Source organism: Stenotrophomonas sp., from assembly GCF_032061965.1.
Taxonomy (GTDB): domain Bacteria; phylum Pseudomonadota; class Gammaproteobacteria; order Xanthomonadales; family Xanthomonadaceae; genus Stenotrophomonas.
On record NZ_DAMBEF010000009.1, the window covers coordinates 85747 to 140378 of the forward strand.

Annotated in this window: 39 protein-coding genes and 1 pseudogene; 23 read left to right on the plus strand and 17 right to left on the minus strand. The window is 64.9% G+C overall.

The features are described 5' to 3' along the window. Positions 1 to 323: 323 nt before the first annotated feature. Complete coding sequence (locus RT460_RS06915; protein ID WP_313317982.1) at positions 324 to 1331, minus strand: class 1 fructose-bisphosphatase; 1008 nt, start codon at positions 1329 to 1331, stop codon at positions 324 to 326. A 286-nt stretch (positions 1332 to 1617) separates the two neighbouring features. On the opposite strand from RT460_RS06915, the gene RT460_RS06920 reads away from it, so the two are divergent. After that, complete coding sequence (locus tag RT460_RS06920; RefSeq protein WP_313317983.1) at positions 1618 to 2853, plus strand: DUF4010 domain-containing protein; 1236 nt, start codon at positions 1618 to 1620, stop codon at positions 2851 to 2853. 226 nt (positions 2854 to 3079) lie between these two features. Here RT460_RS06920 and RT460_RS06925 read toward each other — a convergent pair whose 3' ends face one another. Then, positions 3080 to 4282, minus strand: a complete 1203-nt coding sequence (locus tag RT460_RS06925) for an amino acid aminotransferase (RefSeq protein WP_313317984.1) — start codon at positions 4280 to 4282, stop codon at positions 3080 to 3082. A 213-nt stretch (positions 4283 to 4495) separates the two neighbouring features. Between RT460_RS06925 and RT460_RS06930 the strand changes: the two genes are divergently transcribed. Together RT460_RS06930 and RT460_RS06935 are read left to right on the plus strand one after the other, a co-directional pair. After that, positions 4496 to 6577 (plus strand): TonB-dependent receptor, encoded by a 2082-nt coding sequence (locus RT460_RS06930; protein ID WP_313318038.1) that lies wholly within the window; start codon positions 4496 to 4498, stop codon positions 6575 to 6577. 161 nt (positions 6578 to 6738) lie between these two features. Continuing rightward, on the plus strand, positions 6739 to 7053 hold the full coding sequence (locus RT460_RS06935) for a hypothetical protein (RefSeq protein WP_313318039.1): 315 nt from the start codon (positions 6739 to 6741) through the stop codon (positions 7051 to 7053). A 378-nt stretch (positions 7054 to 7431) separates the two neighbouring features. Here the strand turns inward: RT460_RS06935 and eda are convergent, their stop codons facing one another. Genes eda through RT460_RS06950 form a run of 3 tightly spaced genes read right to left on the minus strand, consistent with a single transcriptional unit; the run spans position 7432 to position 10837 of the window. Then, on the minus strand, positions 7432 to 8070 hold the full coding sequence (eda, locus tag RT460_RS06940) for a bifunctional 4-hydroxy-2-oxoglutarate aldolase/2-dehydro-3-deoxy-phosphogluconate aldolase (protein ID WP_313317985.1): 639 nt from the start codon (positions 8068 to 8070) through the stop codon (positions 7432 to 7434). Next, positions 8057 to 9076 carry a sugar kinase gene (locus RT460_RS06945; protein WP_313317986.1) on the minus strand — a complete coding sequence of 340 codons (1020 nt, stop codon included), beginning with the start codon at positions 9074 to 9076 and terminating at the stop codon, positions 8057 to 8059. The genes eda and RT460_RS06945 overlap by 14 nt, the downstream gene beginning before the upstream one ends. Before the next feature lie 18 nt (positions 9077 to 9094). Then, the gene (locus tag RT460_RS06950; protein WP_313317987.1) at positions 9095 to 10837 is read right to left on the minus strand and encodes a glycosyl hydrolase family 28-related protein; all 1743 of its coding nucleotides are present in this window, start codon (positions 10835 to 10837) and stop codon (positions 9095 to 9097) included. Positions 10838 to 11097: 260 nt separating this feature from the next. Here RT460_RS06950 and RT460_RS06955 point away from each other — a divergent pair, with 260 nt between their 5' ends. The 4 genes from RT460_RS06955 to RT460_RS06970 all read left to right on the plus strand — a co-directional run bounded on the left by RT460_RS06955 (position 11098) and on the right by RT460_RS06970 (position 22106). Further along, positions 11098 to 13875 carry a TonB-dependent receptor gene (locus RT460_RS06955; protein WP_313317988.1) on the plus strand — a complete coding sequence of 926 codons (2778 nt, stop codon included), beginning with the start codon at positions 11098 to 11100 and terminating at the stop codon, positions 13873 to 13875. Between the two features lie 26 nt (positions 13876 to 13901). Next, entirely contained in the window at positions 13902 to 15158 is a 1257-nt protein-coding gene (locus RT460_RS06960; RefSeq protein WP_313317990.1) for an alginate lyase family protein, read from the plus strand. A 269-nt stretch (positions 15159 to 15427) separates the two neighbouring features. After that, positions 15428 to 18166, plus strand: coding sequence for a TonB-dependent receptor (locus RT460_RS06965; protein ID WP_313317991.1), 2739 nt, complete (start codon positions 15428 to 15430; stop codon positions 18164 to 18166). Positions 18167 to 18305: 139 nt separating this feature from the next. Next, positions 18306 to 22106 carry a LamG domain-containing protein gene (locus tag RT460_RS06970; protein WP_313317993.1) on the plus strand — a complete coding sequence of 1267 codons (3801 nt, stop codon included), beginning with the start codon at positions 18306 to 18308 and terminating at the stop codon, positions 22104 to 22106. A gap of 408 nt (positions 22107 to 22514) precedes the next feature. Here the strand turns inward: RT460_RS06970 and RT460_RS06975 are convergent, their stop codons facing one another. From RT460_RS06975 to RT460_RS06985, 3 genes are all read right to left on the minus strand, one after another. Further along, entirely contained in the window at positions 22515 to 23105 is a 591-nt protein-coding gene (locus RT460_RS06975; RefSeq protein ID WP_313317995.1) for a cysteine dioxygenase family protein, read from the minus strand. Positions 23106 to 23161: 56 nt separating this feature from the next. Further along, positions 23162 to 24763, minus strand: coding sequence for a carboxylesterase/lipase family protein (locus RT460_RS06980; RefSeq protein ID WP_313317996.1), 1602 nt, complete (start codon positions 24761 to 24763; stop codon positions 23162 to 23164). A gap of 99 nt (positions 24764 to 24862) precedes the next feature. Next, the gene (locus tag RT460_RS06985; RefSeq protein WP_313317998.1) at positions 24863 to 25852 is read right to left on the minus strand and encodes an alpha/beta hydrolase; all 990 of its coding nucleotides are present in this window, start codon (positions 25850 to 25852) and stop codon (positions 24863 to 24865) included. 140 nt (positions 25853 to 25992) lie between these two features. On the opposite strand from RT460_RS06985, the gene RT460_RS06990 reads away from it, so the two are divergent. The 10 genes from RT460_RS06990 (at position 25993) to RT460_RS07035 (ending at position 37037) form a co-directional block, all read left to right on the plus strand. Continuing rightward, entirely contained in the window at positions 25993 to 26820 is an 828-nt protein-coding gene (locus RT460_RS06990; protein ID WP_313317999.1) for a 2-keto-4-pentenoate hydratase, read from the plus strand. A gap of 36 nt (positions 26821 to 26856) precedes the next feature. Next, complete coding sequence (locus RT460_RS06995) at positions 26857 to 27861, plus strand: TRAP transporter substrate-binding protein (RefSeq protein WP_313318000.1); 1005 nt, start codon at positions 26857 to 26859, stop codon at positions 27859 to 27861. Between the two features lie 12 nt (positions 27862 to 27873). Continuing rightward, positions 27874 to 28410, plus strand: coding sequence for a TRAP transporter small permease (locus RT460_RS07000; protein ID WP_313318001.1), 537 nt, complete (start codon positions 27874 to 27876; stop codon positions 28408 to 28410). Between the two features lie 3 nt (positions 28411 to 28413). Further along, positions 28414 to 29697, plus strand: a complete 1284-nt coding sequence (locus RT460_RS07005; RefSeq protein ID WP_313318003.1) for a TRAP transporter large permease — start codon at positions 28414 to 28416, stop codon at positions 29695 to 29697. 80 nt (positions 29698 to 29777) lie between these two features. Further along, positions 29778 to 31361, plus strand: a complete 1584-nt coding sequence (locus tag RT460_RS07010; protein ID WP_313318040.1) for a family 43 glycosylhydrolase — start codon at positions 29778 to 29780, stop codon at positions 31359 to 31361. Positions 31362 to 31404: 43 nt separating this feature from the next. Next, positions 31405 to 32463: a LacI family DNA-binding transcriptional regulator gene (locus tag RT460_RS07015; RefSeq protein ID WP_313318041.1), complete on the plus strand. Its 1059-nt coding sequence runs from the start codon at positions 31405 to 31407 to the stop codon at positions 32461 to 32463. Between the two features lie 189 nt (positions 32464 to 32652). Beyond that, positions 32653 to 33408, plus strand: coding sequence for a 2-dehydro-3-deoxy-D-gluconate 5-dehydrogenase KduD (kduD, locus tag RT460_RS07020; RefSeq protein WP_313318004.1), 756 nt, complete (start codon positions 32653 to 32655; stop codon positions 33406 to 33408). Positions 33409 to 33829: 421 nt separating this feature from the next. After that, complete coding sequence (locus RT460_RS07025; protein ID WP_313318005.1) at positions 33830 to 34468, plus strand: RpiB/LacA/LacB family sugar-phosphate isomerase; 639 nt, start codon at positions 33830 to 33832, stop codon at positions 34466 to 34468. A 377-nt stretch (positions 34469 to 34845) separates the two neighbouring features. Further along, on the plus strand, positions 34846 to 36039 hold the full coding sequence (locus RT460_RS07030) for a GDSL-type esterase/lipase family protein (RefSeq protein ID WP_313318007.1): 1194 nt from the start codon (positions 34846 to 34848) through the stop codon (positions 36037 to 36039). 254 nt (positions 36040 to 36293) lie between these two features. Next, on the plus strand, positions 36294 to 37037 hold the full coding sequence (locus tag RT460_RS07035) for a hypothetical protein (protein WP_313318009.1): 744 nt from the start codon (positions 36294 to 36296) through the stop codon (positions 37035 to 37037). 57 nt (positions 37038 to 37094) lie between these two features. Here the strand turns inward: RT460_RS07035 and RT460_RS07040 are convergent, their stop codons facing one another. After that, the gene (locus RT460_RS07040) at positions 37095 to 38009 is read right to left on the minus strand and encodes a LysR family transcriptional regulator (protein WP_313318011.1); all 915 of its coding nucleotides are present in this window, start codon (positions 38007 to 38009) and stop codon (positions 37095 to 37097) included. A 138-nt stretch (positions 38010 to 38147) separates the two neighbouring features. Between RT460_RS07040 and RT460_RS07045 the strand changes: the two genes are divergently transcribed. The 4 genes from RT460_RS07045 (at position 38148) to RT460_RS07060 (ending at position 43373) form a co-directional block, all read left to right on the plus strand. After that, positions 38148 to 38855: a pirin family protein gene (locus RT460_RS07045; RefSeq protein WP_313318012.1), complete on the plus strand. Its 708-nt coding sequence runs from the start codon at positions 38148 to 38150 to the stop codon at positions 38853 to 38855. Between the two features lie 117 nt (positions 38856 to 38972). Next, positions 38973 to 39629, plus strand: coding sequence for a hydrolase (locus tag RT460_RS07050; protein ID WP_313318013.1), 657 nt, complete (start codon positions 38973 to 38975; stop codon positions 39627 to 39629). 186 nt (positions 39630 to 39815) lie between these two features. Next, the gene (locus tag RT460_RS07055; RefSeq protein ID WP_313318043.1) at positions 39816 to 41669 is read left to right on the plus strand and encodes an amidohydrolase; all 1854 of its coding nucleotides are present in this window, start codon (positions 39816 to 39818) and stop codon (positions 41667 to 41669) included. Positions 41670 to 41726: 57 nt separating this feature from the next. After that, positions 41727 to 43373 (plus strand): MFS transporter, encoded by a 1647-nt coding sequence (locus tag RT460_RS07060; protein WP_313318015.1) that lies wholly within the window; start codon positions 41727 to 41729, stop codon positions 43371 to 43373. 240 nt (positions 43374 to 43613) lie between these two features. On the opposite strand, the gene RT460_RS07065 is transcribed toward RT460_RS07060, so the two are convergent. From RT460_RS07065 to RT460_RS07085, 5 genes are all read right to left on the minus strand, one after another. Beyond that, positions 43614 to 44804 carry a lipid-transfer protein gene (locus tag RT460_RS07065; RefSeq protein WP_313318017.1) on the minus strand — a complete coding sequence of 397 codons (1191 nt, stop codon included), beginning with the start codon at positions 44802 to 44804 and terminating at the stop codon, positions 43614 to 43616. A gap of 28 nt (positions 44805 to 44832) precedes the next feature. Next, complete coding sequence (locus RT460_RS07070; RefSeq protein WP_313318018.1) at positions 44833 to 45705, minus strand: transporter; 873 nt, start codon at positions 45703 to 45705, stop codon at positions 44833 to 44835. A gap of 64 nt (positions 45706 to 45769) precedes the next feature. Continuing rightward, positions 45770 to 47311, minus strand: coding sequence for an AMP-binding protein (locus tag RT460_RS07075; protein WP_313318021.1), 1542 nt, complete (start codon positions 47309 to 47311; stop codon positions 45770 to 45772). A 15-nt stretch (positions 47312 to 47326) separates the two neighbouring features. Then, positions 47327 to 48457 (minus strand): DUF5938 domain-containing protein, encoded by a 1131-nt coding sequence (locus tag RT460_RS07080; protein WP_313318022.1) that lies wholly within the window; start codon positions 48455 to 48457, stop codon positions 47327 to 47329. Positions 48458 to 48491: 34 nt separating this feature from the next. Further along, positions 48492 to 49295: an SDR family oxidoreductase gene (locus RT460_RS07085; RefSeq protein ID WP_313318023.1), complete on the minus strand. Its 804-nt coding sequence runs from the start codon at positions 49293 to 49295 to the stop codon at positions 48492 to 48494. A 182-nt stretch (positions 49296 to 49477) separates the two neighbouring features. Between RT460_RS07085 and RT460_RS07090 the strand changes: the two genes are divergently transcribed. Further along, positions 49478 to 50131 carry a TetR/AcrR family transcriptional regulator gene (locus RT460_RS07090; RefSeq protein ID WP_313318025.1) on the plus strand — a complete coding sequence of 218 codons (654 nt, stop codon included), beginning with the start codon at positions 49478 to 49480 and terminating at the stop codon, positions 50129 to 50131. A gap of 30 nt (positions 50132 to 50161) precedes the next feature. On the opposite strand, the gene RT460_RS07095 is transcribed toward RT460_RS07090, so the two are convergent. The 3 genes from RT460_RS07095 to hemH all read right to left on the minus strand — a co-directional run bounded on the left by RT460_RS07095 (position 50162) and on the right by hemH (position 54135). Then, positions 50162 to 51976: a methyl-accepting chemotaxis protein gene (locus RT460_RS07095; RefSeq protein WP_313318027.1), complete on the minus strand. Its 1815-nt coding sequence runs from the start codon at positions 51974 to 51976 to the stop codon at positions 50162 to 50164. 333 nt (positions 51977 to 52309) lie between these two features. Then, a complete protein-coding gene (locus RT460_RS07100; protein WP_313318029.1) occupies positions 52310 to 53176 on the minus strand; it encodes an alpha/beta hydrolase in 867 nt (288 codons plus the stop codon). Next, a complete protein-coding gene (hemH, locus tag RT460_RS07105) occupies positions 53173 to 54135 on the minus strand; it encodes a ferrochelatase (RefSeq protein WP_313318030.1) in 963 nt (320 codons plus the stop codon). The genes RT460_RS07100 and hemH overlap by 4 nt, the downstream gene beginning before the upstream one ends. A gap of 155 nt (positions 54136 to 54290) precedes the next feature. Between hemH and RT460_RS07110 the strand changes: the two are divergent. Then, positions 54291 to 54632 (plus strand): annotated as a pseudogene (locus RT460_RS07110) (lipid-binding SYLF domain-containing protein); the annotation flags it as partial.

The following is a 54632-nucleotide window of genomic DNA, read 5'->3' on the forward strand; positions in this document are numbered from 1 at the left end:
GCTCGGCCAGGGGCCTTACCGGGAACGCCTCTGCCGAGCATGGCTCGGCACTACATCAGCTGCCATGCAGGCGTAATGGTCGCGGGTGGCTCAGGGGCCTTCGTTATTCGACTCGAAGAACACGAACCATGCTCGGCGGGGGCCGTACCCGCAAAGCCCGTAGCCCGGGTAAGCGCAGCGCACCCGAGAGCATTGCGCGAATGGCCCCGGGTGCGCTGCGCTTACCCGGGCCACACGGAATGTAGCGCCGAGCCATGCTCGGCCAGGGGCCTTACCGGGAACGCCTCTGCCGAGCATGGCTCGGCACTACAGGGAGCGGTTGCTCAGGCATCGTGATCGCGGTGGTAGCGGGTGGCTTCGGCCACTTCGTTCTTCGAACCGAGGAACACCGGTACGCGCTGGTGCAGCTGGGTCGGGGCGATGTCGAGGATGCGCTCGCGGCCATTGGTGGCGGCACCGCCGGCCTGCTCCACCAGCAGTGCCATCGGGTTGGCTTCGTACATCAGGCGCAGCTTGCCGGCCTTGCTCGGGTCCTTCTTGTCCCACGGGTAGATGAAGATGCCACCGCGGGTCAGGATGCGATGCACGTCGGCCACCATCGAGGCGATCCAGCGCATGTTGAAGTCCTTGCCGCGCACGCCTTCCTTGCCGGCCAGCAGATCGGCCACATAGCCCTGCATCGGCGCTTCCCAGTGGCGCTGGTTGGACATGTTGATGGCGAACTCCTTGGTGTCTGCCGGCACCTGCATGCCACGCTGGGTCAGCACGAACTCGCCAGTTTCGCGATCCAGGGTGAAGGCGTGGGTGCCGTGGCCCACAGTCAGGATCAGCATGGTGCTGGGCCCGTAGATGCAGTAACCGGCGGCGACCTGCTGGGTGCCCGGCTGCAGGAAGTGCTCGTCACCCGGCTTCTCCACACCCTGCGGGGCGCGCAGCACCGAGAAGATGGTGCCCACCGACACGTTCACGTCGATGTTGGAGCTGCCATCCAGCGGATCGAACAGCAGCAGGAAGTCGCCCAGCGGGTATTCGGACGGCACCGGCTGGCAGTGGTCCATTTCCTCCGAGGCGCAGGCGGCCAGGTGGCCACCCCAGGCATTAGCTTCGAGCAGGATCTCGTTGGAGATCACGTCCAGCTTCTTCTGCGCCTCGCCCTGCACGTTGCCGGTGCCGGCATCACCCAGCACGCCGCCCAGGGCGCCCTTGCTGACGGCGATCGAGATGCTGGTGCAGGCGCGGGCAACCACCGCCACCAACTGGCGCAGGTCGGCATTGATGCGCTTGGCATGCTGTTCTTCGATCAGGAAGCGGGTCAGCGACGTACGGGACATGGACGGCAACTACCTTCAGACAAAAGGAGGGCTATTGTCGCGGCTGGGCCCTTTTTTTACGAGCGATGGCCAGACTTTGTCTTTCTGTGGACAAGTGTGGACAGTGCCCGCGTGCGGAGGCCGCGCATGGTCGCCACGGCAGGCAGGACCCTTGTGCGCCAAGCCTGATGCGCTTATCCACACGCATTTGGGGATAACTTCGTTTGGGTATGAGATGTGGATAAGTCCGTGGGTATTGGCTTTATCCACAGGCTTCGTACCATTCACGGCCTTGCTGGAGATCACGATGGATTGGAATCAGGCCGTACACGGGTTGTTGACCGCTTTGGGCGTCGGTCTGCTGATAGGTGCAGTGCGCGAGCGCCAGCACGGCGGCCGTACCAGTCTGCAGGCTGGCGTGCGCACGCATGCGCTGGCCGCCCTGCTGGGCGCTGCCGGGCTGATGCTCGGGCAAGCCGTGTTTGTGGTGGCATTGCTGTCCGTGGCCGCCTTGGCGTGGACCAGCTACCGCGTCACCTCACGTGAAGACCCGGGTCTGACCGGCGAGATCGCCCTGTTGATAACCGTGCTGCTGGGCGGGCTGGGCATGCAGCAGCCGGCGTTGGCGGCGGCCCTTGGCGTGGTGGTGGCGATCCTGCTGTGGGCCAAGGCACCCCTCGCCCGGCTGAGTCGGGAGCTGATCAGTGACCAGGAGGTGCGCGATGCCTTGCTGCTGGCGGCCTGCGCGCTGGTGGTGTTGCCGCTGCTGCCCGATCGCGCTGTCGACCCCTGGGGCGTGCTGGTGCCGTCCAAGCTGTGGCAGATCGTGGTGCTGGTGATGGGCGTAGGCATGCTGGGTCATATCGCCCTGCGGGCAGTGGGCGCGCGCTGGGGCTTGCCGGTGGCCGGGTTCTTTTCGGGGTTTGCCTCATCCACCGCAGCGGTGGCGGGCTTTGGCCGGGGCAGTCGTGGTTCGCCGGCCTTGGTGATGCCTTCGGTGGCAGCGGCCTTGTTGGCGAATCTGGCGTCCTTGCTGCTTTTTGCTGCGGTTATCGGCACCAGTTCGGCGACTTTGCTGAAAGCAGCCGCATGGCCTCTGGCTGCCGCCGCGCTGGTGTTGCTGCTGTGCTCGGCACTGGGATTGCGCCACGTCGCCGATGAGGCGGTGCCGCAGGGGCCGGCAAGCAAGGCCTTCCAGCTCAAGCACGCCCTGCTTATCGCGTTGGTGATCGCGGCGGTGCTGCTGCTGTCCGAAGGGCTGCGGCAACTGTTCGGGCAGGCCGGCGCCTTGGCCGGTGCGACGATTGCCGCCTTGGGCGAATTGCATGCGGCGGCGGCGAGCATTGCCGGGCTGACCGCCTCCGGTGGCCTGGAGCTGGCGCAGGCGCGCTGGGGCGTGGTGGCCTTGTTGGCCTCGGCGTCACTGGCCAAGTCGGTGCTGGCGTTTGCCAGTGGTGGTGGGCGCTATGGGGCCGGTGTGGCGGTCGGATTGGGAGCGATGGTGGTGGCTGCGGTGGTGGTTACCTGGGTGGTGCCTGGCTAGCTGTGGATATCCACAGAGGGGTGTGGATAAGGCTGGGGCGTGGGGTGTAGCCCTCCATCATTTTGCGAACTGCGGCTCTTCTTGCCCCCTCCCTTGCGCAACGCGCAGGGGAGGGCTGGGGAGGGGTGCTTCAAAGCTCTTGCTCCACAGCCTTATCCACAACCCTGAAGCCACAAAAAAGCCCGGGTTTCCCCGGGCTTTTCAACGCATCGGCAGCAACGATCAATCAGCCGCGGCTGACTTCGTAAACCGCCTTGGCCACGTAGTCCAGGTTCTTCTGGCTCAGTGCGGCCACGCAGATGCGACCGGTGCCGACGGCATAGATGCCGTAGTCGTCACGCAGCGTGTCCACCTGTGCCTTGCTCAGGCCCGAGTACGAGAACATGCCAGCCTGCTGCTGGATGAAGCCGAACTCCGGCGCGCCCAGGGCAGCCAGCTTCTGCACCATGCCGGCACGCAGGGCGTGGATGCGCTCGCGCATTTCGGTCAGCTCGGCTTCCCACACGCCACGCAGCTCGCCGCTGCCCAGCACGCCGGCCACCAGCGCGGCACCGTGGGTGGAGGGGCTGGAGTAGATGGTGCGGATGATGCGCTTGACCTGCGACTGCACGGCCTTGGTCGAGGTAGCGTCCGGGCCCACCACCGACAACGCACCCACGCGCTCGCCGTACAGCGAGAACGACTTGGAGTACGAATTGGCGACGATGAAGCTGTCGATGCCGGCCTCGGCGACGATGCGCACGGCCTGGCCGTCCTGCTCGATGCCCTTGTCGAAGCCCTGGTAGGCCATGTCGATGAAGGGGAACAGCTGACGGTCCTTCAGCAGCGCGGCAACCTGCTTCCACTGCTCGGTGCTCAGGTCGGCACCGGTCGGGTTGTGGCAGCAGGCGTGCAGCAGCACCACGGTGCCCGGCTGCAGCTTCTGCAGGTCGGCCAGCATGCCGGCGAAATCCAGGCCGTGCGCGGCGTTGTCGTAATAGGTGTAATCGACCACGTCAAAACCGGCGGCGCCGAACACGGCGCGGTGGTTTTCCCAGCTCGGGTTGCTGATGGCGATGGTGGCGTGCGGCAGCAGACGCTTGAGCAGGTCGGCACCGACGCGCAGCGCACCGCTGCCGCCGATGGTCTGCGAGGTGGCAACGCGGCCAGCAGCCAGCAGATCCGAGCCCTCGCCGAATACCAGCTTCTGGGTGGCCTGGGTGTAGGCCGGCAGGCCGTCGATGGGCAGGTAGCCGCGCGGTTTGGCCTCGGCGGCAAGCTGCTGCTCGATCTGCTTGACGGCGCGCAGCAGCGGAATGCGGCCGTTTTCGTCGTAGTAGATGCCCACGCCAAGATTGACCTTGGTGGTGCGGCTGTCAGCGTTGTAAGCCTCGGTCAGACCCAGAATCGGGTCACCAGGAACCTGTTCCACGTTTGCAAAGAAGGACACGGCGATACTCGTATCAGTTGGCGGGGAGTGGGGGCGTTCGGCGCGGGATGCCGCTGTGGCGCTCTGAACCGCAACATCGTAACAGGGCTGGGGCCTTGTGGCCGCAGGGTTTCAGCTGGAACTTCATGCATGACTGCGATGACGCCATCACCGCTGATCGGGGATGATGGGCCGATGCGTACATGTAATCGGTTTTTTGCTTTTTCCGGCCTGATGCTGGCCTTGCCCGCCCTGGCTGACGAGTTGTCCACCGCTACGCTGGAGCGGGTCCAGGTACAGGCGGCCAAGGTCCACGCGGTGGATGATTTCGACCTGCCGGCGTCCAGTACAACGCTGGGCGCGGATACCGACGGCAACGGCCGCGGCGCGCAGGTGTCCGAGCTGTTGGGGGCGGTGCCTGGCTTGCTGGCACGTGACCGGCAGAACTATGCACAGGACACCCAGCTGTCGCTGCGAGGCTTTGGTGCGCGTTCCACCTTCGGCGTGCGCGGGGTGCGGCTGCTGGTCGATGGGGTGCCGGCGACCATGCCTGATGGCCAGGGCCAGCTGTCGCATTTCAACGTGTTTGGTGCGGACCGGGTGGAGGTGCTGCGCGGCCCGTTCTCGGCGCTGTATGGCAATTCTTCCGGTGGCGTCCTGCAACTATGGAGCGCCGATGGCCAGCCGGGCGATCCGTGGCGGCTGCGCAGCAGCCATGGCAGCAACAACACCTCCAGCACCGGCGTACAGCTCAAGGGCCAGGTTGCGGCCATGCACTACAACGTGGCGGCCAATCACTTCACTACCGATGGCTGGCGCGATCACAGCGCGGCGCGGCGCGAATCGCTCAATGCGCGGCTGGGTTTCGAGCTGGCACCGGGGCATCGCCTGGAGCTGCTGCTCAATGCCTTCGACGCACCGCATGCGCAGGACCCGCTGGGCCTGAGCCGTGAGCAGGTACGCGACAACCCGCGGCAGGCAACCGCGGTCGCCACGCAGTACAACACCCGCAAATCGGTGCGGCAGAACCAGGCGGGCGTGGTCTACAGCGCCGAGCGCGACACGCAGACCTGGCGGCTGATGGGCTATGCCGGCCAGCGTGCAGTGGAACAGTTCCTGGCGATTCCGCCGGGGCCGCAGAACAGTCCGCTGCATTCCGGCGGCGTGATCGATCTGGACAGCGACTACGGTGGCCTGGACGCGCGCTGGGCGTGGCACGGGCAGCTGGCGGGCAGGCCGCTGGAACTGGTGATCGGTGCGAATGCGGACCGCCAGCAACAACACCGCAGCAGCTACGAGAACTTCGTTGGCAGCACGTTGGGCATCAAGGGGCGGCTGCGTCGCGACCAGCAGGACCGGGTGCAGAACGTGGACCAGTTCGCGCAGGCCTGGTGGCAGTTCAGTCCACGCTGGTCGGCGCTGCTGGGGGCGCGCCACAGCCAGGTGCAGTTCCGCTCGCGCGATCACTACATCACCGGCGGCAATCCCGACGACAGTGGCAGCCGCGACTACGCGGCCACTACGCCAGTAGCGGGCGTGGTGTTCCGTGCCAGCGACGATCTGCGCTTTTATGCCTCCGCCGGCCGCGGTTTTGAGACACCAACCTTCAACGAACTGGGTTACCGCGCCGATGGTGCTGCCGGCCTGGCCCTGGATCTGGCAGCGGGTAGCACGCGCAATTACGAGATCGGCAGCAAATGGCGGGCGCAAAGTGGTGCCCGGCTGGAGCTGGCGCTGTTCCGTGCGGACAGCGACGACGAGCTTGCGGTGGCGACCAACAGCGGTGGCCGCAGCAGCTACCGCAACATCGGCGCTACCCGTCGCCAGGGTGCGGAACTGAGTTGGCAGCAGCCGATCGGCGCGGACCAGGAACTACAGCTGGCGTACACCTGGCTGCAGGCCACCGTGCGCCAGCCCTATCTGACCTGTACCGGCTTGCCCTCGCCCTGCAACCAGCCTGCAAACGTGGTGGCGGCCGGAACGCGCTTGCCGGCGGTGCCGCGCCAGCAGCTGTTCGCGCGCTGGCAGTGGCAGCCGGGGCCGTGGCAATGGGCCGCTGAAGTGGTCGCCGCCAGCGATATCGGGGTCAATGATCTGGGCAGTGCCAGCGCCGCGGGGTATGGCCTGCTGAATCTGGAGATGGCGCGGCAGTGGGCCACGGCGCGTGGGCCTCTGCGTGCATTCGCGCGTGTGGACAACGTATTGGACCAGCGCTACATCGGTTCGGTCATCGTCAATGACGGCAACCAGCGCTATTACGAACCGGGACCGGACCGCAGCGTCACCGTAGGCCTGCAATGGCAGTGGCTGCGCTAGTGGGCGGTAGCGTTTCCGCAAACGGCCACATTCCGATCACTCCTCGCTAACGGCGGCGGGCGTATCTGTGGCGGCCCAACAGGGAGGGTTGTGCCATGTACCGCCCCGATCGTCGCGAACACCCAGCGCCGCCAACCTTGTTTGGCGTTGACCCCTCGGTGATGCGCCGTGGCCGTCTGCGCCGCAGCCGGCATGCCGCGGGTGAAGTGGCGCAGGATTTCGTCCAGTACAGCCTGGATGACTACGCCCGGCGCCGCAGGGGGGCCCTGCGCTGGCCCGATCTGCAGCCGGCCTACGCCTTTGCCCTGACCACCCACGCCGCCGACTGGCCCCGTGACTCGGAGGCTGAACTGGCCGAGCACTGGGAACAGGTGCGCGGTGGCTCGCGACTGCGCTGGGAGCAGGTGCGGGATCTGGTCGAGGACGCCTGGATGGCCTTGGATCGCATGCCGGTGGCGGCGGTGCATGTGCGCTGAGTTCAGTCTTCTCTGGCCTTCTTCGGAGGGGTTGGGAAGCGCGTCTTGTCGCAGTTGGCGTGGGTGAAAAGCACAAGGCACACGGCTGCGCCGTGCTTCCCCTCTCCTGCCTGCGGCATCCTCTCCCGCTAGGGGAGAGGAGAACAGCAACAGCTGGGCGACCTTCCGGATCACGGCAATGCTGCTTTCAGCTCCCTCTCTCCTTGCGGGAGAGGGTTGGGGAGAGGGAGAGCTGTTCGCAGTGAATCAGCAAGGAAAGCACACGGCTGCGCCGTGCTCCCCTCTCCTGCCTTCGGCATCCTCTCCCGCAGGGGGAGAGGAGAACAGCAACAGCAACAGCCACAGCCACAGCCACAGCAAAACGGCTTTCCGTCGCGATCAGCCCGGAAGTACTGAGGCCGCGCGAGCCAATTGCTCGATGCCAGCCCAGTCTTTCGCCTGCAGCAACTCTCGCGTGGTCAACCACGAGCCGCCCACGCACAGCACATTCGGCAGGTGCAGGAACTGCGACGCGGTCTGTGCGCTGATGCCGCCCGTCGGGCAGAAGCGCACATCGCCGAACGGCCCGTTCCAGGCCGACAACATTGCCGCGCCACCGGCCTGCACCGCCGGGAAGAATTTGAACGTATCCAGCCCCTGCTCCAGCCCGCGCATCAGCTCGGATGAGGTGGCCACGCCGGGCAGGAACGGCAGGTCGGTATCACGTGCCGCTGCATATAGCGTATCGGTCGCGCCCGGCGATACCGCGAAGCGGCCACCGATGGATTTCACCTTTTCCATCTGCGCGGGCGTCAGCACGGTGCCGGCACCCACCACCGCATCAGGCACCGCTTCGACCATCGCCTTGATCGCATCCATCGCAATCGAGGTGCGCAGGGTGACTTCGATCACCGGCAAGCCGCCGTTGAACAAGGCCTGCGCCACCTGCACCGCATCGTCGACATTGTCGGGGGTGAACACCGGAATCACCGGTGCCAGTTTGAGCACTGCGCGTACGCGCGGATCAGCGCCGGACATCGAACTTTCCTTCGCCCATCAGGGCCATCACGTCGGTCACGCCGACAGGGTTGAAATCACCGGGAATGGAATGCTTCAGGCAGCCTGCGGCCAGCCCGAACCGGATCGTGGTTTCCGCATCCATGCCTTCAATCAGGCCATGCAGCACGCCGGCGGCAAATGCGTCGCCACCGCCGATGCGGTCGACGATATCGGTCAGCTCTTCAGCCGGGGCCAGTGCACGGGTGCCATCGCGGCCAAGCAGCATCGCGCCCAGCGAATGGTGGCCAACGCTGTGCGCGCTGCGCTGCGTGCAGGCCATGTACTGCAGGCGCGGGAAGGCGGCGAACGCCTGCGCGGCGGCGGCATCCACACGCGCCTGTACGTCGGCTTGCGGGAACTCGCCGCCCAGTACCACGCCAATGTCGCGGTAGTCGGCAAATACGATGTGCGCGCACTCAAACAGATCACGCAGGATCGCCTTGGCGTCGCCGCCCCAGCGCTCCCACAGTTTCGGTCGGAAGTTGCCGTCAAAGGAAACCTTGATGCCGCGCGCGTTGGCCGCGCGCGCTGCAGCCAGCGTGGCCTGCGCCGCTTCCATGCCCAGCGCCGGGCTGACCCCGGACAGGTGCAGCCATTGCGCGCCGTTGAGCAGCGCCGGCCAGTCATAGCTGTCAGCACGCGCGCTGGCGAAGGCCGAGTCGGCGCGGTCATAGACCACTTCGCTGGGGCGGTGGCCGGCGCCGGTGGTGAGGAAGTACAGGCCCATGCGGCCATCGCTGCGGCGCACGCGGCTGGTGTCCACGCCATGCCGGCGCAGTTCGCCGGCCACGGCCGCACCCAGCGGGTTGTCGGCCACCACGCTGATCATCGCCACGTCATGGCCGAAGTGCGCCAGCGACACGCCGACATTGGCCTCGGCACCACCGGCATGCACGTCCAGCGCCGGCGATTGCAGCAGCAACTGGTTGCCGGGGGCGCCGAGCCGCAGCAGCAGCTCGCCAAAACATAAAACTTGTGGATGCATCTACTTGCTCCAGGTGTATCAGTCGGTAATGCAGGTGGGGACAGGCAGACCGGCCTTGCGGCGGGCCAACTGCAGTTCGTAAAGCGAGGGCGCGTCCGCAAGCGGCTGGTTGAGCGAACGCAGCAACGGCGCCGGGCGATAGTTGACTGTAAACCGGCGGTTGCCGGAAATGCCGATCACGCGCGCATCCGGGCCTTCGTCGCTGCCGTCCAGGCGCACCGTTTCATCCGGCGCCGCGCCGCCATCCACGGCTACCTGCAGGTTCCAGGTGGTGTTGTAGCGGCCATGGCCGGGCTCCCAATAGCCGGCGCCGCTGCCATTCCAGATGGGATACCAGGCTTGGCCGGCCTTATCACGACGGGCGGTGATGTGCAGGCTGAGATTGTCGAACAGGTTCTGGTGGTTGGCACCGGCGTGCTGGTCGATTACCGGTTCCTGCCAGGCGCGGGCGCGCAGGAAAACATTGCGGGTGGCCTGGGTATTGATGCTGAAGGTGTGGATGACCGGATTGAACACGTCGATATCGCGCACCAGCACGTTGTGCACATTGCCCACGTGCACCGCGTAATGGGCTTTGCGTTTGCCCTCGATGACCATGTCGGACAGGGTCAGGTTGGCGCTGTCATAGGTCAGCACGGCGGCATCGGCGTCACGGCTGCGGATATTGCGGATCCAACCGTCGTACACGCCGGCAAAGTGGATGGCGTTGTAGCCCTCCTCCTGGTGGTGGCCGAAGCTGCTGCCTTCCGGGAACACGAAGCTGATCTCTTCGATGCCGACCTTGCTCAGGTGCGGCCAGCTGGCAACGTCTGCCGGCAGCTGCGCGTTGATGTCGTGCAACAAGGGGCTGGAAAGGGTGGCATGGTTGCCGGTGATGGCTTCGATGCGCACGGTCTGCACTGCCAGCGCCCGGTCGGGGAAATTCCAATGGTTGGCGCCCACCTTCAGCTGCGAACGGTCCGCGCCGTACAGCTCCTTGACCAGCGCGCCGTCGGGACCTTGCTGGTTGAACCAGCGGATCTGCACGACATCGCCAACAGCAAGCTTGCTGCCGGCATCGAAGGTGACTTGGCTCTGCCCCTGCACACCGCCCAGCAGCTGGCCCAACCGGTTGGTGCTGGAAGGCGTGTCATAGCGGCTCAGATAGGCCGCGGGGCGGTTGTTGGCGGGGGCGACCCAGAGGAAGCCGCCGGTCCACGAATACTCGGAGAACAACGCATGGACGTTGTTGTCGCGCTCGACCTGGTACTTGTTGTTCTCCACCAGGTACTCGCGCAGCTCCTTCAGTTCCTGGCTCTTGTCGACGATGCGCAGCGGCCGTGGGAAGAACAGTTCCGTGCCGCCCACGCCGCTGCCTTGGCCGCGCACCACGATATCGCTGCGGTCGATGCGCAGTATGTCGCTGACGATCAAGCGCCCTGCCGGCAGCTGCAGGATCACCGGCCCGGTCACGGCGCGCGCCGCCGCCAACGCCTTCTGCAGGGCCGCCGAATCATCCAGCGCATCGTCAGCGACCACGCCGTAGTCGCGGGCATCGACCAACTTGCCGCTTGCCTCGGGCAGGGGGATCAAACCGTTGCCATAGCCGGCGTGGGAGAAGTCCGGAAGCGGGTTCGGGCACCGCCCTTCGCCAACGCTCAGCAAGGGCGCGGTGGTGTCGCCGGCCAGCACCGGCAGCGGTGCCAGCAGGGCTGCAAGCAACAGCGTGCGCAATGGCCGATGGCGCGGTGACGGGCCGTGATGGGAGGTTGGTCCGGGCATTTGGCTGCAACTCCTTGGATTTATGACACCGATGGCCAATTCATCTTTGCGATGGCCAAATTCACTCGCAACATATTGAAAATCCTAAGATTTGTCTTGCTGCGCCGCAAGGTGCGTCTTCTCGCATTCTGGATAGACTAAACCAATGACCAGCGGTGTCATAAGGGGACCGGCCAATTACGACAAAGGCCGGCCCGGTTTGCTCAAGTCCATTCGAGGGGAGATCGGTAATGACGACAGCAGTGACCAGCAAGTGCTCCATGGCAGTACTCACCGGCGCCATCCTGGCCGCCCTCTATGCCCTACCGGCCCAGGCGCAGGACGCGGCCGGCACCCAGGACCCCAGCACGCTGGACACGGTGACCGTGACCAGTACGCGTGAGACCCAACGTGATTCGATCGAAGTGAAGCGTGATGCTTCGGTCATCGTCGACGCCATCGTCAATGATGAAATCGGCGCACTGCCGGACAACTCCGTTGGCGAAACCCTGGAGCGCGTAGCCGGTGTGACCGCCGACCGTTTCAAGGGCTCGGCCTCGGAAATTTCGGTGCGTGGCATGGGGCCGTATCTGGGCTTCTCCACGGTCAACGGCCGTGAGGTATCCAGCGGTAGCGGTGATCGCGCCGTGTCCTTCCAGCAGTTCCCGTCCGAGCTGACCAACGGCGTGCTGGTCTACAAGACCCAACAAGCCGACTTCGTCGAAGGCGGCATCTCCGGCATCATCGAGCTGCGCACCGCGCGACCGCTGGATGCCAAGAAGCGCCGCATCCAGATCGAGGGGCGCGGCAACTACCAACCGGGCGCAGACCGTGCCGACGATGGCTTGGGTTCGCGTTTCTCCGGCTCTTACCTGGATCAGTTCGATACCGCCTATGGCCGCGTTGGTGTGGCGCTGGGCGTGGCCACCACCGATGGCTCGGCACCGGAGGATTTCTATACCGCGTCGTCGAGCTTCCGGCCGTGCAACAGCATCCACGGCACGGCATCGGCGCCGACGGCAGGGAACTGCAGTTACGAAGCAGGTAGCGACAACCCGACCTACTTCGTGCCCAATCAGTTCAATTTCCGCCAGCTCAAGACCGAGGATACCCGTCGCGCCTTCTCGGGCGCGTTGCAGTGGCAGCCGAATGATCGTTGGGACATCGCGCTGGATACTCAGCTGTCCAAGCGCAAGTCCTACGAGGACCGGCACGATCTGGTATTTGCCGAAGGTCGAAGCGGGATCGTGCCGATTGAAATGAACGCTGACGGTGCGCTGATCAAGTACGCCGGCAACGGCTACCTGGAGTCACAGGGCACCATCCGCAACCGCGACGAAAGTTACACCGGCGTTGGCTTGTCCGCAGCGTTCAAGGCCACTGACGCGGTCACCATCAATGGCGATCTGTCGTACTCCAAGACGCACCGTGAGCAGGTGGATTTTTCTACCCGGCTCCGCAGCAATACGCTGTTCGGAAAGGGTGGCCGGGTTGGCTATGTCGTTGATCAGTCAACCGACATTCCGACCGTGGAGTTCCTGAGCCCGGTCGACCTCAACGACTACGATGCCTTCACCACCAGCGGTTATGCGCGTCGTCAGGCCGAGGATCGCGAGGATGAGATCAAGGCCGCGCGCATGGATGTCACCTGGGATCGCTACGGCACCTGGCACCAGTTCAAGTTCGGCGGACGCATCTCCGACCATGATCGCGTCACCGATCTGGACAACAACAACAACCTGGAAACCATTGCTTCGGCTGCGTTGCTGGCCGGCAATGCCAATTGCCGCATTGATAATGCCGTCAGCGATTGGGGCAAGGGCAGCGGCACCAACATCACCCAATGGGCACAGTTCGATACGCGCTGCCTGTACAACGCTTTCACCGGTTCCAACGATCTGGGGGCGGCGGCCGATCCGCGCAGCGAAAGCGACCTGAACATCAATGAGCGCATCTACGCGGCCTACGCGATGGGCAGTTTCAGCAGTGAATGGGGTGCAACGCCTGTTACCGGCAACCTGGGTGTCCGCGTAGTTCGCACAGAGGTGGAATCCAGTGGCTACCGCGGCGCCTATACGCTCGAGAGCTCGATCGATGCCACCACCGGGCTGCCGTCATACACCCTGGAGCGGGTCCCCGGCAGCTTCGATACCGTGACCCTGGACCACAGCTACACCGACGTGCTGCCAAGCTTCAACATCAGCGCGCAGCTGCGGCCGGATCTGTACTTGAAGGGCGCCGTTTACAAGGCGATTGCACGCTCCAATATCGAGGACCTCGGTGCTGGCCGCACCCTGATCATCGATGGCAATGCGGCCACGCCGGAGGAAGCATTGGAGGGCGCGAGCGGGGGCAATCCGCGTCTGGAACCGCTGCAGTCCTGGAACCTGGACCTGTCGCTGGAGTACTACCAGAATCCCTTCACCAGTTACTCGCTGGCGCTGTACTACAAGCGGCTCAAGGCGGGCACAGTAGCCAGCGATGCCTACTCGGTCAACGAAGACTTCGTGATTGATGGCATCACCTACAACGTACCGGTGCAGCAGCAGGGCAACGACAGCAGCAAGTCTTATCTGCGTGGCTTTGAAGTGACGGCCAACCATGCCTTCACCTATCTGCCGGGTGCCTGGAGTGGCCTGGGGCTGCAGTTCAACTACAACTACGCGGAATCCAACTTCAAGTACGCCGACCCATCGGCAGTCGACCCGGACTACCCGCTTGCCGACTTCACCGATCCGGCGGGGATCATTGGCTTGTCGCGCAATACCGGTTCGCTGACCGCGTACTGGGAAGGCGGCGGCCTGTCGCTGCGTGCTGCCTACAAGTACCGGTCGGGCTACTTCAAGCCATCATCGCTGACCGCCAACCGCTTCGTTGACGACTCCGGCTATCTGGATCTTTCAGCCAGCTATGACATCAATGAAAACTGGCAGTTGAAGGCCCAGGCCATCAACGTCACCAACGAGCACCAGGTGATGTACCGCCCGGTGCAAGGCAGCATTGCCGAGTCCAGTTACTTCGGGCGCAGCTACTTCTTCGGCGTGAGGTTCCGCTATTGAGGCGTCCTGCAACGCTGAAAGGCTGGATGGCGATGGCACTGGCGGGGCTTTGCCCCGTACAGGCCATCGCTGCTGGCCCGGCCAGCGCACCGACCTGCCACGCGGATCAAGGCTACGCGGCGGCATTTGATGGTGGCCGCTTGTTCCTGTGGCGGCCGGATTGGCTGCAGCAAACGCGGGCGCAGTTTGATGCGCCTGCATTGGCGACTGCCCGCGCTGCGCTGCTGCAGGCCGCCGATGCAGCGCTGCAACACCCGCGCTACAGCGTTGTCGACAAGACGCGGTTGCCGGCCAGCGGTGATCGCCACGACTACATGAGCATGGGGCCTTACTGGTGGCCGGATCCCAGCAAGGCTGACGGTCTGCCCTATAAGCGACGCGACGGCCATTTCAACCCGGAGCGTGATTCAGGAGCATTCGATGTCACCCGCCTGGAGGCGATGAGCAGCGACGTGCAGAGCTTGTCGCTGGCCTACTACTTCACCGGCGACGAACGCTACGCCGACAAAGCCGTGCAGGTCCTGCGCACCTGGTTCCTGGATCCGGCCACGCGCATGAATCCAAACCTGGAGCATGGACAGGCCATTCCCGGCAAGGTCGCCGGTCGCGCGGAGGGCGTGATCGATGCGCATCGCTTGCCGCGGGTGATTGAATCCATTGGCGTGCTGCAGCGTGGAAAAAAGTTGGATGCACACGACATCGCCGGCCTGCAGCGTTGGTTCGGGGACCTTGCCGGGTGGATGCAAAGCAGCAGGATCGGCCAGGAAGAGCGCGCGGCACGCAATAACCACGGCCTGTTCTACGACACCTTGCTGACGCACTTCGCGCTGTTTGCCGGTGATGCGCAACTGGCTGCCGCCGTCGCCGAGCGCGCCAAGCCAGCACGGCTGGCGCCGCAGATATCGGCCAAGGGCGAGCTGCATGAAGAGCTCAGCCGCACCCGCTCGCTGCACTACGTCACCTGGACCTTGAACGCGGCGTATGACCTGGCGGACCTGGGCAACTGCGTTGGCGTGGACCTGTGGAGTTACCAAGCCCCGAATGGCAACGGCGACCTGCGCAAGGCGACTGATTTCGTCGCGGCCTACAGCACGGATGTCAGTCGCTGGCCTTACCCTGAACTGGACAAGGCGGACACGTTGGACTTCTACAAGGCGATGTCGCGCGCGGGCTGGCAATGGAACGAACCGGACTACTTCGCCGGTGCCCGGGCACTGCAGCCAGGCAATGACGGATCGGAGTGGAACCTGTTGATTCCCTTGCCCCCGCCACGCGGCGGCTGAGCAAGACGGCAATGAGCGAGGGCGCATCCTGGGGTGCGCCCTTTATTGGCTATCGGTGTCATTGTCGGCCGGGTGTCCATTCAATGCCCCGGGCTGGTGTTGCGCTGTCCTTCGGACAGGGCTTTCCGGCGGCTGCAGCTCCTGTTGCAGTGCAAGATGCTCCGCTTTCACGCAGCTGTTACTTTCGGTTTTGACCAGCGGTGTCATCCGGCGTGAAACACAAGCTGGCACCACCGTATCGCATGCAAACCTTGGAGAGGGGAAGCACAATGAAGCCACGTAACTCGCAGAAAAAGACACCGGTTACCTTGCTGGCCTTGGGTATCGGTCTGGCCCTTCAAGCCGGCGCTGCTTCGGCGCAGGATGCAGGTAGCGCTACCGACCTGGACACCGTGACCGTCACCGGCTACCGCGCCAGCGTCGAGAAGGCGATGGACATCAAGCGCGGCGAAGCCGGTGTGGTCGATGCCATCGTTGCCGAGGACATCGGCAAGTTCCCGGACCTGAACCTTGCTGAGTCGCTGCAGCGCATTCCCGGCGTGGTGATTGCGCGCGATGCCGGTGAAGGCCGCAGCATCTCCGTGCGTGGCCTGGGCCCGGAATTCACCCGCGTGCGTATCAATGGCATGGAAGCACTGGCAACGGTAGGTTCCGGTGACCAGACCGGCGGCTCCAACCGTGGTCGTGGTTTCGACTTCAACGTGTTCGCCTCGGACCTGTTCTCGCAGTTGATCGTGCGCAAGACGGCGTCGGCCGATGTCGAAGAAGGTTCGCTGGGTGCAACGGTTGACCTGAACACCGCGCGTCCGTTCGACTACGACGGCTTCACCTTCGCCGCCAGCGGCCAGGCCAGCTACAACGACATGGCGCAGAAGGCCGATCCGCGTGTGGCCGCGCTGATCTCCAATACGTTTGCCGATGGCACCTTCGGTGCACTGTTGTCGGTGGCCTATTCCGAGCGTCAGGTGCTGGAAGAAGGTTCCAACACGGGCCGCTGGGCCAATGGCACCAGCAACGGTGGCTTCAATGCGGCCTCCCCGTATACCGAGGCATTGTCTGCTGATACGTATCACCCTCGTTTCCCGCGCTACGTGCAGATGGAGCACCAGCAGAAGCGTCTGGGCGTCACCGGCTCCCTGCAGTGGAAGCCCAGCGACGCCACCGACATTTCGCTCGACGCGCTGTACTCCAAGATCGATGCAGTGCGCGATGAGAACTACATCGAGGCAATCTCGTTCAGCCGTTCGGGCACCGGCAAGCCGCAGACCATCGTGCGCGATGGTGAGGTCCGCAACAATGCGCTGGTCTATGGTGTCTTCGACAACGTCGATATCCGTTCGGAAAATCGCCATGACGAATGGAGCACCGACTACAAGCAGCTCAGCTTGAATGCCAAGCACCGGTTCAGCGACGACTTCACCCTGTCCGGCAAGATCGGCACCTCGCGTTCCAGCCATGAGAATCCGGTGCAGACCACGATCATCATGGACAAGTTCGACGTCGACGGCTTCAGCTACGACTACCGTGGCGACATGAATCGACCGGTGCTCAACTATGGCATCGACCCGACCGATCCCAATGGCTGGACCCTGGCGGAAATCCGCTTGCGTCCGCAGTACGTGGACAATGATTTCGATACCGGCCAGATCGACTTCAACTGGAACATCAGCCCCGGCTTCCGCCTGAAGGGCGGCGTGCTGGCCAAGGACTACACCTTCAAGACCGTAGAGCTGCGCCGTGCGGCCGAAGGCACGGTGCCGACCTTCGCCGACGGTACGACCATCGTGCCGGGTGACCTGACCCAGGATGCGAGCCTCAAGGGTTTCAGCGGCTCGCCGTCGAACTGGGTGGTACCCGACCTGGACGCCATCGCCAATCTGTTCAACATCTATGGCAATGACGGGATTTTCGCGGTGGCTCCGCGTCTGAACAACACGCGCAGCGTCAAGGAACAGGACCGCGGCGCCTACCTGATGGGTGAGTTCTCCACCGAGCTGGGTTCCATTCCGCTGTCGGGCAACTTCGGTGTGCGTTACGTGCGCACCAAGCAGGAATCCACCGGCTCGGCAATGATCAACGGCGTGCCGACCGACACCACGGTCAGCCGTACCTATGACGACACCCTGCCCTCGTTCAACCTGGTTGCCGAGATCACCCCGGACTTCCTGATCCGCCTGGGCGCGGCCAAGGTCATGACCCGCCCGGGCCTGGGCAGTCTGACGCCAGGTGTGACCGTAGCGGTGGCGGGCGGTGCGCGTACTGTCAGCGGCGGCAATCCGGATCTGGATCCGATCCGCGCCACCAACGTGGACCTGGGCTTTGAGTGGTACTTCAACGAAGGCGCGATGGTTGGTCTGGGCCTGTTCTACAAGGACATCGAGAGCTTCATCCAGACGGCGAAGGAAATCCGCCCGTACTCCACTAGCGGCCTGCCGGCTTCGCTGCTGGATGGCACCGGCGCGACCGTCAACGATGACTTCACCTTCTCGATCCCGCTGAACACTCCGGGCGGCGAGCTCAACGGCCTGGAAGCGAACTACATCCAGCCCTTCACCTTCCTCCCGGGCAAGTGGTCCAACCTGGGTCTGCAGCTGAACTACACCTGGGTGGATTCCAAGATCCAGTACCTGAACAGCAGCGGTGCGGCGGTGATGAAGAACGACCTCACCGGTCTGTCGCGCTCTTCATGGAATGCAACGCTGTTCTATGAAGGCGACAAGTTCGCCGGTCGTGTATCGGCCACCAACCGCGATGACTACCTGACCCAGGCGCCGGGTTCGGAAGCCGGCTTCAACGTCGACGGCGTGCATGGCGTCAGCGGCACCACCGTCATCGATGCGTCGTTGCGCTACAAGATCAGCGACCAGGTGGAACTGAGCCTGGAAGCGATCAACCTGACCAACGAAGGCTATGACGAGTGGGTGCAGTCGCCGACCACTGGCCAGCTCCCGCTGTACTACACCGAGACCGGCCGCCAGTACCTGCTGGGCTTCCGCTACAAGTTCTGATGCTGTGATACCCATCCCGGCGCGATGCCGGGATGGGGTTTTGATGGTGCGACGCAGAATGTGCAGACGCGTTGGCGTCGCTAACTTGGCCCACCGCATGCGGACTGCACCTGTGCCGCACGCCACCAAGAGACGCACGATGCCTCCACGTTCCAACCGCCCCGTACTCCGCCCCTTGCTTTTGGCTTCTGCGCTGCTGTTCGCTCTCCCGGCGGCAGCGCAGGTTTCTTCGCCACAGTTGCTGTTCCGCGTATCGGCGGACAAGGGCTTCAGCGCGGACAGTGCGCAAGGCGATGCCATCCCCAATTTCCAGGACAAGGTCAGCCTTGTCGACAATGGTGCGCATGGCCGTGCCATCCAGTGGCAGGACGATGGCGTGCTGTCGTGGAATGCCCCCGGCAACATCCAGGCCGAACGCGGCACGTTGTCCTTCTTCTGGCGCTCGCGTTACGCGGTGGGTGAAACCCCGTTCGTGATCTTCCGCGTCGGCTATGCCGACCACAGCAGCTGGGACATGGCCTGGCTGCGCATCGATTGGAATGGCCACGGCTTCGATGCTTTCGTCACCGATGCCAACCTGGCCCGCACCCGCGTCTCGTTCAAGCTCGACGGCAATCCTTCGCCCGTACAGTGGCAGCACATCGCCTTTGCGTGGGACGAGGACAAGGGCGTCAAGCTGTTCGTCGATGGCCGTGAAGTGGTGCAGGCGGCGACCACCGGTGATTACGACGCCGCGTTGGACCAGTTCGGCCTCGCCGGGCGGGTGATGGCGCCCTACCAGGTGCAGAGCCGCTACAACTTCCTGCGCGGCAGCGACTTCGATGAGATCCGCGTCTACGACCGCATGCTCGATGCCAATGGTGTCGCCGCGCTAGCACGCAATGCCGAACCACGCAGTGCCGAGACCGGGACCGCGTCGCAGCGCGCCTGGTGGCACCGCTATGGCTGGGAAGGCGCGCCGCCGCCGGTACTGAGCGCGCCGACAACCTCGATCCGCAAGGTCGAGTTTGCCGACGTCAAGGACAAGCTGCAGTGGATGTGGAAAGGCACCGACGGCATTGCTGAAACCACCTGGCCGGGTGTCTACAACCGCTCGCGCCTGCCCGGTCGCAATGACTATATGCAGCTGCCGGACTGGAACACCTATGTCGAAGGCGGCCAGCAACTTGACCTGACCGTGCCGGCAGGCGAAACCATCAACCGCATCGAGATCCGCGGTGCCGCCTACGGTGAACTCAAAGGCACGGCGGGCAGCTTGTTCAATCGTCCGCAGGGCGTGGTGCGCAGCGTCGACAGCTTTGCCGACCAGGTGGGCGGCACGCTGCACTTCCACAACACCGCGCAGGAAACGCCGATCCAGGAAATCTGGGGCTATCAGGTCAGCGATGCGGCCGAGCCGGAGGGCACGGTCAAGCAGCGCTACCAGATCGACAGCAGCGTGCTGCCGGACTACACCAACATTGCCAGCCTGCGTGATTACATTGACGGCCGCTTCGCCCCGGACGAGCGCAGCACGGTGATGGCCTTGCCCAAGGGCGCGGGCTCGCGCAAGCGCGGTGCCGACAGCCTGCCGGCCAAGCCTCTGCCGATCGTGCACGTGCTGGTTCCGTCCGGCGTGGGCGATGCACCGGCCGCGCAGCCGCTGATCCGCAGCTGGGCGCACAGCTGGGAGAACATGTATGACGGCCTCGATGGCGTGGCCATCGACATCCCCGCCCTGGACCTGCCAGCGACGCATGACGGTTTGATCCCGCTGAACATCCGCATCAAGGACCCGGTCTGGCCGGCACGCGACATGATTGATGTCTCGGTGTCGGTGAAGCCGGGCCAGGCACGCACGCTGTGGCTGGACCTGCGTGATCGCATCCTCACCGCCGACAGCCTGTGGATCACGCTGGCCTCGGCGGCACCGGGCTTCAACGCCGCATCGCTGGATGGCGGCGAAGTGCGGCTTGTGTTCAAGGAGCGCAAGGAGGCGATCAAGCAACACGTCGCCGACCGTTTCAACCAGGTGCGTGACAACTGGGGCTTCCTGGTCGAGGAACACACCACCTCCAAGCGTCAGCGTCTATACGCGCGCGTCTATGCTGACCTCAGTGATCTGCTGCGGGTTGATCCGGACCATGAACTTGGCCGTCTGTATTGGAACTACATCAGCTACAACAGCCAGGGCAAGCCGCCGTTCGAGCAGCCACTGCCGCCCAAGGGCGTGCCGCTGTGGGCGTTCCGCCAGGTGGAAGACCTGAAGTACGTGCGTCGCTTCGTCGATTGGTGGATTGAAAACCGCCAGGTGCCCTACGGCGATTTCGGCGGCGGCATTTCCGATGACTCGGACCTGGTCCAGCAATGGCCGGGGCTGGCGCTGATGGGGGTTGAACCGGAGCGGCTGAACACCTCGCTGACCGCGCTGTCGGACGCGGTTTACAAGAACGGCATGTTCTCCAATGGCCTGAGCACCATCGAGACCGACGAACTGCACGCCTACGAGGAAGGCATCAACGCCAACAGCGCGATGCTCTACCTCAACTGGGGTGACCCGCTCACCGTCGAGCGCCTGATGGAAACGGTGAAGGCCTTCGACGAGCGCATCATCCTGCGCAACCCGCAGGGCAACCTGCTGTTCTCCAGCAACTGGTTTGGCGGCAACAAGGTCTACCGTGAGCCGAACTGGCAGTGGCAGAAGCCGTATTCGTTCCCAGCCCTGCACCCGGCCTTCCTGATCGGCGAGTACAACGCCGATCCCACCGGCCGCAAGCTGGTCACCGGCTTGGCGGATGGCTATCTGGCCCACGCCTATACCGACGACAAGGGCCGCTTCACCCTGCCCAATGAAATCAACTGGGCCACCGGCAAGACCCGTGGTGGCGAGCTGAACCAGGGTTCGGGCAGTGGTGATGTGATGCATACGTTCTGGGCTGCATGGCGCTGGAGTGGCGATGCCAAGTACCTGCAGGCGCTGGACTACCGCGTGCTGCGTGGTGGGCCGGGCGCGCTGTCCAATCTGGGCGAGAACTACGTCGATGTACTCGGTCGGCAGCAGGACTGGGGCCAGCAGTTGCTGGCCGACGCCGACAAGGGCGGCAGTGGCTTCGCCGCGATCAGTGCCTGGCAGCAGACCGGTGACAAGAAGTACCTGGAAGCGCTGCATGCCGATGGCATCCAGGCCAAGGCACAGCGCGAGTACATGAATACCGAAGGCCACTGGTGGAGCGACCGTGTCGAAGCGCCGAGCGAGTTCCTGCAGCGCCTGCGCCTTGGCGGTATCGGCCTGAAGCGCAACCAGAGCTGGCCGGGACATACCGTCAGCTGGCAGTTCGCGCAGCCTGATGCTGCCGAGCAGGTTGCCCTGCTGGTGCATGCGCCCTCACGCGAGCGCTTCAAGGTGATCGCCTACAACCTCGGTAACACGCCGCTGGACGTGACGATGACCGGCTGGAACATCGCTGCCGGTACCTGGCGGGTGCGTAGTGGCGTGGATCGCGATGGGGACGATGTGATCGATGGCAAGGCGGAGGTTCGCGAGGTGCTGCTTGAGAAGAGCGTCGGCACGCAATTGCGGTTTGCGCCGAAGCAAAGCCAGGTATTCGAGTTCGAGCTGGTGACAGCGGGTACGCCGGTGGAGACGCGCGCCGACCTGGGTATTGGCCGCGGTGATCTGAAGCTCGACGGCGAGCGCGTATTGCTGACCGTGCACAGCTTGGGGCATGTGGGTACTGGTCTTGGCTATGCGGTGTTGGAAGATGCGGGTGGTCGCGAAGTAGCGCGGGTCGCGGTGCCTGCCCTGGAAGCACCGTTGGATCTTGTGCCGCGCACGGTGACGGTGGAGCTGGCGTTGCCTGCTGGCTTCAAGCGTGAGGGGGCGAGTGTGCGGGTGGGCCTGGAGGGGGATGGGGCTGAGGTGACGAAGCTTAATAATCGGTTGCCGCTGTCGGCGCGTTGATGCTCTGAAGCTCTGAAGCCCCTCTCCCCCTGCGGGGCGATGGAGAGCAGTTTGCGAACCATTGGTTCGCTGCTCTCTGAGCGCACTCGCGTAAGCGAGGGCCGGGGCGCGGAGCGGAGGTTGGGGAGAGGGGAAGCGATCGAAGATCGCTGCTCACCTGAAAGACGAAAGCCAGCGTGCTTCGCACGCCTCCCCTCTTCCGCCCTTCGGGCACCCCCGCCTTCGCGGGGGCAGGCCCTTTGATCTCCCGCAAGGGGAGAAGGGAGCGAAATCAAAATCAAAAAGCGCAGCTGCCAACTCGCGCGCGCAGCGCTGACTGTAGTGCCGAGCCATGCTCGGCAGAGGCTTTCCCGGTAATGCCACCTGCCGAGCATGGCTCGGCACTACAGACAAAACCCAGCGCGCCGACTACGCGTCCAGGCCCAATTCCCTGCACTCACGCGCATACCAGCGCGGGGCATCATCAATCGGCTGGAAGACGTGGCTGCGTTCCATCACGCTCTGGTAGACGTGCACCGATATCGCGATCCGCTCGGCATCGCTGTTGCGCAGCGTATGGAACTCATCCGGCGGGATCAGGTTGCCGGCACTGCCCTTGCAGCCCTGCAGGCAGTCGCGCGGGGCGAACCGATAGCGCTCGCCATCGCGTTCCAGCATCTGGTAGGGGGTGATCTCCAGCGTTCCCTGCCACACGCCTTCAACGCACCACAGGCCGTCGTGGTCATGCAGCGGCGTGCCCTGCCCGGGGCCCCACGTCATGGCGATGATGCTGTAGCCGTGCTGCGGGCTGCGGTAGATCTCGCGGCGTGCATAGTGGCCGTGCACAGGGGCGTGGACGCAGGCCGGCAGCACGATCTGCGGATCGCGGATGGCCTGCTCCAGTACACGCTGAACCTGGGCAACGGTGCTGTACGTGTCAGCGGCCTGCAAGGCGGCGTCAATGCCATCCAACAGGCGCTGACGCCCGGCAAATTCCGGATGCGGCGAATGCAATGTCATGGCCGCAGTCTAGGCAAGCCAGGTAAAGATTCCGTTGAAACTATTCGCGCGCCTGTTCAGAACGTGCCGCGCTGGATGAACGGGGCCTGCTGATATAGCCGGCGTTCGCCACCTCGCGGGTCATCCATCTGTCTGCTGCGGGTATCGAACAGCATTGTCTGCCGGCGCTCCAGCCCGTAGTGCTGCCACTCCGGTAGGCCGGCATGGTTGGGATCGCCGTGGCGGGCGAAGGCCAACAGGGCATCGCTCATCGTGTCTGACAGCTGCTGCATCGCCGCACTGCTGCCGGTGCGTGAGCCGGGCTGGGTGTTGTTGTGGAACACCAGTGGGATGTCCAGCGTATGGAAGGCACGCAATTTGGCGGCATCGCCGTCGCGGTCGTAGCCATCCAGTTGATAGGCCCAGGTGGGTGCGCCCTGGCGGGCCCGCGCTTCCAGTTCTTCCACGGCGCCACGCCAGGAGCGGCCGGCGGTAGTGGCGGCGAAGAATACTTCCGACGGCGTGTATTGCGGGTACATGCGGCGATACTCGGCGATCACCACCGACGGCAGCAGGTCCACGTATTGCTGCGCCTCGAGCTTGGCCGGCAATTCTTCCCAGCTCAGTTCGAAATTCTTCGGATCATTGCCGAGGAAGGCGCGGGTTTCGTCATGGGTATTGCCGATCACCATCGGGATCGTCGCCGATTGCTGCGCGGCCTGCGGCCAGAACGGGTGCACCGGCAGGTTGCGTGCGTCCAGCACCGGGCCGACATACAGGCTGCTGTTCTCCACCCGCGAGGGATCACGCACCTTCACCGCTTCCAGCAGCTGCTGCATCGGCATGCGCCGCAATGCATCGGCATCGGTCTTGAAGTGCTCCAACACCAGCTGCGCGCGCTGGGTGGCGGTGCGCGGGCCGGCGGCGGTGGCCTGCTGGCCGCTCATCGTCCAGGCACGGTGGAACAGGCCTTTGGCCGCCGGCATCGCCATCAGCGTGGCGATCTTGGCGCCACCGCCGGATTGGCCGAATACGGTGACATTGTCGGCATCACCACCAAACTCGGCCGCGTGCTGGCGCAGCCACTGCAGCGCCTGGACCAGATCAAGCTGACCGACATTGCCGGAGTCGGCAAAGCGCTCGTCGCCGAGCTGGGCCAGATAGAGATAGCCGAACAGGTTGAGCCGGTGATTGACCGTCACCACCACCACGTCGCCACGCCGGCACAGGTTGCCGCCGTCATACAGCGGGTCGCTGCCGGAGCCGTTGTTATAGGCGCCGCCGTGGATATAGAACAGGATCGGCCGCTTGCCGCTGTCGCGCAGTGCGGGCGTCCACACGTTGAGGTAGAGGCAGTCTTCGCTGCCCGGGCCGTCGCTGCCGGTCTGCGGCGCGGCTGCGCCGTAGTCGAGGGCCTCGCGTACGCCGCGCCAGGGGTGTTCGATCAGCGCCGATTGGAAGCGGCGTGGTGCGGTATCGGCGCCGTAGGGGATGCCACGGAAGACGTGTACGCCAGCTTCGCTCTGGCCGGCGACGCGGCCGCTGCGAACGCGGGCGATGGGGCTGGTGGTGCTGGCCCAACTGGCGTTGCTGAGGCTGGCAAGGCCGGTTGCTGCGACCAGCAGGGTGGTTTGCTGGAGGAAGCTGCGGCGGGCCGGGTTGTTTGGGGTCTGGGGCATGGTGGTTGTCTTTGCTCAGGCGGTTTGGTGGTCAAGAGGCCTGATGGTTCTGCCCCCTCTCCCCAACCCCTCTCCCGCAAGGGGAGAGGGGCTTGAACCTTACTTCGGCTTGGTTGGTTGTTGCGACGCCATCCAGCTCAACGCCAGTTGCGGCCAGGCGGCGGTGGTCAGTCCTGCGGTGCCTCGCGTGCCGAAGCCGTGGCCGCCGTGCGGGAAAAGGTGCATTTCGCTGCTGACGCCGGCTTTGCGCAGGCTGTCGTAGAACAGCAGGCTGTTGCCTACCGGCACTACGTCATCATCGGCGGCATGCAGCAGGAAGGTCGGCGGCGTATCCGCGCGTACCTGCTGTTGCATGGAGTACTGCTGCAGTTGTGCGTCGCTGGGCGTGTTGCCCAACAGGCGCTGGCGCGAGCCTGCATGCACGTCGTCACCGCGCATGGTAATGACGGGGTACATCAGCAGCTGGAAATCCGGCCGTGCGCTTTCAGCATCGATCGCATCGGTGTGCGGGTAGACGGTGCGGTCGAAGCCGGTGCCCAGGCGCGCGGCCAGGTGGCCGCCAGCAGAGAAGCCCATCGCGCCGATACGGTGCGGATCCAGTCCCCACGCGTTGGCATGGTGGCGGATCAGCCGCAGCGCACGCTGGGCATCAGCCAATGCCGCTTCGCGATCATCGCGGCCTTCGCCCGGCAGGCGGTAGCGCAGCACGAACAGCGTGACGCCACCCTGCTCTGCCAACGCTGGCACCAGTGCGGTGCCCTCTTTGTCCAGCACCACCCGCTGATAGCCGCCACCGGGAATCACCAATAGCGCGCTTCCATTGGGACGGGCGGGGCGATAGGCGACCAGGTAGGGCGCGTTGACATGATCGATGTAGCGGTCTGGAAGGGCCGGATCCGCGCTGCGTTCGACGATGCGCTGGGGCTGCGACAGTGGCTTGTCCCCCGGTGCCATGCCCCGCGGCCACAGCGCGATGCGATCCGCCGAGCCCGGCTCGGGCTCGCCGTCGGTGGCTGCCCGCAGGGTGCCGGGAAGGAGGCCGACAGTTGCGGCGAAAGTCAGGTAAAACAAGGGTTTGAGAAGATTCATGGGCACGTCTGGCACAGCAGGGTTGGCGGACCGGCGCAAGTTCTGGTGCACTGCACATTGTCAGATGACACCGGTTTACCTTATACAGCCAGTCACGGCACTGTCGATGGGCAGTGCAACAAAGTCACCAGGAGACGCACTTGAGCAACGACCAAGGCAGCCAGCCGCAGGCAGATGCCGCGCTGGACGACATTGCCCGCACTTTCGTGGAAGCACGCCGCGACGGCCGTTCGCTTCCGGATTTCCCGGGGACGATTCCGGAGGACCTGGTCACCGCCTATCAGGTGCAGGATCTGGCCATCGGCCGCTGGGACGACCGCGTGGTTGGCTGGAAGGTCGGCTATATCGCCGCCGAGCGCCGTGACAGCTCCGGCGACGAGCGCCTGCTGGGCCCGATTTTCAAACGCAATCTCTGGAATGCTACCGGTGCCATTGTGGATATTCCGGTGTTTTCCGCCGCCGGTGGCTTCGCCGCCGTAGAGGCCGAGTACGTGTTGGAGCTGCTGGCCGATGCGCCCGCCGACAAGCTCGATTGGACCCCGGAAGAAGCCGAAGCCCTGCCCGCCCGCCTGCACATCGGCGTGGAAGTGGCCAGCAGCCCACTGGCGACCATCAATGTGCTCGGCCCGCGCGTGGTCGTGTCCGATTTTGGCAACAACAACGGCCTGGTGCTGGGCAGCGAAGTGCCCAACTGGACCCAGCGTGACGAACCCGAGCTGCGCGCGCAGACCGAGATCGATGGCGTGGTGGTTGGCACCGGCGGTGCCACCACCCTGCCCGGTGGCCTGCGTGCCGCCTATGCCTTTGCGCTGTCGCGCTCGGCCAAGCGTGGCCGTCCGCTGCAGAAGGGCGAGTTGATCGCCACCGGCAATGCCACCGGCATCCATGACATCAAAGTGGGCCAGGTGGCATTGATTCGCTTTGCCGGTTACGGCGACATTTCCTGCAGGGCCGTGCCGGCGGGGTAATCCCGCAGCCACGGTAGCAACGCGTTGGAGGGCGCAATGGTTACTCGAAGAGGCTTTCTGAAAACCGGCATGGGGGCGTTGGCCGCCCCGGTGCTTGCCGCCTGCTCCGCAGGCAACACCGCCACGCCCGGCGGCAGCCACGTGCTGACCGCCAGCGATGTGCATGTGGCCGACTATCCGACCGTCACTGCGGTCAAGTGGATAGGCGAGCAGCTGCAGCGTGAGACCGGCGGCCGCCTGCGCTTGAACCAGTACCACTCCGGCCAGCTTGGGCGTGAGTCCGAGGCGATCGACATGGCCCGCTTTGGCGCCATCGACATCACCCGCGTCTATTCCGGTGCGCTCAACAATGCGTTTCCGCTGACCCGCGCGCTTTGCCTGCCGTATGTGTTCGACTCGGTCGCACATATGCGCCGTGCGCTGGATGGCGGCATTGCCGATGCGGTGCTGCAGGGCTTCGAGAGCCGCGACCTGGTCGGCCTGGCGGTCTATGACTCCGGTGCACGCAGCTTCTACAACACCAAGCACCCCATCGTTGAGCCCAAGGACCTGCATGGCCTGAAGCTGCGCGTGGCCAGCTCGGACATCTTCCTGCAGCTGATGCGCCTGTTCGGTGCCAACCCCACGCCGATGTCGCTGGGCGACACGTTCTCCGGCATGGAAACGCACATGATCGACGGCGCTGAAAACAACATGCGCAGCTTTCATTCCAGCCGTCACTTCGAGGCTGCGCATTACTGGTCGGAAAGCCAGCATTCCTATGCGCCGGACATCCTGCTGATGTCGCGCCGCAGCCTGGATGGCCTGAGCCCGTCGGACCGTCGCCTGATCATTGATCTGGCCCGCCAATCGGTGCAGGTGATGCGCACCGCATGGGATGCATCCGAAGACAAGGCGCGCGAAGCAGTGCTGGCCTATGGGGTGAAGTCCAACGCGGTGGACATGCCGGCGTTCCGTGCGGCAGCCGAGCCGCTGCTGCGTGACTACCTGCAGCAAGCGGATATCGCCGCGTTGCACCGTCGCATCCGCGATTTCGCCTGAGGGGCCCCAGCGATGTCTGATACCAATGTAGAAACGGGCCCGGTTGGCATCCAGCGTGCGCTGGAACGGCTGGCTGACGTGGTCATCCATATCGCCGTCATCGCCCTGCTAGGGCTGGTGGTGGTCCAGGGTTGGCAGGTGTTCGCCCGCTATGTGATCAATGATTCGCCCAGTTGGACCGAGCCGGTGACCCTGCTGCTGCTGAGCACGGCGATGAGCATGGGCGCTGCGGCCGGTGTGCATACCAACCGTCATTTCGGTTTCTTCCTGCTGGCCGAGCATCTGAACCCGCTGGTCAAGCGGGTGATCGATGCGCTGGTGCCGCTGATCGTCGGCACGATTGGCGCCTTCATCGCATGGTGGGGCTGGCTGCTGTGGATGGATGGCCTGCACATCAAGACCGCGGGCGCTGATCTGCCGCAGAGCGTGAACTACCTGCCGTTGAGCATTGGTGGCGCGCTGATGGCGATATTCGCGCTCAATCGCCTGCTGCTGGCCCTGCGGGCCGGTTCGGGCACGGGCACCGCCGTCGCTGAAGGAGACCGCTGAATCATGGGTATCGCCATTCTCTTTGCCATGTTCGGCGTGCTGCTGTTGATCGGCGTGCCGGTGGCCTATGCGCTGGCCGCCGCATCATTGGCCACGCTGCTCTACCTGGACCTGCCCAGCATCGTGCTGGTGCAGCAGATTTCGGCTGGCACCGGCTCGGCCTCGTTGATCGCCATTCCGCTTTTCATCTTTGCGGGCGAAATCATGATGCGCGGTGGCATTTCCGAGCGTCTGATTTCGCTGGCTTCCTCGCTGGTCGGGCGCCTGCGCGGTGGTCTTGGCCAGGTCTCGATCCTGTCCTCGCTGTTCTTTGGTGGCGTCTCCGGCTCGGCCATCGCTGACGTTTCGGCAGTGGGTGGCACGATGATTCCGCAGATGGTCAAGCGCGGCTACGACCGTGATTTCGCGGTCAACGTCAGCATCACCGCGGCGCTGGTGGCGTTGCTGGTGCCGCCTTCGCACAACCTGATCCTGTTCTCGGCCGCGGCCGGTGGTGGCCTGTCCATCGCCGACCTGTTTGCGGCGGGCATCATGCCGGCGCTGCTGATGACCGTGGTGCTGATGATCACCGGCTATGTGGTCGCGCGTCGCCGTGGTTACGGCGTGGAAGCCTTCCCCGGCATGCGTGCGGTGATGCTGCGGCTGGTCGCCGCCCTGCCCGGCCTGGGCCTGGTTGCGCTGATCTTCTTCGGTATCCGTGCCGGCATCTTCACCGCGGTGGAATCGGCAGCCATTGCCGTGGTCTACGCCTTGCTGGTGACCACGGTGCTGTACCGCCAATTGAACTGGAAGGAGTTCATGGCCACCGTGGTGCATGCCGCACGCAGCACCGGTGTGATCCTGTTCGTGATTGCCACCGCTGCGGTGTTCGGCTGGTTGCTGGCCTACCTGCAGGTGCCGGCGGCGGCGGTGGAGTTCCTGCAGTCGTTCGCGCACAGCAAGTACATGGTGCTGCTGATGATCGTGGTGATGTTGCTGCTGCTGGGTACCTTCATGGACCTGGCGCCGATGATCCTGATCTGCACGCCGATCTTCCTGCCGGTGGCCAAGGCCTATGGTATCGACCCGATCCACTTCGGCCTGGTGCTGGTACTGACCGGCGGTCTTGGCCTGGTGACGCCGCCGGTGGGCTCGGTGCTGTTCATCGGCACCGCCATCGGCAAGATCAGCGTCGCCGACAGCATGAAGACCATCTGGCCGTTCTGGCTGGCGGGCCTGTCCGTGCTGCTGGTGGTGACCTTCTTCCCCGAGTTGTCCCTGTGGCTGCCAGCCCTGCTGCGTAGTTGATGCATGACGGCATGGGCAGGTCCTCTGCCCCTGCTGCGGAAATCGCGACGGCGCCCGCGCCTGTCGCCTTCACTGTGGAGATGTTGATGAACGTGACCCGTACCCTGGCCGCGCTGGCCACGGCATGCCTGCTGGCGGCTGCGCCGGCCTGGGCTGCCGATGCACCGACCGTGGCCAAGCGTGGTATCGAGAACCAGCGCATGGCCGATCTTGGCAATGGCAGCTTCCTCAACCCGGTGCTGGCCGGCGATCACCCGGATCCGTCGGTGCTCAAGGACGGTGATGATTACTACCTCACCCTGTCCTCGTTCGATGCCTACCCTGGCCTGCCGATCTGGCATTCGCGCGACCTGGTCAACTGGCAGCCGCTGGGCCATGCCATCAGCACCAATGTCGGTGCGATCTGGGCACCGGACATCATCAAGCACAACGATCGCTACTACATCTATTTCCCGGCACGTACCGCCAACGCGCGCAGCAACTTCGTGGTCTGGGCCGACGATATCAAGGGACCGTGGAGTGAGCCGATCGACATCGGCCTGTCCGGTTACATCGATCCCGGCCACGCCGTCGGCGAAGACGGTAAGCGCTACCTGTTCCTGTCCGGCGGTGATTACGTGCAGATCAGCGATGACGGCCTGAGCGTGGTCGGCAAGCCCAAGCACGTGTATGACGGCTGGCGTTACCCGGAAAGCTGGGACGTGGAATCCTATGCCCAGGAAGGCCCGAAGATCAGCCAGCGTGATGGCTGGTACTACATGACCACCGCCGTGGGCGGCACCGCCGGCCCGCCAACCGGGCACATGGTCATCACCGCACGTTCGCGTTCCATCCATGGCCCCTGGGAAAACGCGCCCAACAACCCGATCACCCGTACCCGCGACCGCAATGAACCGTGGTGGTCACGCGGCCATGCCACCCTGATCGAGGGTACGGATGGACGCAGCTGGATGATGTACCACGGCTATGAGAATGGGTATTGGACGCTGGGCCGGCAGATGCTGCTGGAACCGATCGAGTGGACCAAGGACGGCTGGTTCGAGGCCAAGGGCGGCGACCTTGGCTCCCCGTTGGCCAAGCCGTCCGGTGAGGCCGTGCCGCATGGCATGGCCCTGTCCGATGACTTCAAGGGCGGCAAGCTTGGCCCGCAGTGGTCGTTCTTCAACCCGACCCGTGAGGAATACCAGCGCCTGTCCTTCGACCAGGGCGGCATGACGTTGCAGGGCAAGGGTACGACCCCGCGTGACAGTTCACCGCTGACCGCCATTGCCGGCGACGTGGCCTATCAGTTCGAAGTGGAGATGGACATCGAGCCCGGTGCCTTCGGCGGCGCCCTGCTGTTCTACAGCGATCGCCTGTACGCCGGCGTCGGCAGCAATGGTGAGCAGTTCATCCTGCACCGCTATGGCGAGGAACGCCCCACCCTGCCCCAGCCCAGCGCCACGGGCGGCAAATTGTGGCTGCGGGTGACCAACAACCGCCACATCCTGACAGTACATACGTCCAAGGACGGGCAGAGCTGGCAGAAATACCCTGTTCAGATGGAAGTCTCCGGCTACCATCACAATGTGGCGGGGAAGTTCCTTGCGCTGAAGCCGGCCATTTACGCCGCTGGCAACGGCAAGGTCCATTTCCGCCAGTTCCGTTACCGCGCTCTGGATTGAGCGCGGGCCCCCTAGAATGCTCGTCATGAACGGTTTCAAGGACATGCCCTTGCGCAAGAAAGCCGACGCCGCCACCACCCCCCAGGATCTGGGGCGGCCCGCCACCATCAACGACATCGCGCGCTTGTCGGGTGTTTCCAAGAAGACCGTGTCGCGGATCATCAACAACTCGCCGTTGGTGCGCAAAGACACGCGCGACAAGGTCGAGGCGCTGATGCGCGAGGTCGGTTATACGCCCGACCCGTTGGCGCGTGGCCTGGCGTTCCGGCGCTCGTTCCTGATCGGCATGGTCTACGACAACCCCACCGCGCAGTACGTGGTGGACATGCAGAACGGTGCGCTGGATGCGCTGCGTGGCTCGACCTTCGAGCTGGTGGTGCATCCGTGCGACACCCGCAGCCCCGGCTACATCGAGGGCGTGAAGCGCTTCGTCCAGCAGCAGAAGCTGCACGGCGTGATCCTGGTGCCGCGTGCCTCGGAAGACCAGGCGCTGGCCGACATGCTGGACGAGATCGGCTGCCGCTTCACCCGCATTGCCGCGCTGCCGCTGGATGAGACCTCGCAGATGGTCATCACCCACGACCGCGACGGTGCGGCGGAAGCTGCCGACTACCTGCTGTCACTGGGTCATCGCGACATCGCCCTGATCACCGGCCCCACTGCCTACCGTTCGGCGCACGAGCGCACCGCGGGTTTCATCGAAGCCTTGGAGCGGCGCGGTATCGAGCTGCCGCCGGCACGCATCATCGAGGCCGGTTACACCTTTGAATCCGGTGTGGCCGCGGCCGAGAAACTGCTGCTGGGCAAGCAGCGCCCGACCGCCATCTTCACCGGTAACGATGAAATGGCCGCCGGCGTCTACAAGGTCGCCATGCGTGCCGGCATCAGCATTCCACGCGAGCTGTCGGTGGTTGGCTACGACGACAGCCCGCTGGCGTCGCGGCTGTGGCCATCGCTGACCTCGGTGCGGCGCAATACCCGCGACACCGGGCGCACCGCAGCCGCCATGCTGATCCAGCCCGAGGGCAAGAACGCCCTGCCGCTGGCCAGCGTGCGCCCGCACCTGATCGTGCGCGACTCCTGCCAGCCGCCTCAGGACTGAACGACTCAAGTTGCTGTTCCATAAAGGAAACGCTTATTCTTGCGGTGCAAAATGACACCGGTTTCCTAATTGACTAGAATCGCCCTGTCGGCCCGCATCCGTTTGCGGGCCTACGGGACAAGATCAGGCCGCCCTGCTCCGGCGGCCCCCGTTTGCACAACCGAACCACCGCTCAGGGAGAGGAACACCATGACGAATCCATTCAGTCTCGAAGGCAAGGTCGCACTGGTAACCGGTGCCAATACCGGCCTGGGCCAGGGCATCGCGCTGGCGCTGGCCGCCGCCGGTGCCGATATCGCCGGTGCAGGCATCGTTCCGGCTGACGAGACCGCCGAGAAGGTGCGCGCACTGGGCCGCCGCTTCCTCAACATCGAAGCCAACCTGATCAGCATCGAGCCGGTCGAGCGTGTGGTGGCGGAAACCCTGGCTGGCCTGGGCCGCCTGGACATCCTGGTCAACAACGCCGGGCTGATCCGTCGCGCTGACGCCGTCGATTTCAGCGAGAAGGATTGGGACGACGTGATGAACGTGAACATCAAGTCTGCCTTCTTCATGAGCCAGGCTGTGGGCAAGCACTTCATCGCCCAGGGCAGCGGCAAGATCATCAACATCGCCTCGATGCTGTCCTTCCAGGGTGGCGTGCGGGTGCCGTCGTACACCGCTTCCAAGAGCGGCATTGCCGGCATCACCCGTCTGCTGGCCAATGAGTGGGCAGGCAAGGGCGTGACCATCAACGCCATTGCTCCCGGTTACATGGCCACCGACAACACCGCGCAGCTGCGTGCCGACGAAGACCGCAACAAGGCGATCCTTGATCGCATTCCGGCAGGCCGCTGGGGCAAGCCGGAAGATCTGGGTGGCACGGCGGTATTCCTGGCATCGACCGCCTCGGATTACGTCAACGGCGCGATCATCCCGGTGGATGGTGGTTGGTTGGCGCGCTAAGGATTGATGGTGGCGGGTGAAGGCTTATAGCGCAGGAAAGAAGCGAAAGCTGAAAAGCGTTGGAGCGCCCTCACCCCTACCCCTCTCCCGCAGGCGGGAGAGGGGAAAGCAAACAGCCAAGGCAAAAGCTGAAGCAACAGCCGAAGCCAGAGCAACAGCAGAAGCCAAAGCAGCGGCAAGAGCCAAAGCAACAGCCAAAGCCAAAGCCAAAGCAGCGGCAAGAGCCAAAGCAACAGTCAAAGCAACAGCGAGCAGCGGCAGCCAATCTTCAGCCGCAAGCAGCACAGATTTCCCTTCTCCCGCTTGCGGGAGAAGAGCCTGTCCCCGCGAAGGCGGGGATGCCCCGAAGGGGCGGATGAGGGGAGCTCTAGCTTCCACCCCATCAACAACACCGTTTCCCCCTATAAATGAGAGTCACGCAATGAAAATCGCATTGATGCAGGAGTTCAGCCAGGCCGCCAAGAATCCGGTGGTGCTGGAGCAGCTCAACACCGTCGCCGCCGCACAGGGCCACGACGTCTACAACGTCGGCATGGACGGTGACAACGATCACCGCCTGACCTACATCCACCTGGGCATCTGCGCCGCGCTGCTGCTCAATGCCAAGGCCGTGGATTTCGTGGTGGCCGGTTGCGGCACCGGGCAGGGCGCGATGATGTCGCTCAACGCATGGCCGGGCGTGTACTGCGGCTACTGCATCGAGCCGACCGACGCCTTCCTGTTCGCCCAGGTCAACAATGGCAATGCATTGGCGCTGCCGTTCGCCAAGGGCTACGGCTGGGGTGCGGAAATCAATATCCGCTTCATCTTCGAGAAGGCGTTTGCCGGTGAGCGCGGCCAGGGTTACCCGGCTGAGCGCAAGGAATCGCAGATGGCCAACGCCGGCATCCTGGCACAGGTCAAGCAGGGCGCTTCGAAGGACTTCGTCGAAGGCCTGAAGTCCATCGACCAGGAACTGGTGAAGCAGGCCGTGGGTGGCGAGCGCTTCCAGAAGGCATTCTTCGACAACGCGCAGGACCAGGACATCGTCGCCTACGTGAAGAGCGTGCTGGGCAAGTAAGCCCGGCGTGCGGTAGCGCCCTCGCGGGCAGACAAGGGCGCCTGCGGGCGCCTTTGTTGTTTGTTGATTTTGGTCTCTATCAGCGCTCCTTGGAAAACGTATCCAGCCCTTCTCCCCTTGCGGGAGAAGAGCCTGTCCCCGCGAAGGCGGGGATGCCCGTAGGGCGGAAGAGGGGAGGCGTGCGAAGCACGCTTGCTTCTCGTCGGTGGAACTCATCAAAGCAGCGATCTTCGATCGCTACCGCTCTCCCCAACCCCCGCTCCGCGCCCCAGCCCTTGCGCTGGCGCAAGGGCGGTCAAGGGTCCACGAACCTTCGGTTCGTCAACCGTCCCCTCTCACCCCGCAAGGGGAGAGGGGCTTTTGAGCAGAAGCAGCCCATGCAATTTCATGCATCTTTTCTGGTCGGCATTTTCGCGTTTGCTTTTTCTTTCCAAGCAAAATGCCAAGCATCCCCCCACCGCATCTTCATCGCCGCAGATTCCACCGCAGCCACCTACGGCCCGGAGCGCGCACCGCAAGCCGGCTGGGGCCAAGCCCTGCAAAGTTGGCTGGATGAGAGTCAGTGGCAGGTGCGCAACCACGCCATTGGTGGCCGCAGCACCCGCAGCTTCATCAACGAAGGCCGCCTGGATGCCATCGAGAAGGAACTGCAGCCGGGCGATGTGCTGCTGATCCAGTTCGGCCACAACGATGCCAAGCAGGAAGACCCGACGCGCTACACCGATCCAGACAGCGACTACCAACAGTTTCTCTCGCGCTACATCGCTACTGCGCGCGGCAAGGGTGCCACGCCCGTCTTGATCACTCCGGTTGCGCGCCTTCTTTACGACTTCGGTGCGCTACTCGATACGCACGGGCGCTATACGCAGGCGATGAAACACGTTGCCGAGCAGCAGCAGGTGCAGTTGATCGATCTCAATGCCAGTTCGATGGCATGGATCCGCGCGCTGGGCGAGCAGGGCGCCAAGCCGTACTTCATGTTCGTGCCGGAGCAGAACAAGGCCGATGGCACGCACTTCAGTGTGGCCGGTGCCACGGCCATTGCCTGCCAGGTAATGCGTGGCTGGGTGCAGCTTGCGCCACAAATGAAAGCGGTGCTCAAGCGTGACATCGATTGCGCCACGATCAGCGCAGGGCAGGGCGTGCCGCTATCGATGGCAAGTGCGGCGGCTCCGGCAACGCCTGTTGCCAAGCCGGCGGCCACCCAAACGCATGGTTCGCAGGTCATCCGCGAACAGGATATTGGCCGCCAGCAACCCGGCCCGCATGGTGGCGCCGGCCCGACCACGGCTTACTCCTTCTTCGCCGAAGTAAGTGATCTTCCCTTCGTGATGCGCAAGCGTGTGCTGCACAAAGGCGCCGGCATCGGCCTGCATCCGCAGCACAAGGACGAGATCTACTACATCGTCAGTGGCCGTGGCCTATATGTGCTGGATGGAACGCAGTACGAAGTCGGGCCAGGGCATGCGCTGCTCACGCGCAGCGGCAGCAGCCACGCCCTGCAGCAGACAGGCGACGAGGACCTGGTGGTGATGCTGGCGTATCCGGCAACCAGCGACGCGGTGCGCTGAGTTTCAATTGCCGGGTTCTCCTAGCTATCGTCCTTGGGGCGAAGCGAGGGCGCTGGAGGGTCAGTTGACAGCGCTCCTTATCCCCCGCAACCTGCCGCCCAAAGGGGGGACTTGCAGCACATGAACCGTCTGGCCACAGCGCCAGGCGGCACGCGGCTGCAGGGAAGTGATGCCAGGCGCGGGTCAAGGCCTCGTCCACTGCACCTTCTTACGAGCGCAGTAAGGACGTTACAGATCACTTCAAGGGAATGCAGATGAACAAGCTCACGGCAATTGCCGTACCGGTGCTGTTGCTCACCGCCGCCGCCGCACAGGCACAGTCGATACCCGGATGGAAGGCCTATCGCGCGCAACAGGGCGGGCAGGCAACGCCGGTGACCACGCCCAGCGCGGATACCAGCACTACCGCCACCAGCGACGCGCAGTCGGCCAGCCCGGTGCAGTCCGCTACGCAGGTGCAGCCCGCCTACCAGACCGCTGCAACGTCTTACGCCCGGCCTGCTGCACGCAAGCCGCAGCCGGAAGGCGGCTTCTTTGTCGGCGTGCAGGGCGGTAGTGGCTGGGTGTACGAAGATGTGGACCAGCGAGCGGTAGCCGTCAGTGCCGGTTACCGCTGGCAGGCGGGCGATTACGTCCAGGTGGGTATCGAAGCGGGCGCCGGACGCCTGGCGGATACGACATGGCAGGACTACGAAATCCCCGAGGTCAAGTTCAATACCATCGGCGGCAACGCGCGCTTCAACTTCGGTAACAGCCCGTGGTTCGGCGTCGCGCGGCTGGGTTACTGGCGTGCGCGAAGCGAGGATGATTGGGGTGACAAGGTCACCATCGATGGTGCCTACAGCAGCCTTGGTGTGGGCGTGGACATCGGCCGGCATTTCAACCTGCAGCTGGTGTACACCGCGTACGCCTATTCGGCGGACGGTTATTACTACGACGACGAGTACGACGTGAGCCGGGCCGACACGGTTACCCTCGGCGGTGAAGTGCGCTTCTGATGCGGGATGCAGGTGCAGGCTGCCAAACCTGCACCTGTCTTGCCCGCAAGCGCTTGGCTAGGGCGCGGCCCACGGTTCCTTTTCCAACCGGGCTGCCAGGTAATCGATCACCGCCTGTACCCGTGCCGGCCGGTGCAAGCCCGGCGGGGTGATGATGTTCAGCGCCAGCGGCTCGACTTTCCAGTCATCCAGTGCCGTCTGCAGGCGGCCATCGCGCAGCTGCTCCCAGACCAGGAATTCCGGTTGCAGGGCCAAGCCAAGGCCGGCCTGCAGGGCTGCGTCGAAGACTTCGGCATTGTTGGCCTGCAGCTGGCGCGGCACGGTCTGGGCGAACTCGCCATGGTGCTGGTGGCGAAAACGCCAGGTGTTGCCGCCACGCGTATAGCTGTACTGGAAACCCCGGTGATGGGCCAGGTCACGGGGATGCGCGGGCCTGCCGTGCCGTTCGAAGTAGGCCGGTGCCCCGACCAGCAGGATGCGCACCTGGCACAGGCGACGTGCGCGCAGGCTGGAATCGGCCAGGGTGGAAATGCGCAGTGCCATGTCGAAGCGTTCGGCCACCAGGTCGACCATGCCGTCGCTGAGTTGCAGGTCCAGCTCGACATCGGGGTGATCCTGCATGAAGCCCGGCAGCAGCGGCGCCAGCCGCGAGACGCCAAACGACATGGGGGCAGCCAGGCGGATCAATCCCCGTAGTGCTGCGGACCGATCGGCGACCTCGGCTTCCACGGCTTCGCCTTCGCCCAGGATGCGGGTCGCGCGTTCCAGCGCCGCTTCGCCCGCAGCGGTCAGCGACATGCGCCGCGAGGTGCGGTGGAACAGGCTGGTACCGATGCGCGTTTCCAGCCGCGTGATGGCCTTGGACACCGTGGCCTGGGAGAGCTGCAACTCCTCGGCCGCGCGGGCAAAGGAGCCGGCTTCGGCGACTTTGGCGAAGATGGCCCAGGCTTCCAGATCAGGCAGGCGATTCACGGCAGGTACGTCCAGGGAGGGGCAGGGTGATCATGCTACAAACGGAATGAATGCTTTTCCATTGTTTCTATTCTCAGCATGGTTTGGCGACCCTAGACTGGCTCCTATCGAATCACCACCCGCTTCCAGGAGAACGCCATGATTGAACGTCGCCCGTTTGCCAGCCTTGGTGGAGCCAATCACGGTTGGCTCGATGCCAAGCACCATTTTTCCTTCGCCGAGTACCAGGACAGCAAGCGCATGAACTGGGGCGCGATGCGGGTCTGGAACGATGACACCATCCAGCCGGGCACCGGCTTCCCGCCGCACCCGCACGCCGAGATGGAAATCATCACCTATGTGCGTGAAGGCGCCATCAGCCACAAGGACGACCAGGGCAACCAGGGCCGCACCGAGGCCGGCGATGTGCAGGTGATGAGTGCCGGCACTGGCGTGCGCCATGCCGAATACAACCTGGAGCCGGGTGTCACCCGCATCTTCCAGATCTGGATCTTCCCGGACCAGCGCGGTGGCAAGCCGTCCTGGGGCACGAAGCCTTTCCCCAAGGGTGAGCGCTCGGGCCGCTTCATCGCCCTGGCCAGTGGCATGCAGGGTGACGACGATGCGCTGCCGATCCGTGCCAACGCCCGTGTCCTCGGCGCCACGCTGAAGGCCGGTGAAAGCACCGAGTACCGCTTCACCGACACCAGCCGCCACGGTTACCTGGTGCCGAACACCGGCAAGGTGGAGGTTGACGGCGTGTTGCTGGAAGCCCGCGATGGCGCCGCCATCACCGGCGTGGACAGCATCCGCATCACCGCGCTGGAAGACAGCGAGCTGGTGCTGGTGGATACCGCGGCCCTCTAAGCGCGGCGTAGCAGTTGGTTTCCCTGACAGCCGCGACCCTCGGGTCGCGGCACCGGCAACGCCTTGCCCGACGTCGGCAGGCGTCCGCTTACATCCTGTTCTGCAACGGAGCACGCCATGACCACCGCAACTGCCGCACCGGCCAACAGCCTGCTGGACCCCGACAACCACGCCCTGATCCTGGTTGACCACCAATCGCAGATGGCATTCGCCACGCAGTCGATCGATCCGGCCGTGCTGCGCAACAACACCGCGCTGGTGGCCAAGAGTGCCGCCGGCTTCAAGGTGCCGACCGTGCTGACCACGGTGGCCGAGAAAAGCTTCTCCGGCCCGATCTTCGATGAGATCAGCGAGGCCTTTGCGGGCCAGCCGGCGATCGACCGCACCACGATGAACACCTGGGAAGACGCCAACGTCATTGCCGCCGTCAACGCCATTGGCCGCGACCGCATTGTCTTTGCTGGCCTGTGGACCAGCGTGTGCATCGTTGGCCCGGTGCTGTCGGCGCTGGAGCAGGGCTTCGAGGTCTACGTCATCACCGATGCCTCCGGCGATATCAGCGTCGAAGCGCATGAGCGCGCGGTACAGCGCATGGTCCAGGCCGGTGCACGGCCACTGACCAGCCTGCAGTACCTGCTGGAGCTGCAACGTGACTGGGCGCGCGCCGATACCTATGCCTTGACCACGGGCATCGCCAAGGTCAATGGCGGCGCCTATGGCATCGGCATCAACTACGCCACCCGCATGTTTGGCGGTAGTGAAGGCGGGCACTGAGTCACCAACACGTCTGCTTGATTCCGGTTGCGCCACCCTGCAGCGGGCATACGCCCCATCGAGAGGCCCACGATGCATCCCGATCTGTCCGACCCTTCCCGTCGTCGCTTCGTCGGCACACTGGCCGCCGGCGCAACCGTCGCCAGCCTGCCGTTGCACGGCCTTGCCAATCCCAAGGAACTGAAGATGGCCGAGTTGATCATCCGCAATGCCCGCATCACCACCCTGGACCCGCGCAAGCCTGATGCCGAAGCCATTGCCGTGGCCAACGGCGTGGTGGTCGCGGTGGGGGACGAGGCCAGCGTCATGGCCAAGGCCGGCAGCCAGACCCGCATCATCGATGCAGGTGGGCGCCGCCTGGTGCCCGGGCTCAATGACAGCCATACGCACCTGATCCGCGGTGGTCTGAACTACAACATGGAATTGCGCTGGGACGGCGTACGTTCGCTGGCCGATGCAATGGCCATGCTGAAGGCGCAGGTCGCGCGTACCCCTGCACCGCAATGGGTGCGGGTGGTGGGTGGCTTCACCGAACATCAGTTCGTTGAAAAGCGCATGCCCACCCTGGATGAGCTCAACGCGGTGGCACCGGACACCCCGGTCTTCATCATGCGCTTGTACGACCGCGCGTTGCTCAATCGCGCCGCGCTGCGCGCGGTTGGTTATGACAAGCACACCAAGGATCCGCCCGGTGGCCAGATCCAGCGCGACGCGGCGGGCAATCCTACCGGCCTGCTATTGGCCAAGCCCAACGCCACCATCCTGTATGCCTCGCTGGCCGCCGGTCCCAAGCTGCCCACCGAGTACCAGATCAACTCCACGCGCCACTTCATGCGCGAGTTGAACCGGCTCGGCATCACCTCGGTGATCGATGCCGGTGGCGGCTTCCAGAATTACCCCGATGACTACCAGATCATCGAGAAGCTGCACGCCGACAACGAACTCACCGTGCGCATCGCCTACAACCTGTTCACCCAGAACAAGGGCGGCGAACTTGCCGACTTCCAGCGCTGGACGCAGATGCTGCAACCACGCAGTGGCGATGACATGCTGCGCCACAATGGCGCCGGTGAAATGCTGGTGTTCTCGGCGGCGGACTTCGAATTGTTCAGCGAGCCGCGCCCCGAGTTGCCGGCCGACATGGAGCCGCAACTGGACGATGTGGTGCGCCTGCTGGTGGACAAGCGCTGGCCGTTCCGCATCCACGCAACCTATGACGAGTCGATCAGCCGGGTGCTGGATGTCTACGAGAAGGTCAATCGCGATACGCCTTTTGATGGCCTGCACTGGATCATCGATCACGCCGAGACCATCAGCGAGCGCAATATCGACCGGGTCAAGGCACTGGGTGGCGGCATTGCCGTGCAGCACCGCATGGCCTACCAGGGCGAGGAGTTCGTCGAGCGCTATGGCGCCGAAGCTGCCGCGCAGACGCCGCCGATCCAGCGCATGTTGCAGGCCGGTGTACCGGTGGGGGCGGGCACCGATGCGACCCGCGTGGCGAGCTACAACCCCTGGGTGGCGCTGTACTGGTTGACTACCGGGCGTACGCTGGGAGGCCTGCAGTTGTATGGGGAAAGCAACCTGCTTGATCGCGAGCAGGCACTGCGGTTGTGGACCGAAGGCAGTGCCTGGTTCTCGACCGAAGATGGGCGCAAGGGCCGTCTGGGCGTAGGCCAGTTCGCGGACTTCAGCCTGCTTTCCAGCGACTACTTCACCGTGGCTGACGAGGCCATCAAGGACATCACCTCGGTACTGACCGTGGTCGCCGGCAAGATCGTGCATGGCGGCGGCGAGTACGAGGCATCGGCGCCGACGCTGCCGGCCCCCATGCCGGACTGGTCGCCGGTACGTCATTTCGGTGGCTACCAGGGCATCAGCCTGGCCCAGGCAACCGCGGTGGTGGCATCGGCCCACGGCCATGCGCATGGCAGCAGCTGTGGCGTGCATGGCCATGGCCATGCCGCCCACCACGACGCACCGACCAGCAACTACCAGGGCTTCTGGGGTGCGCTGGGCTGCTCCTGCTTCGCCTTCTGATCCGCTGCGGCCCCGCCCGGCGGGGCCGCAGTGCCATGTCCCATTCCCGGAGAATCCATGTCCAGCTCGTCATCGCCAGCCTCCCCGCCGGCCGCAGGTCCGTGGTCTCCATTGACCCAACCCACCTTCCGCATGCTGTGGCTGGCCATCCTGGCCGGCAACATCGGCACCTGGGTTCACGATGTCGCTGCCGCCTGGATCATGGCCGAGAACACCGGTTCGCCGTTCATGGTGGCCGCCGTGCAATCGGCCACCACCTTGCCGGTGGTGCTGCTGGCCATAATCGCCGGTACCTTGGCCGACATTGTTGATCGCCGTCGCTACCTGATCCTTGCGCAGCTGTGGATGTTGATGGTGGCCAGTGCGCTGGCCTTGCTCGCGCATCTGGACATGCTGGGGCCGTGGACGCTGATCGGGCTGACGTTCGCACTGGGCATCGGTGCCGCGATGGCGATGCCTGCGCAGCAGGCCACCACCCCCGAGTTGGTGCCCGCGCCGATGTTGGGGCCGGCGGTGGCACTGGGTTCGTTGAGCATCAACATCGCCCGTGCGGTGGGTCCGGCGCTGGGCGGCTTCATCGTGGCGCGCGCTGGCATCGAGTGGGCATTCGCGATCAACGCGCTGAGCTTCCTGGCGGTGCTGGTGGTGCTGGTGATGTGGAAGCGTGAGCCGCGTGTCTCGGCGCTGCCGCCAGAGAGCTTTGGCACTGCGCTGCGTGCAGGCCTGCGTTACGCCACCCAGGCCAGTGTGCTGCAGGCGGTGCTGGTCAAGGCGGCGGCGTTCTTCATGTTTGCCAGCGCGTTGACGGCCTTGCTGCCCATCGTGGTCAAGAAGGAACTCGGTGCCAGTGCCGGCACCTATGGTTTGCTGCTGGGTTGCATCGGCATTGGCGCGGTCAGTGGTGCCTTGCTGTTGCCGCGCCTGCGCAAGCAGGCCAGCCCCGATACCCTGGTATTCATCGCCACGCTGCTCTATGCCGGCTGCATGCTGGCGCTGGCGCTGGTGCGCAATATGCCGGTCTTGTACGTGGCCTCGCTGATCAATGGGTTTGCCTGGATCACCGTGCTGTCGTCGCTGCAGATCGCCGCGCAGACCTCGGTGCCGGCATGGGTGCGGGCGCGTGCGCTGGCCTTGTACATCGTGGTGTTCTCCGCCGGCATGGCCGTGGGCAGCCTGGGGTGGGGCACGCTGGCGCAGCACACCAGCAGCACCTTGACCCTGGTGATCGCCGCGGCAGGCACCGCACTGGCAGCCGTATTCGGTTTGAAGTTCAAGCTGGCTGCCGCAGCTGACCTGGATACGCGGCCGGCCGGTCATTGGCCGGCACCGTCGGCCGTGCAGGACATGGAGGCGGACAGGGGCCCGGTGCTGGTCACCGTGCAGTACCAGGTGCGCCTGGACCAGCGTGTTGCGTTCCTGCAGCTGCTGCATGAACTTGGCCGCGGCCGCCGCCGCAATGGCGCCGTGCAGTGGGGTGTTGCCGAGGACACGGCCGCGCCGGGCAGCTACCTGGAGTACTTCCTGGACAGCTCCTGGCTGGAGCACCTGCGCCAACACGAGCGGGTTACCGAGGACGAGCGCGCATTGCAGGAGCGGATCTGTGCGCTGCTGGTCGACCCATCCCACAAGCCGCAGGTGCGGCACTACATCGGTGGCATGCCCGGTGCCGACCTGCCTGCCGCCGCCCCGGCGACGATGGTATGAGCGCGCGCATGGATGAAGCGCATGGCGGGTAGCCAGGGCTCGGATGCGGTTGCGGGGATCAGATTTGCCGGATCACGACGAGCGTTGCGGGCGTCTCACACTGCTTGTGCAGTGGCCGGCGGGCTGCGGCTTTGGGACCGCAGCGGAGGGCATCATCCGGGGGGATGATGGACGGAGTTTGGGCTCCGTCCGATGAGGATCCCATTGCCGGCGTGTAGAGCATGTCGGCGAAGCGAAAGCTCAGCCCAGCCGGTTCTTTTGATACAGGGTCACTACGCAGGCGCCGCCCAGCCCGATGTTGTGCTGCAGACCAATGCGGGCGCCTTCCACCTGGCGGTCATCGGCCTGGCCACGTAGCTGCCATACCAGCTCGGTGCATTGCGCCAGCCCGGTTGCGCCCAGCGGGTGTCCCTTGGACAGCAGGCCGCCGGACGGGTTCACCACGACCTTGCCGCCGTAGCTGTTGTCGCCATCGAGGATGAAGCGCTCGGCCTGGCCTTCCTCGCACAGGCCCAGCGCTTCGTAGCTGATCAGCTCATTGCTGGTGAAGCAGTCGTGCAGTTCCACCACCTGCACCTCTTCCGGGCCACGTCCTGCCTGCTCGAAAGCCTGGCGCGCCGCGCGCTGGCTCATGCCATAGCCGACCATGCCCATCATCGACCCGGAAAAGCTGTCCTCGCCATCGCTGGTCATGGCCTGCGCGATGATGCTCACCGCATTGCGCGACAGCGCATGGCGGCGCATGAAACCATCCGAGCACAGCAGCGCCGCCGCCGCGCCGCAGGTGGGCGGGCAGCACTGGTAGCGGGTGAGCGGGGCGTACACCATGGGTGAGGCCATCACCTCTTCCAACGACAATGGCTGCGCAAACACCGCGTACGGGTTGCGGCTTGCGTGCTGCCTGGCTTTCACCGCGATGCGGCCAAAGGTTTCAGCGGCGATGCCGTGGCGTTGCTGGTATTCGCGCCCGGCCGCGCCGAACATCTGCGCAGCCAACGGTGCCTCGCTGCTGCCATGCAGGCCGGTGAGCGCGGCCTGGTGGCGCGACAGCGGTGCGTCGCGATCGGTGAACAACATGCCCAGCGCGCCGGGCTGCATCTGTTCAAAGCCCAGCGCCAGCACGCAGTCCGCCGCGCCACTGGCCACGGCCTGGCGCGCCAGCCACAGCGCGGTGGAGCCGGTGGAACAGTTGTTGTTGACGTTGATCACCGGGATGCCGCCCAGCCCAAGCCCATATAGCGCCCGCTGGCCACTGCAGGAGTCGCCGTAGACATAACCGGCGTAAGCCTGCTGCACGCTGGCATAGCCGATACCGGCATCGGCCAGCGCACGCCGCACGGCGTCACTGGCCATGCGGTGGTATTCGGGGCTGGCGCCCGGCTTGGCGAAGCGGGTCATGCCCACCCCAACCACGTTGACCCGTGAATTCATGCGGTGCTCCGCAAAAGGGGGCAGGGCATCAGAACACCTTCATCAGGCGAACCTGGGCGATGAACTTGTCTTCAAAGCCGCCCTTGCCGTTGAACTCGGTTCCCAGCATTCCGTTGACCTGGAAGGTGGGGGTGAACATGTGGCTGACGAATACCTTGGCCACGTCACCGCGGGCTTTCTGCATGACGTAGACGTCATCGTTCTCCACCTTGCCGCCGTACGTGCCCGAGTAGCCGAACGAGAACGAGGTAGCCGCCGAGACCTGCCGGCGCAGATAGGCCTGCGCCTGCCAGGTCGGGTCCACCGATACTTCCACGCCCTGTTCGCGATGGTCCTTCTGCAATGCCACGTCCAGTGCGCCATCGACGAACCAGCCATTGCCGAAGCCATGGATCACGCCCAGCTGCGGCATGAAGGTATAGGTGCCCGAGCCAAGCCCCGGTTTGCCCAGGTCGTAGTCTCCGGTAGGTGCGGTGAGGTACCAGGTGACGCCAACCGTGGTGCCCTTGGTGGGCTCGGCCGGTGTTGCGAAGAACGTGGTGAAGCCGACCGTGAGGTCACCCACGCCATCGTTGGCATCGGGTTTTGCGCCGCCCACCTTGAAGTTGTCCATGCTGCCGAACGGCAGGAAGGCCTGGTAGGCCACCGGCATGTTGCCGATCTGGCTGTAGTGCAGCACGCGCACGATACCCAGGTTCAGATCCAGGCTGGACTGGGGGATATCGCCGACACCGTCCAGCTGGAACGTGTCGCTGCGGCTGTGGCCGGCATACAGCAGGCCCAGGGTGGTGCCCTTGGGCAACACCGTGTAGTCGGCCGGCATGATGTCGATTGCTGCAGCGGTACCGGTAAAGCACAAAGCGGCCAAGGCAAGGGCGGTGGTGCACGTGCGTGACGACATGTAAGCCTCCAGATGCAGCTGCTGCGGTGATGCCCTGTGTGCCGGGGCCATGCCCGGCGATGGCTCAGGGCAGGGGATGGGCAGCCAGCAAGGCTGCACGGATATCGGGTTTGACGATCTTGCCCACGCGTGACTTCGGCAGCGCCGGCCAGATCTCGATCTGCTTGGGTGTCTTCACCCCGCCAAGCTGCTGGCGGGCGAACGCGATCAGTTCAGCGGACTGGACGTTCGCGCCCTGACGCAGCTCGACCACGGCGACAATGCGCTCACCCCACTTGGCATCGGGCAGGCCGATCACCGCGCAGTCCAGCACGGCCGGATGCGCCTGCAACACCTGTTCAACCTCGATCGAATAAACGTTGAAGCCGCCGCTGATGATCATGTCCTTGGCGCGATCAACGATGTACAGAAAGCTGTCCGCGTCCAGGTAGCCGATATCACCGGTGTGGTGCCAACCGTGGCGTGAGGCGTCGGCGCTGGCATCGGGGTTGCGGTAGTAGCCCGCCATTACCAACGAGCCGCGCACAACGATTTCACCGCGTTCTCCTGCGGGCAGCAGCTGGCCATCGGCGTCCATGATCGCCACCTGCTGCAGTGGGCTGGGGCGGCCAGCCGAGCTCAGTCGTGCATCGACGATCTCGCCATTGGCGTCGTAGTGATCACGCGGGGCCATGGTGGTCACCACCATCGGCGCTTCGGTCTGGCCGAAGAACTGCGCCATCGGCCCGATCCGTTGCAGGGCTTCGCGCAGGCGCTGTGGCGAGATAGGCGCGGCGCCGTACCAGAAGCACTGCAGCGAGCCGAGCTTGGTTGCGTCCAGTTCGGGCTGGTCCAGCAGCATGTACAGCGCTGTGGGCGGCAACAGGGTGTGGGTTACCGCGTGTCGCTCGATCAACTGCAGGAATTCGGCATAGCCGGGGTGGGACATGATCACGATGCGGCCGCCCAGCGCCAACATCGGCAAGGCGAACACGCCCGCCGAATGGGTCAGCGGTGCCAGGGCCAGGTAGACCGGACGGCCTTCAAACGGATAGCACATCAGCACCGTGGCGGTCATGGCCTCCAGGTTGCGCCCGGTCAGCATCACGCCCTTGGGCGTACCGGTGGTGCCGCCGGTGCCGGGCAGCATCACCACGTCGTCGATGACATCGCGCTGGCAGGGGCCGTCGTCCACATCGCGCAGCCAGTCCTGCAGCGCGGGTGCGATGTCCAAGGTTGCATCGATGCAGACCAGGGTGCGCAGCAGCGGCAGGTCCGGCAACATTGCGCGCACCATCGGCGCAAAGCTGCTGTGGAAGAACAGCATGCTGCAGTCGAAGCCGTGCAACACCGCCCGGTTCTCGGCGGCTTCGTTGCGTGGATTGATCGGGCACCAGACGGCGGCGGCGCGTGAAATGCCGAAGACGCAGGCGAAGGCCAGTGCATGGTTGCCGGACAGGATCGCAACCTTGGCACCGGCTTCCACGCCTTCGCGCTGCAGGGCGCGGCACAGCTGGTAGCTGTGCGCCTGCACCTGCGCATAGCTCCAGTCCTGGCCATCCATGCTGAGGCAGCGTGCCTGCGCACCCAGCGAGGCACCCTTGTCGAGGTAGTCACACAGCCGCATCGTCGTTCTCCGGACTCAGGCCTGCACGGTCAGCAGCGGCGCCTGCACCAGGCCGAAGGCGCGCAGCGCACCCAACAGTTCGTGGTGGCCAAAGGCCTGGCATGCCGAGGCGAAGCCGACCTGGCGTGGCGGCTGTTGCAGCAGCCAGTTGGCGGCAAAGGCCTGTAGCAATCCGGTCTGCTTGTAGTTGCAGTTGCCATGGATCACGCAATGCGCGCGGCCCAGCGGTCCGGAGGCATGCACCGAGTCGACCGACTTGTTGATGCGCGGGTTCTCGCGCGGCGGCATGCTGTTCATCACCCCGGATGCGGTGTGCGCAAGTGCGGCGTAGCGCTCTTCTGCCGGCATGTCCTTGGTCGCTTCCAACGCGGCCGCAACAATCTTGGGCACGCCCTGCATCAGCGGTTTGTTGAACACGCCGCCGAGCACGCGCACGTTGGCCACGCGCGGATCGCGGCGGAACCACACCGGGTGCGAGGTACCGCCCCAGGGCAAGGCCAAGGCTGCCTCATGCTGGCCAGGGATGCTGAGCTGGTACAGGCCGGCATCCGGCTCCCACTCGACGTAGCGGTTCTGCTGCAGGTAATAGGCCTTGGACATCGCCGCGTTGACCAGGATGGTCTGGGTCGAGGCGATGGTCGGGCTGCCACCCCAGAACACGGCGATGTCCAGCGTATCCAGCCCCGGCGTTTCCAGGCATAGCTGGGCTGCGATCTCGCCGGTGGTGTACATGTGCGCGATGCCCGGTGACAGCAGCAGGCCGGCAGCGGCGAAACGCGCGCCCCACTGCTCATCCAGGTGGATCAGCCAGTCCTGCTCGCCGGTGGTGTCGGCATAGTGGCAACCGGCCGCCAGGCAAGCAGCAACCACATCCTCGCCGTAGCGACTGAATGGCCCCACCGTGTTGAGCACGACCTTGGCGCCGTCGAACAGCCTGGTCAGCGCGTCGACATCGTGGTCCACGGCGACCACCTCGTAGTCGGCCGTCTCGATGCCGGCCACGTGGGCCTGCATCGCTGCGTGCAGGGTATCTGCGTTGCGTCCGGCAGCAATGAAGGGAATGCCGTATTCGCGCAGGTATTCGCACACCAGCCGGCCGGTATAGCCGGATGCGCCGTACACCACGACAGGTCGTTTATCGCTCATGCTTGGTCTCCAGATCAGTCGTTGTGGTCGTCGCTTACATGCCCATGCCGCCGTCGACCGGCAGCCCGATGCCGGTGATGAAGCGCGCCTGCGGTGAGGACAGGAACACCACCGCCTCGGCCACGTCGCCGACTTCGGCCAAACGCCCCAGCGGGGTCTGTTCGATCACCGCGCCGACGGCCGCCGGCACGTCCGCCGCCAGTCCGTTGCCGACGATGTCGTTGGCCAGCTGCAGGCCCATTTCGGTGGGGATCAGGCCCGGATAGATGCAGTTCACCCGCACGCCGTAGCCGAGCTTGCCGGCCTCTGTCGCGGCCACCCGGGTCATCCGGTCCACGGCTGACTTGGTGCCGGAATAGCCCGCGATGGCGGGGAAGGCGATGGTGGCGGCGACCGAGGCGATGTTGACCACCGAGCCGCCCTGGCCGGCGACGCCCTGCGGCCGCATCGCGCGGAAGGCGTGTTTCATGCCCAACGCGGTGCCGACAATGTTGACCTCGCACATGCGCCGCAGTCCGTCGGCGTCGATGTCGGCCACCAGCGATGTCACCTCGATGCCGGCGTTGTTGACCAGCAGGTCGAACCCGCCCAGTGCCTGCACGGTGGTGTTCACCGCGTGCTGCCACTGCGCATCGTCGGCCACGTCCAGGTGCACGAAGCCGGCGCTGGCGCCGTTGGCGGACAAACCCGCCGCGGTGGCCTGGCCGGCTTCATCGAGGATGTCGCCGATCATGACTGCCGCGCCGGCTTGCGCCAGTGCCTTAGCGATGGCGGCGCCGATGCCGCGTGCGCCGCCGGTGACCAATGCCTTGCGTCCTACCAAGCTCTGCTCGCCCATGTTGTCCTCGCTCCAAGTGAGCTGCGTGCGGCACGGCCGGGATGGCCAGCGCCGGATTGCCAACATCGATTACTTGACACTCGTCCAGCAAAGTTTGGACGGATGTAAAGATATTTTTGGACGATTGTCATGCTGCGCCGCGCAATGGCAGAATCGGCCTTGGGTACACCGTTGGAATCGCCGTGCCGTCATCCCCCCGCGCGCCCCGCAAGGCGGCTGCCAAAAGTCCACCCCGCAAGCCGGCCAAACTGCCGGCTGACAAGTTCGCGCAACGCCGCAGCGAGTTGGCGCAGGCCACGTTGGCGACCTTGGCCGAGCTGGGCTATGCACGCACCAGCCTGCGCGAGATCGCGCAGAACTCCGAATACAGCCATGGCGTGCTGCATTACTACTTCGTCGACAAGCTCGACCTGATCAGCTGCAGCATCCGCGAGTACAAGCGGCATTGCGCCACCCGCTACGACGATGTGATTGCCAACGCGCGCACCGTCGATGCGTTGGCCAGCGGCTTCCTGGCGCGGCTGGGCGAGACCCTGCAGAAGGACGCGCGCGTGCACAGCCTCTGGTACGACCTGCGTTCGCAGGCCTTGTTCGAAGGCTTCCTGCGCGAGGACGTGGCCGAGATCGACCTGCTGCTGCAGGACATGGTCTGGCGGGTGGTGTCGTGTTACGCCGGCTTCTGCAAGAAGCCGCTGCGGGTCACCCCGGAAGTGGCGTACGCGCTGCTGGATGGGTTGTTCCAGCGCGCACTGCTGCAACAGGTCAGCGGCCAGGCCAGTGCCGCCAAGGACCTGCAGAAGCAGGTCAAGGATGTGATGCCGCTGCTGCTGGGGTGAACGGCAGCGGCGCAGACGTCAGCGAAGGATTCAGGCGCGCCGTTGGATCACCGCTGCTGCCCCGGCCGGGGTGTAACGGAACACCGACACCGCCATGGCCAGGGCATCGGCCTGCTGTTCCATGGACCGTGCCGCGGCGCTGGCTTCTTCCACGAGTGCAGCGTTCTGCTGCGTGGTTTCATCCATCTGCACGACGGTGTGGTTGACCTGTTCGATGCCGGCCGATTGCTCCTGCGAGGCCGCGGCGATGCGTCCCATGATGTCAGTGACCTGGCGTACCGAGCCGACGATGTCGTCCATGGTGCTGCCGGCGTGGCCCACCAGTTGCGTGCCGTTGCCGACCTTCTCCACCGAGTCTGCGATCAGGGCCTTGATCTCCTGCGCTGCGGTCGCCGAGCGCTGTGCCAGGGTCCGCACTTCCGAGGCGACCACGGCAAAGCCTCGCCCCTGTTCGCCTGCGCGCGCGGCTTCAACCGCGGCATTCAAGGCCAGGATGTTGGTCTGGAACGCGATGCCGTCGATCACCCCGATGATCTCGGCGATGCGCTGCGATGACTGTGCGATGGCCTGCATCGTCGTGACCACCTCGCCGACCACGGTGCCACCGCGTGCGGCGACATCGGCTGCACCGATAGCCAGCTGGTTGGCGTGCCGCGCCGAGTCCGCGTTCTCGCGCACGGTGGAGGTCAGTTCCTCCATCGAGGCGGCGGTTTCTTCCAGGTTGGCCGCCTGCTGCTCGGTGCGCCGCGAGAGGTCGTCGTTGCCGGCGGCGATCTCGCGCGCAGCGGTGGTGATGCTCAACGAGCATTGTTGGATCTGGTCGACAATGCTGGCCAGGCGTTCGGCAGTGAGGTTGGCATCGAGCTTCATCGCCTCGAAATCGCCGGCATAGTGGCCGTGGATGCGATGGTCCAGGTCGCCGGCGGCCAATGCCCCCAACATGCTGCGCAACTCGCCGGTCGCCGCCGCCACGGTATCCAGCAATTGATTGATGCCCAGCGTGAGCGATTGGATGAAGCCGGCCTGCGCCACCGGTTGCAGGCGCTGGTCAAGATCGCCGGCGGTGGCGGCAGTGACAATCGCGGCCACGTTGTTTTCCAGCAGCAGTTCCTGGGTGCGATCGTGCCACTCCACCGCAAAGCCGCTGCGGCTGCCATCGGCGTGGAAGACCGGGGTTACCACCTGGTTGAAATACACCGGGCCGATCTGCACGCGTCCGTTGTGCTGGCTGCTGAGTTTGTCCAGCATGCCGCGGATACGGGCCGGGTTGGCGTGGAAGCGATGGATGCTGCTGCCGACCAGGTTGTCCGCGTCGAAGTCCGGAAAGGCCTGGCGCAGGTTTTGCTGCTGGTTGCGCAACAACGCGACCACCGAGCGGTTGACGTAGCGGATGATGTGGTCGTTGTCGGCAATCATCATGCCGGTGCGTGAGGCATCCAGCGAGGCGCGGATGCGCGCGTTCTCGTCATGCAAGGTCTGCGCTTGCTGCGCACGCTGTTGCAGTTGTGCCTGCGCGTGCAGCAGGGCCGCTGCCAGACTGCCGGCTGCGAAGCTGGGCTTGGGGGTTGCGCGTTCATCAACGCTCAGCGCAGTGATCAGGGCATGCAGGGTGACGACGGGGGCGCCCAGCATGCGCTGCTGCCGGCGCAACTGCCCGGCCAGCATCAGCAGCGCCGGGATGCCGGCGATCAACACCGGCAGCCACTGCCCGGACCACAATGCCAACCCGGACCAGAGCGCCGCCAGCAACAGGCCCGGCACCAGCAATTGGCGGGCGAGGGGATGGCGAGCAGGTGCGGCAGTGCTTTCGCAAGTAGATGAAGCGGCAAGGGGGCGTGGCGGCATCGTGGACTCCGGGTCAACAGCAACAGCGGGAAGGGGGGAGAGAGGAAAGCTGGGTTCCGCGCAGCACTACCGGCGTCGCCGTCCTGTCGTCGGCGCCCACGCGACAAGGCCCAAGCCCGGTGACACGTCGGGTGGGGCGAGGGCGGCGCTGCGCGCGCAGGGTCAGGCCCGCAGGTGCCGCGGGCGGAGGAGTGGGGCGTGGGGGCATGCGGTGGTGGTGCGCACAGCACCCATTGCGGGGCTGCGGGACTTCATCTCGGTAACGGCTGTACCGGAGTTATCGGCCGCGCTGGGCTCTACTGAACCTTGCGCGGCGATATCGGGTGACTGCTGTCAGTCTGCGTCGGGCAAGCCCGCGATGAACCCTTCGATCACAGCCGCAACCTCGGCAGCCTGGTCCATGTGCACGTGGTGGTGGCCGGGCAGGGTGTGCAGGCGGCCGTCGCGTAGCAGCGAAGCGCGGCGGCTGCGTTGCGGCTCCGGGAAATAGGCCTGTGCCGGCGTTGCGTAGATCACCTGTACCGGGCATTGGATGCTGCTGACCACATCGCAGACCTGTTCGTCGGTCATGCGTACGGCAGTGGGCAGCATCAGGCGCGGGTCGCTGCGCCAGGTCCAGCCACCGTCAACCGCCTGCACGCCGCGCTCGACCAGCAGGCGCGCGGAGGCCTCGCTGAGCTGGTTGACCATCATCCGCGCCCGCACCGGCGCCGCCAGGTCGGGGAACAGGCGCAGTTTCTTGGCGTCCAGCTTCAGCATCGCATCCACATAGCTGCGCAGGCGCTGCACGGTTTCGTCGGCCGGGGCACTCAATCCGCCCAGTGCCTCGATGGAAACCAACCCCAGCACGCGCTCGCCGGCCACGGCCGCCACCATGCTGGCGATCGCAGCACCCATGGAATGGCCGAGCAATACAAAGCGATCCCAACCCAACGCATCGGCGATGGCCAGCGTCTGCACGATGGCATTGGGGGTGGTGTAGGGCGTGGTCAGCGGTTGGTGATCGCTCAGTCCGTGGCCGGGCAGGTCGATCATGGCCAGGTCCAACGATGGCAGGTGTTCGGCCAGCGGCAGGAAGCTGGCGGCATTGTCCAGCCAGCCATGCAGGGCCAGGACCTTCAGCCCGCCGCGTTTGCCTGCACGCAGGCCGGCAACGCGCAGGCCACCGCAATCCAGTTCAAAGGCGCTGGCCGCGGTCACGCTGGCTGCGCCTGGGCGAGTGCGGCCAAGGCCTGTGCATGGGCCTGATCGGCATTGAGGCAGGGGATGTAGCGCATGCGGGCGCCGCGTTCGGCCAACGTGGCGGTGAAGCCCATGGCGACTTCCTCCAGCGTTTCCAGGCAGTCGGTGGCAAAACCGGGGCAGACCACGTCCAGGGTCTTGCTGCCGCTGGCCGCCAGTTCCCACAGGCGCGGTTCGGCATAGGGCTGCAGCCAGCGCTCGCGGCCAAAGCGCGACTGGTAGGCCAGCTCCCAGTCACTGTCGGCCAGGCCCAGCGCGGCGGCGATGGCGCGCGCGCTGGCCTGGCAGCGCTGCGGGTAGGGGTCGCCGGCGTCGGCCAGGCGCTGCGGGATCCCGTGGAAGGAGAACATCAGCTTGTCGGCGCGGCCATGCTGCTGCCAGTACGCGGCGATCGAGTCGGCAACTGCCTGCACCCACTGCGGATCTTCCGCGTAGTCACGGATGGTCTGAACCGTGATCCGGGGATTGCGTGCCTGCCACAACTGCACCTGGTCCTCGATCGAAGCCGTGGTGGTGGTGGAATATTGCGGATACAGCGGCAGCACCACGATGCGCTGCACGCCCTCGGCAACCAGTGCGTCCAGCGCTGGCTGCAACGCGGGTTGGCCGTAACGCATGGCCTCGCGCACCCGCCACTGCGGCAGCTGCGCCTGCAGGCCGAGCGCCAGCTGGCGGGTGTAAACGGCCAGCGGCGAGCCTTCCGGCAACCAGACCTGGGCGTATTTATGGGCCGAGCGGCCACCGCGCAAAGGCAGGATCAGCCCATGCAGCAGCGGCTTCCACAGCAGCGGGGGGATGGACACCACGCGCGGATCGCCAAGGAATTCAGCAAGATAGCGACGTACCGCAGGGGCGGTGGGGGTATCCGGCGTACCTAGATTTACCGCGAGCAACGCGGTGTTGGGGGCGTTGGACATGGCCATATTCTCGCAGGAGAGTGCGCCTGCGGCGACGCAATTGTTCCTATTCCAGCGATAGTCGGGTGGCTTCCCGCTCACTACCGATTCAGAGCCAGGCTCCTAATTTCAGACACTTGCTTTATCTTCTTGCGTATCGACCTACGGAGTTCACCATGCGCCGCCTGCCGTGCCTTGTTCTGCTGCTGTCTGCGGGCCTGTTGTCCGCCAACGCCGTTGCCGGTCCCCAGGAAGACCAGCGCGCCCGCAACGCGGTGCGCGTACTCAACGAGATCCAGAACATCCCGGAGCAGGCTATTCCAGACAAGTTGCTGGACGAAGGCCGCGCGATCCTGGTCATTCCTGACACGATCAAGGCAGGTTTGGTGATTGGTGGGCGCCGCGGCCATGGTCTGATGTCGGTCAAGGCCGCCGATGGGAGCTGGTCCAACCCGGTCTTCGTCAAGCTCACCGGCGGCAGCATCGGCTTCCAGGCCGGCGTGCAGTCCTCCGACGTG

Bases quoted from the DNA above. Each gene is read 5' to 3' on its own strand.
- RT460_RS06970 (WP_313317993.1), top strand. From the start codon at position 18,306: ATGCCTCCACGTTCCAACCGCCCCGTACTCCGCCCCTTGCTTTTGGCT.
- RT460_RS07055 (WP_313318043.1), top strand. From the start codon at position 39,816: ATGGCCGAGTTGATCATCCGCAATGCCCGCATCACCACCCTGGACCCG.
- RT460_RS07030 (WP_313318007.1), top strand. From the start codon at position 34,846: ATGCAATTTCATGCATCTTTTCTGGTCGGCATTTTCGCGTTTGCTTTT.
- RT460_RS07080 (WP_313318022.1), bottom strand. From the start codon at position 48,457: ATGAGCGATAAACGACCTGTCGTGGTGTACGGCGCATCCGGCTATACC.
- RT460_RS07065 (WP_313318017.1), bottom strand. From the start codon at position 44,804: ATGAATTCACGGGTCAACGTGGTTGGGGTGGGCATGACCCGCTTCGCC.
- RT460_RS07070 (WP_313318018.1), bottom strand. From the start codon at position 45,705: ATGTCGTCACGCACGTGCACCACCGCCCTTGCCTTGGCCGCTTTGTGC.
- RT460_RS07010 (WP_313318040.1), top strand. From the start codon at position 29,778: ATGTTGATGAACGTGACCCGTACCCTGGCCGCGCTGGCCACGGCATGC.
- RT460_RS07045 (WP_313318012.1), top strand. From the start codon at position 38,148: ATGATTGAACGTCGCCCGTTTGCCAGCCTTGGTGGAGCCAATCACGGT.
- RT460_RS07075 (WP_313318021.1), bottom strand. From the start codon at position 47,311: ATGCGGCTGTGTGACTACCTCGACAAGGGTGCCTCGCTGGGTGCGCAG.
- RT460_RS07085 (WP_313318023.1), bottom strand. From the start codon at position 49,295: ATGGGCGAGCAGAGCTTGGTAGGACGCAAGGCATTGGTCACCGGCGGC.
- RT460_RS07005 (WP_313318003.1), top strand. From the start codon at position 28,414: ATGGGTATCGCCATTCTCTTTGCCATGTTCGGCGTGCTGCTGTTGATC.
- RT460_RS07050 (WP_313318013.1), top strand. From the start codon at position 38,973: ATGACCACCGCAACTGCCGCACCGGCCAACAGCCTGCTGGACCCCGAC.
- eda (WP_313317985.1), bottom strand. From the start codon at position 8,070: ATGTCCGGCGCTGATCCGCGCGTACGCGCAGTGCTCAAACTGGCACCG.
- RT460_RS07000 (WP_313318001.1), top strand. From the start codon at position 27,874: ATGTCTGATACCAATGTAGAAACGGGCCCGGTTGGCATCCAGCGTGCG.
- RT460_RS06950 (WP_313317987.1), bottom strand. From the start codon at position 10,837: ATGCCCGGACCAACCTCCCATCACGGCCCGTCACCGCGCCATCGGCCA.
- RT460_RS06980 (WP_313317996.1), bottom strand. From the start codon at position 24,763: ATGCCCCAGACCCCAAACAACCCGGCCCGCCGCAGCTTCCTCCAGCAA.
- RT460_RS07015 (WP_313318041.1), top strand. From the start codon at position 31,405: ATGCCCTTGCGCAAGAAAGCCGACGCCGCCACCACCCCCCAGGATCTG.
- RT460_RS06915 (WP_313317982.1), bottom strand. From the start codon at position 1,331: ATGTCCCGTACGTCGCTGACCCGCTTCCTGATCGAAGAACAGCATGCC.
- RT460_RS06975 (WP_313317995.1), bottom strand. From the start codon at position 23,105: ATGACATTGCATTCGCCGCATCCGGAATTTGCCGGGCGTCAGCGCCTG.
- RT460_RS06945 (WP_313317986.1), bottom strand. From the start codon at position 9,076: ATGCATCCACAAGTTTTATGTTTTGGCGAGCTGCTGCTGCGGCTCGGC.
- RT460_RS06930 (WP_313318038.1), top strand. From the start codon at position 4,496: ATGCTGGCCTTGCCCGCCCTGGCTGACGAGTTGTCCACCGCTACGCTG.
- RT460_RS07035 (WP_313318009.1), top strand. From the start codon at position 36,294: ATGAACAAGCTCACGGCAATTGCCGTACCGGTGCTGTTGCTCACCGCC.
- kduD (WP_313318004.1), top strand. From the start codon at position 32,653: ATGACGAATCCATTCAGTCTCGAAGGCAAGGTCGCACTGGTAACCGGT.
- RT460_RS06935 (WP_313318039.1), top strand. From the start codon at position 6,739: ATGCGCCGTGGCCGTCTGCGCCGCAGCCGGCATGCCGCGGGTGAAGTG.
- RT460_RS06920 (WP_313317983.1), top strand. From the start codon at position 1,618: ATGGATTGGAATCAGGCCGTACACGGGTTGTTGACCGCTTTGGGCGTC.
- RT460_RS06955 (WP_313317988.1), top strand. From the start codon at position 11,098: ATGGCAGTACTCACCGGCGCCATCCTGGCCGCCCTCTATGCCCTACCG.
- RT460_RS06995 (WP_313318000.1), top strand. From the start codon at position 26,857: ATGGTTACTCGAAGAGGCTTTCTGAAAACCGGCATGGGGGCGTTGGCC.
- RT460_RS06985 (WP_313317998.1), bottom strand. From the start codon at position 25,852: ATGAATCTTCTCAAACCCTTGTTTTACCTGACTTTCGCCGCAACTGTC.
- RT460_RS06960 (WP_313317990.1), top strand. From the start codon at position 13,902: ATGGCGATGGCACTGGCGGGGCTTTGCCCCGTACAGGCCATCGCTGCT.
- hemH (WP_313318030.1), bottom strand. From the start codon at position 54,135: ATGTCCAACGCCCCCAACACCGCGTTGCTCGCGGTAAATCTAGGTACG.
- RT460_RS07060 (WP_313318015.1), top strand. From the start codon at position 41,727: ATGTCCAGCTCGTCATCGCCAGCCTCCCCGCCGGCCGCAGGTCCGTGG.
- RT460_RS07095 (WP_313318027.1), bottom strand. From the start codon at position 51,976: ATGCCGCCACGCCCCCTTGCCGCTTCATCTACTTGCGAAAGCACTGCC.
- RT460_RS06965 (WP_313317991.1), top strand. From the start codon at position 15,428: ATGAAGCCACGTAACTCGCAGAAAAAGACACCGGTTACCTTGCTGGCC.
- RT460_RS07025 (WP_313318005.1), top strand. From the start codon at position 33,830: ATGAAAATCGCATTGATGCAGGAGTTCAGCCAGGCCGCCAAGAATCCG.